The sequence below is a fragment of the Staphylococcus sp. URHA0057 genome, assembly GCF_000620265.1.
GTDB lineage: Bacteria > Bacillota > Bacilli > Staphylococcales > Staphylococcaceae > Staphylococcus > Staphylococcus pasteuri.
Genome location: NZ_JHVS01000006.1, coordinates 1 through 57,671 on the forward strand (window position 1 = coordinate 1; position 57,671 = coordinate 57,671).

At 30.6% G+C, this 57,671-nt stretch carries 47 protein-coding genes, 6 tRNA genes, 2 pseudogenes and 2 riboswitches (1 of these 57 running past the window's edge); of the genes and pseudogenes, 42 read left to right on the forward strand and 13 right to left on the reverse strand.

Annotation, left to right across the window (positions count from 1 at the left end; translation table 11 throughout):
- Window position 1 precedes the first annotated feature (1 nt).
- From N524_RS0103065 to N524_RS0103090, 6 genes are all read left to right on the forward strand, one after another.
- Window positions 2-74: transfer RNA gene (locus tag N524_RS0103065), tRNA-Phe, on the forward strand.
- 13 nt (window positions 75-87) lie between these two features.
- Window positions 88-163, forward strand: a tRNA-His gene (locus N524_RS0103070).
- A gap of 28 nt (window positions 164-191) precedes the next feature.
- A tRNA-Gly gene (locus tag N524_RS0103075) sits at window positions 192-265 on the forward strand.
- Window positions 266-272: 7 nt separating this feature from the next.
- Window positions 273-347: transfer RNA gene (locus N524_RS0103080), tRNA-Asn, on the forward strand.
- Between the two features lies 1 nt (window position 348).
- Window positions 349-420 (forward strand) — tRNA-Glu (locus N524_RS0103085).
- 56 nt (window positions 421-476) lie between these two features.
- Window positions 477-565: transfer RNA gene (locus tag N524_RS0103090), tRNA-Ser, on the forward strand.
- A gap of 590 nt (window positions 566-1,155) precedes the next feature.
- Here N524_RS0103090 and N524_RS0103100 read toward each other — a convergent pair.
- Window positions 1,156-2,103 carry an exonuclease domain-containing protein gene (locus tag N524_RS0103100; protein WP_029055621.1) on the reverse strand — a complete coding sequence of 316 codons (948 nt, stop codon included), beginning with the start codon at window positions 2,101-2,103 and terminating at the stop codon, window positions 1,156-1,158.
- A 765-nt stretch (window positions 2,104-2,868) separates the two neighbouring features.
- Between N524_RS0103100 and N524_RS13645 the strand changes: the two genes are divergently transcribed.
- The 3 genes from N524_RS13645 to menC all read left to right on the forward strand — a co-directional run bounded on the left by N524_RS13645 (window position 2,869) and on the right by menC (window position 6,091).
- Complete coding sequence (locus N524_RS13645; protein WP_231290208.1) at window positions 2,869-2,946, forward strand: putative holin-like toxin; 78 nt, start codon at window positions 2,869-2,871, stop codon at window positions 2,944-2,946.
- Window positions 2,947-3,675: 729 nt separating this feature from the next.
- Window positions 3,676-5,085, forward strand: coding sequence for an o-succinylbenzoate--CoA ligase (menE, locus tag N524_RS0103105; RefSeq protein WP_029055622.1), 1,410 nt, complete (start codon window positions 3,676-3,678; stop codon window positions 5,083-5,085).
- Entirely contained in the window at window positions 5,075-6,091 is a 1,017-nt protein-coding gene (gene menC / locus N524_RS0103110) for an o-succinylbenzoate synthase (protein ID WP_029055623.1), read from the forward strand. The genes menE and menC overlap by 11 nt, the downstream gene beginning before the upstream one ends.
- On the opposite strand, the gene yidD is transcribed toward menC, so the two are convergent.
- On the reverse strand, window positions 6,072-6,329 hold the full coding sequence (gene yidD / locus N524_RS0103115) for a membrane protein insertion efficiency factor YidD (protein ID WP_017637320.1): 258 nt from the start codon (window positions 6,327-6,329) through the stop codon (window positions 6,072-6,074). The two genes, menC and yidD, sit on opposite strands and share 20 nt — an antisense overlap.
- Before the next feature lie 66 nt (window positions 6,330-6,395).
- On the opposite strand from yidD, the gene ytkD reads away from it, so the two are divergent.
- Together ytkD and N524_RS0103125 are read left to right on the forward strand one after the other, a co-directional pair.
- Window positions 6,396-6,863, forward strand: coding sequence for an RNA deprotection pyrophosphohydrolase (gene ytkD / locus N524_RS0103120; protein ID WP_029055624.1), 468 nt, complete (start codon window positions 6,396-6,398; stop codon window positions 6,861-6,863).
- Window positions 6,850-7,635: an alpha/beta hydrolase family protein gene (locus N524_RS0103125; protein WP_029055625.1), complete on the forward strand. Its 786-nt coding sequence runs from the start codon at window positions 6,850-6,852 to the stop codon at window positions 7,633-7,635. The genes ytkD and N524_RS0103125 overlap by 14 nt, the downstream gene beginning before the upstream one ends.
- A 159-nt stretch (window positions 7,636-7,794) precedes the next feature.
- Here N524_RS0103125 and pckA read toward each other — a convergent pair whose 3' ends face one another.
- Window positions 7,795-9,387, reverse strand: a complete 1,593-nt coding sequence (gene pckA / locus N524_RS0103130; protein ID WP_017637317.1) for a phosphoenolpyruvate carboxykinase (ATP) — start codon at window positions 9,385-9,387, stop codon at window positions 7,795-7,797.
- A gap of 153 nt (window positions 9,388-9,540) precedes the next feature.
- Window positions 9,541-9,656: riboswitch (SAM riboswitch) on the forward strand.
- 113 nt (window positions 9,657-9,769) lie between these two features.
- On the opposite strand from pckA, the gene metK reads away from it, so the two are divergent.
- From metK to N524_RS0103145, 3 genes are all read left to right on the forward strand, one after another.
- Window positions 9,770-10,969, forward strand: a complete 1,200-nt coding sequence (gene metK / locus N524_RS0103135) for a methionine adenosyltransferase (RefSeq protein ID WP_017637316.1) — start codon at window positions 9,770-9,772, stop codon at window positions 10,967-10,969.
- Window positions 10,970-11,090: 121 nt separating this feature from the next.
- Window positions 11,091-11,999 carry a nuclease-related domain-containing protein gene (locus N524_RS0103140; protein ID WP_017637315.1) on the forward strand — a complete coding sequence of 303 codons (909 nt, stop codon included), beginning with the start codon at window positions 11,091-11,093 and terminating at the stop codon, window positions 11,997-11,999.
- A gap of 119 nt (window positions 12,000-12,118) precedes the next feature.
- A complete protein-coding gene (locus N524_RS0103145) occupies window positions 12,119-12,955 on the forward strand; it encodes an aldo/keto reductase (RefSeq protein ID WP_029055626.1) in 837 nt (278 codons plus the stop codon).
- A 62-nt stretch (window positions 12,956-13,017) separates the two neighbouring features.
- Here the strand turns inward: N524_RS0103145 and N524_RS0103150 are convergent, their stop codons facing one another.
- The 3 genes from N524_RS0103150 to N524_RS0103160 form a co-directional block, all read right to left on the reverse strand.
- Window positions 13,018-13,374: a fluoride efflux transporter FluC gene (locus N524_RS0103150; RefSeq protein ID WP_037555521.1), complete on the reverse strand. Its 357-nt coding sequence runs from the start codon at window positions 13,372-13,374 to the stop codon at window positions 13,018-13,020.
- A complete protein-coding gene (crcB, locus tag N524_RS0103155; RefSeq protein WP_029055628.1) occupies window positions 13,371-13,733 on the reverse strand; it encodes a fluoride efflux transporter CrcB in 363 nt (120 codons plus the stop codon). Before crcB ends, N524_RS0103150 begins: the two co-directional genes overlap by 4 nt.
- Before the next feature lie 95 nt (window positions 13,734-13,828).
- Window positions 13,829-14,134, reverse strand: coding sequence for a hypothetical protein (locus tag N524_RS0103160; protein ID WP_017638160.1), 306 nt, complete (start codon window positions 14,132-14,134; stop codon window positions 13,829-13,831).
- A 266-nt stretch (window positions 14,135-14,400) separates the two neighbouring features.
- On the opposite strand from N524_RS0103160, the gene N524_RS0103165 reads away from it, so the two are divergent.
- Window positions 14,401-15,114, forward strand: a complete 714-nt coding sequence (locus N524_RS0103165) for a transaldolase (RefSeq protein ID WP_017638161.1) — start codon at window positions 14,401-14,403, stop codon at window positions 15,112-15,114.
- 189 nt (window positions 15,115-15,303) lie between these two features.
- On the forward strand, window positions 15,304-15,759 hold the full coding sequence (locus tag N524_RS0103170; RefSeq protein WP_017638162.1) for a hypothetical protein: 456 nt from the start codon (window positions 15,304-15,306) through the stop codon (window positions 15,757-15,759).
- Here N524_RS0103170 and N524_RS0103175 read toward each other — a convergent pair.
- Together N524_RS0103175 and N524_RS0103180 are read right to left on the reverse strand one after the other, a co-directional pair.
- Window positions 15,734-16,180 carry a competence protein ComK gene (locus N524_RS0103175; protein WP_017638163.1) on the reverse strand — a complete coding sequence of 149 codons (447 nt, stop codon included), beginning with the start codon at window positions 16,178-16,180 and terminating at the stop codon, window positions 15,734-15,736. The two genes, N524_RS0103170 and N524_RS0103175, sit on opposite strands and share 26 nt — an antisense overlap.
- Window positions 16,181-16,184: 4 nt before the next feature.
- Window positions 16,185-16,673: a sigma-70 family RNA polymerase sigma factor gene (locus N524_RS0103180; protein ID WP_029055629.1), complete on the reverse strand. Its 489-nt coding sequence runs from the start codon at window positions 16,671-16,673 to the stop codon at window positions 16,185-16,187.
- Window positions 16,674-16,869: 196 nt separating this feature from the next.
- On the opposite strand from N524_RS0103180, the gene N524_RS0103185 reads away from it, so the two are divergent.
- The 7 genes from N524_RS0103185 (at window position 16,870) to ribH (ending at window position 23,946) form a co-directional block, all read left to right on the forward strand.
- On the forward strand, window positions 16,870-17,094 hold the full coding sequence (locus tag N524_RS0103185; protein WP_029055630.1) for a hypothetical protein: 225 nt from the start codon (window positions 16,870-16,872) through the stop codon (window positions 17,092-17,094).
- Window positions 17,095-17,376: 282 nt separating this feature from the next.
- Window positions 17,377-18,237, forward strand: a complete 861-nt coding sequence (locus tag N524_RS0103190) for an N-acetylglucosaminidase (protein WP_017638292.1) — start codon at window positions 17,377-17,379, stop codon at window positions 18,235-18,237.
- A gap of 371 nt (window positions 18,238-18,608) precedes the next feature.
- Window positions 18,609-20,108: an FAD/NAD(P)-binding protein gene (locus tag N524_RS0103195; protein WP_029055631.1), complete on the forward strand. Its 1,500-nt coding sequence runs from the start codon at window positions 18,609-18,611 to the stop codon at window positions 20,106-20,108.
- A 198-nt stretch (window positions 20,109-20,306) separates the two neighbouring features.
- Window positions 20,307-20,436, forward strand: a riboswitch (FMN riboswitch).
- Window positions 20,437-20,594: 158 nt separating this feature from the next.
- Window positions 20,595-21,638 carry a bifunctional diaminohydroxyphosphoribosylaminopyrimidine deaminase/5-amino-6-(5-phosphoribosylamino)uracil reductase RibD gene (ribD, locus tag N524_RS0103200; RefSeq protein WP_017638290.1) on the forward strand — a complete coding sequence of 348 codons (1,044 nt, stop codon included), beginning with the start codon at window positions 20,595-20,597 and terminating at the stop codon, window positions 21,636-21,638.
- A gap of 6 nt (window positions 21,639-21,644) precedes the next feature.
- Window positions 21,645-22,277 (forward strand): riboflavin synthase, encoded by a 633-nt coding sequence (ribE, locus tag N524_RS0103205; protein ID WP_029055632.1) that lies wholly within the window; start codon window positions 21,645-21,647, stop codon window positions 22,275-22,277.
- Between the two features lie 16 nt (window positions 22,278-22,293).
- On the forward strand, window positions 22,294-23,475 hold the full coding sequence (locus N524_RS0103210) for a bifunctional 3,4-dihydroxy-2-butanone-4-phosphate synthase/GTP cyclohydrolase II (RefSeq protein WP_029055633.1): 1,182 nt from the start codon (window positions 22,294-22,296) through the stop codon (window positions 23,473-23,475).
- Between the two features lie 12 nt (window positions 23,476-23,487).
- Entirely contained in the window at window positions 23,488-23,946 is a 459-nt protein-coding gene (gene ribH, locus N524_RS0103215) for a 6,7-dimethyl-8-ribityllumazine synthase (RefSeq protein WP_029055634.1), read from the forward strand.
- 39 nt (window positions 23,947-23,985) lie between these two features.
- Here ribH and N524_RS0103220 read toward each other — a convergent pair whose 3' ends face one another.
- Window positions 23,986-24,987, reverse strand: coding sequence for a proline dehydrogenase family protein (locus N524_RS0103220; protein ID WP_029055635.1), 1,002 nt, complete (start codon window positions 24,985-24,987; stop codon window positions 23,986-23,988).
- A 232-nt stretch (window positions 24,988-25,219) separates the two neighbouring features.
- Here N524_RS0103220 and N524_RS0103225 point away from each other — a divergent pair, with 232 nt between their 5' ends.
- On the forward strand, window positions 25,220-26,047 hold the full coding sequence (locus N524_RS0103225; RefSeq protein WP_017638285.1) for an alpha/beta fold hydrolase: 828 nt from the start codon (window positions 25,220-25,222) through the stop codon (window positions 26,045-26,047).
- Window positions 26,048-26,410: 363 nt separating this feature from the next.
- A complete protein-coding gene (locus N524_RS0103230) occupies window positions 26,411-26,812 on the forward strand; it encodes a transcriptional regulator, SarA/Rot family (protein WP_017638284.1) in 402 nt (133 codons plus the stop codon).
- Window positions 26,813-26,863: 51 nt separating this feature from the next.
- Here N524_RS0103230 and N524_RS0103235 read toward each other — a convergent pair whose 3' ends face one another.
- Both N524_RS0103235 and N524_RS0103240 read right to left on the reverse strand, forming a co-directional pair.
- A complete protein-coding gene (locus N524_RS0103235) occupies window positions 26,864-27,433 on the reverse strand; it encodes a tRNA (mnm(5)s(2)U34)-methyltransferase (RefSeq protein WP_017638283.1) in 570 nt (189 codons plus the stop codon).
- Entirely contained in the window at window positions 27,430-28,383 is a 954-nt protein-coding gene (locus tag N524_RS0103240) for a TIGR01212 family radical SAM protein (protein ID WP_017638282.1), read from the reverse strand. Before N524_RS0103240 ends, N524_RS0103235 begins: the two co-directional genes overlap by 4 nt.
- A 105-nt stretch (window positions 28,384-28,488) precedes the next feature.
- Here N524_RS0103240 and N524_RS0103245 point away from each other — a divergent pair, with 105 nt between their 5' ends.
- The 6 genes and pseudogenes from N524_RS0103245 (at window position 28,489) to N524_RS0103265 (ending at window position 44,620) form a co-directional block, all read left to right on the forward strand.
- Entirely contained in the window at window positions 28,489-29,670 is a 1,182-nt protein-coding gene (locus tag N524_RS0103245; RefSeq protein ID WP_029055636.1) for an MDR family MFS transporter, read from the forward strand.
- Window positions 29,671-29,959: 289 nt separating this feature from the next.
- Window positions 29,960-32,374 (forward strand): leucine--tRNA ligase, encoded by a 2,415-nt coding sequence (leuS, locus tag N524_RS0103250; protein ID WP_029055637.1) that lies wholly within the window; start codon window positions 29,960-29,962, stop codon window positions 32,372-32,374.
- A 24-nt stretch (window positions 32,375-32,398) separates the two neighbouring features.
- On the forward strand, window positions 32,399-32,710 hold the full coding sequence (locus N524_RS0103255; RefSeq protein WP_017638279.1) for a rhodanese-like domain-containing protein: 312 nt from the start codon (window positions 32,399-32,401) through the stop codon (window positions 32,708-32,710).
- Between the two features lie 318 nt (window positions 32,711-33,028).
- The gene (locus N524_RS0103260) at window positions 33,029-38,800 is read left to right on the forward strand and encodes a SasC/FmtB family protein (protein WP_029055638.1); all 5,772 of its coding nucleotides are present in this window, start codon (window positions 33,029-33,031) and stop codon (window positions 38,798-38,800) included.
- A 246-nt stretch (window positions 38,801-39,046) separates the two neighbouring features.
- Window positions 39,047-39,134: pseudogene (locus N524_RS13855) on the forward strand (YSIRK-type signal peptide-containing protein); the annotation flags it as partial.
- A 491-nt stretch (window positions 39,135-39,625) separates the two neighbouring features.
- Window positions 39,626-44,620, forward strand: a complete 4,995-nt coding sequence (locus N524_RS0103265; RefSeq protein WP_443027694.1) for a DUF1542 domain-containing protein — start codon at window positions 39,626-39,628, stop codon at window positions 44,618-44,620.
- A gap of 90 nt (window positions 44,621-44,710) precedes the next feature.
- Here N524_RS0103265 and N524_RS0103270 read toward each other — a convergent pair whose 3' ends face one another.
- The gene (locus tag N524_RS0103270; RefSeq protein WP_029055640.1) at window positions 44,711-45,973 is read right to left on the reverse strand and encodes an NAD(P)/FAD-dependent oxidoreductase; all 1,263 of its coding nucleotides are present in this window, start codon (window positions 45,971-45,973) and stop codon (window positions 44,711-44,713) included.
- A 320-nt stretch (window positions 45,974-46,293) separates the two neighbouring features.
- Between N524_RS0103270 and N524_RS0103275 the strand changes: the two genes are divergently transcribed.
- From N524_RS0103275 to N524_RS0103320, 10 genes and pseudogenes are all read left to right on the forward strand, one after another.
- Entirely contained in the window at window positions 46,294-47,955 is a 1,662-nt protein-coding gene (locus N524_RS0103275; RefSeq protein WP_017638275.1) for a putative polysaccharide biosynthesis protein, read from the forward strand.
- A pseudogene (locus N524_RS12725) lies at window positions 47,952-48,644 on the forward strand (pseudouridine synthase). The gene N524_RS0103275 and the pseudogene N524_RS12725 overlap by 4 nt, the downstream one beginning before the upstream one ends.
- A gap of 20 nt (window positions 48,645-48,664) precedes the next feature.
- Entirely contained in the window at window positions 48,665-49,090 is a 426-nt protein-coding gene (locus tag N524_RS0103285; protein WP_017638273.1) for a YtxH domain-containing protein, read from the forward strand.
- Between the two features lie 172 nt (window positions 49,091-49,262).
- Window positions 49,263-50,672 (forward strand): dipeptidase PepV, encoded by a 1,410-nt coding sequence (gene pepV / locus N524_RS0103290; RefSeq protein WP_029055641.1) that lies wholly within the window; start codon window positions 49,263-49,265, stop codon window positions 50,670-50,672.
- 3 nt (window positions 50,673-50,675) lie between these two features.
- Window positions 50,676-51,524, forward strand: a complete 849-nt coding sequence (gene dat, locus N524_RS0103295; protein WP_017638271.1) for a D-amino-acid transaminase — start codon at window positions 50,676-50,678, stop codon at window positions 51,522-51,524.
- Window positions 51,525-51,883: 359 nt separating this feature from the next.
- On the forward strand, window positions 51,884-52,675 hold the full coding sequence (locus N524_RS0103300) for a phosphotransferase family protein (protein WP_017638270.1): 792 nt from the start codon (window positions 51,884-51,886) through the stop codon (window positions 52,673-52,675).
- A 12-nt stretch (window positions 52,676-52,687) separates the two neighbouring features.
- Window positions 52,688-53,353, forward strand: coding sequence for a tRNA (guanosine(46)-N7)-methyltransferase TrmB (gene trmB / locus N524_RS0103305; protein ID WP_017638269.1), 666 nt, complete (start codon window positions 52,688-52,690; stop codon window positions 53,351-53,353).
- A 247-nt stretch (window positions 53,354-53,600) separates the two neighbouring features.
- Window positions 53,601-54,266 carry an iron-sulfur cluster repair di-iron protein ScdA gene (gene scdA, locus N524_RS0103310; protein WP_029055642.1) on the forward strand — a complete coding sequence of 222 codons (666 nt, stop codon included), beginning with the start codon at window positions 53,601-53,603 and terminating at the stop codon, window positions 54,264-54,266.
- Window positions 54,267-54,284: 18 nt separating this feature from the next.
- Window positions 54,285-55,046: a class I SAM-dependent methyltransferase gene (locus N524_RS0103315; protein ID WP_029055643.1), complete on the forward strand. Its 762-nt coding sequence runs from the start codon at window positions 54,285-54,287 to the stop codon at window positions 55,044-55,046.
- Window positions 55,047-55,448: 402 nt separating this feature from the next.
- The gene (locus N524_RS0103320) at window positions 55,449-56,285 is read left to right on the forward strand and encodes a YtnP family quorum-quenching lactonase (RefSeq protein ID WP_037555524.1); all 837 of its coding nucleotides are present in this window, start codon (window positions 55,449-55,451) and stop codon (window positions 56,283-56,285) included.
- Between the two features lie 89 nt (window positions 56,286-56,374).
- Here the strand turns inward: N524_RS0103320 and N524_RS0103325 are convergent, their stop codons facing one another.
- Window positions 56,375-56,689: a PepSY domain-containing protein gene (locus N524_RS0103325; RefSeq protein ID WP_037555526.1), complete on the reverse strand. Its 315-nt coding sequence runs from the start codon at window positions 56,687-56,689 to the stop codon at window positions 56,375-56,377.
- A gap of 85 nt (window positions 56,690-56,774) precedes the next feature.
- Here N524_RS0103325 and N524_RS0103330 point away from each other — a divergent pair, with 85 nt between their 5' ends.
- Window positions 56,775-57,671, forward strand: the 5' portion of a protein-coding gene (locus N524_RS0103330) for a M42 family metallopeptidase (RefSeq protein WP_029055646.1). 180 nt of this gene lie beyond the right edge of the window; the window shows 897 of its 1,077 coding nt (coding positions 1-897); it begins with the start codon at window positions 56,775-56,777; its stop codon lies beyond the right edge, outside the window.

Sequence of the window (57,671 nt, forward strand, 5' to 3'; positions counted from 1 at the left end):
TGGTTCAGTAGCTCAGTTGGTAGAGCAATGGATTGAAGCTCCATGTGTCGGCAGTTCGACTCTGTCCTGAACCATTCGTCATTTTTGGCGGTTGTGGCGAAGTGGTTAACGCATCGGATTGTGGTTCCGACATTCGAGGGTTCGATTCCCTTCAACCGCCCCATAATCGTATTACATTTCACATTTTATATGCGGGTGTAGTTTAATGGCAAAACCTCAGCCTTCCAAGCTGATGTTGTGGGTTCGATTCCCATCACCCGCTCCATTATTATTCCACAGTAGCTCAGTGGTAGAGCTATCGGCTGTTAACCGATCGGTCGTAGGTTCGAGTCCTACCTGTGGAGCCATGGCTCCTTGGTCAAGCGGTTAAGACACCGCCCTTTCACGGCGGTAACACGGGTTCGAGTCCCGTAGGAGTCATACAAACAGAAGTGAAATATCGCTTCTGTTTTTTTATTTATCATATTATATATTATGGAGAGTTGTCCGAGTTGGCCGAAGGAGCACGCCTGGAAAGTGTGTAGGCGCCACAAGCGTCTCGAGGGTTCGAATCCCTCACTCTCCGTACATACTTTAAAATCAGTGAAAATCTGATAAGCTTTAAATAGGGGAACGTTGTTAAATCAACGTTCTTTTTTATTTTGAGGAAATCTATAACTTTATGTTGTGAGATTTTTAGCAAATAAGTGTATAAATCGAATTAAAATAACATGTTTTTTATTGTTGTAACTTTAGTTTATTTACTGTTTTTTAATTAGGCCTCATCTATTAAATAGATTGTTATAGTCATAATAAATTCTACAGCTAGAGGACTCGTCGAATTTAAAATTACTTAATATGAAATAAAATTTTATATAATTTACTATTTTGTATTTTAGTGCTAGTTCTTGTGAATAATTTATTGTTTTCTTTGTATTCATAAATTGCCAAAACTTAATTTCTAAATCAGTAGGCTTTTCTTCTTTAATTACTTTATTTCTTAATACTATTCTTTTAGGAATGTTACTTAAGTAATATTCACCAGATTTTGACTTTGTTTTTATATTAAAGGATACATAAATCGATAGTAGAATAGATCTACCAAAATAACAATCTCTATCGCCTTGTGAATATGTTTCTTCAATTAAATATGTGTGTTTAGTTGTTGTTATTTTTTTAATCATATATTTTCTCGCTTTCTAATAAATTTAATAGCTCATTTTCAGAAAGTAATTTAATATTGTATCCTTCACATATCAGTTTTCGTGCTTTTCTTTGCTTACTAACTAATCCATCAGTTCCTTTAAATCTTTCTTCTTGAATTCCTTCAATTAAAATATCTGTCTTTTTAGATACATCACTACGTATTATTGCTCCGTTTTCTCTAGCTTTGATCATTAAATTGCTTTTACCAGACTTGAATTCTCCAGTGAATACAATATTTTTATCTAGTAAATGAATGTTATTAGGATGTAAAATTTTATACTGATTTATAACTGATAGAGTAGGCCTTTTATATTTTCTAAATGATGGCAAAGCATATTGAATATTAGTGAATTCACTATACTTTATATATGAATGATCCATATTTTGTATAAGTTCTAACATACTTTTATAATTATTTGTTTCCGATACTATTAGTAAAATAGCAGTTAATGCCTTTACATCATATTGAGCTGAATGCAAGTTATCTGTTGATATATTGAATGTTTTACACAAACTACTCATACTGAAAGATTTAAGGTTAAGATATTTTCTAAATATTGCAATACTATCTATGTATATGAATTTGATCATAGGGAATTTATTATGTTCTATAGTTGATAATAAAACTGATACATCAAAGTGTGCATTATGAGCTATTACATAGCTACTATTTTCTATATAATGTTTAATTTGATCGTAAACGTCTTCAAATTTTGGCGCTGCTTCTATTACTTTCTTAGGTATTTTATGAATAAGTGCAATTTCATTATCATAGTAATTATTTTTAGGATTTATATATGTACTATATGTATCAATAATTTTTAATCCTTTCACTAAATTAATAGCAATTTCACAAGGACTATTTGTTTCATTATTCATAATTTCAAAATCAATTATAGCTACATCATATTTCTTCATTAATTTCCTCCAGTTATAATTATAAATTTAAGCGTACATACCTGAAGTTACAAACATAATTATTTCTTTTTTAACATACTTAAATAAGTAATTATTTAAGTATTAATCACTGTTAAATTGAGTTTTCAATATATGGTCTTGTTTTTGTGTGAATTTTTATATAAACATACTTATGTTATATATTCTTAAGCAAAGATATCTCTGTTATTTTTATAAAAATTGTATATATACATTATATTATTATATACTAAAATAATATAATGGTTTAGAATGATTATAACTTTAGTAAATAAAAAGTAAAATCATCACAATCGAAAGTCGATATTATTAAATTTAAGAAGAAAAATAGATTAAATGTGAACTGATTATTCGTAAATAGAGATAATTTAGATATCATTGAGGATTTAAAATAAATGAAAGTGGAAGTAAAGATCCGTATTAAATGAAAGGTATATAAGTAGTAAACCTTGATCTTATACTATATCTGAAAATTTCTATAAATTATAATAAAAATTGTTCTATAAGAGGTGAAAGTCATGAGCAGAGAATTGAGAAAAAAGTTAACATTCTATATTAATATAGCAACTTTGATTTTACTTATCATTAATATGATTAAAACAAAATAAAAAATGTTATAATATATCTTTGACAAGTTAAGTTGATGGTGGCTATCTGAGTATAAGAGGGTGGTGCCTATGATGGCATTACTTAAATCTTTAGAAAGGGACGCCTATTGTGATTTCTATTGTAGACGCATTAAGCCTTATGATAGGTTTCGGTACATTTATCGTTACACACATTGAGGTAATGGTTACAATAATTAAAATAAATCATAAAAAATAACCATCATTTATAACTTTGACTGAGTTAGATGGTTATTTTTATAGCTAATATAATTTGAGTCACCGTCTTTTTAACGGGTTCAATGGCGACATGTTATAGCATGTCGTCTTTTTGATTTTTATAATTTTATATTAGCATAACAGTATTAAAATTTTCTATTGTAGAAAGAATTACAACATATTAAATCTGCTTCTATAAGTGTAAGTTCTAAATAAAAAGTTAAAGTAATCAGGTGTTAGTTGAGTCTATTGAAAATTGACTCAATTTATAAAGAAAGGGTAAAGTTTTCAATTGATTTAGTTTTTTATAAAGAAAATCCTAGAATCATACCCAAAGGTAAATTCTAGGATTAATTTATATAGGTCTTACATTGTTATGTCCTTAGATGAATAAATGTAGTTTATTTATTTTCAAATAAACCTTTGAAAAATTCTACTGCTTTTTTGATGATAGCTGTGATATTTTCCATTACTATTCACCTCCTATGTAAGCTACTTTTAATATAAATCATTTTTAATTATCATAGATTATTTATTCTTATTTTATAAATTTATTTTCATAAACGTAACATTTCTCTGCGAAATTAGACAGTTATGAATTCAAATGTGTTAACAAAGAGTGATATATCTTATTATTAAATTCAAATTTCTAAATTCAAGCTTTAATCACTGATAGAATGCGTTAAAATCGTTATAATTATCTTTGTAATGATAATTGGAGGAATGACTTGTGAACTTCTGGTTAAAAGATCAATCAGTAAAAAATAAAGATAAAATAGCTGTTACAGATGGCGCACATCAAATGACATTTAAGGAATTATATGATGATGCATTTCATTTAGCACAGCAACTACAAAACCTTAATCAAACGAGAATAGGGTTACATATAAATAATCGTATTGAATCTTTAGTATTGATACATGCATGTTGGATCGCCAATATCGAAATTGCTATGATAAATACACGATTAACAAAGAATGAAATTATTGCTCAAATGAATTCTATACAAGTTAGCACAATAGTAACGACAACTACACTCGAAATGGATCAATTTGATATATATACGCTTGAGGATATTCAAAATTTATCTCCTCAAAATATAAATTCTAATGTATTTCAATTAGAAAACATTGCTTCAATCATGTTTACATCTGGCACTACTGGTCCTCAAAAAGCTGTCCCTCAAACTTTTGAAAATCATCTCGCAAGTGCAATAGGTTGTAAGGAAAGTTTAGGTTATAATCAGCAGACGATTTGGTTATCTGTATTACCGATATATCATATATCAGGTCTGAGTGTCATTTTAAGAAGTGTTATAGAAGGATTTACAGTACGTATTTTAGAAAAGTATAATACTGATACAATGCTTCAAATTATTCAAAATGAAAATATTACGCATGTTTCTCTTGTACCACAAACTTTAAAATGGTTAATGGATGCTGGATTACAGAGTCCATATCAATTAGAAAAAATCTTATTGGGTGGTGCAAAGCTATCAGCAAATTTAATTCAACAAGCTTTAAACTACAAACTACCTATTTATAATTCATTTGGTATGACTGAAACGTGTTCACAATTTTTAACAGCAACGCCAGATATGTTAGCACAACGTTATGATACTGTAGGGGTGCCTAGTGATAATGTAGAAGTGAAAATTAAGCAACCTAATCAAAATGGACATGGTGAATTATTAATTAAAGGAAACAACGTAATGAATGGCTATTTATATCCTGTTAATTTAACAGATACATTTGAAGATGGCTTTTTCAAAACAGGGGATATAGCTGAAATAGATGAAGATGGTTTTGTTATGATTTATGATCGACGTAAGGATTTAATTATCAGTGGTGGCGAAAATATATATCCTTATCAAATTGAATCTATAGCTAAATATTATCCAAACATTGAAGATGCTGTTTGTATTGGTCAATCAGATGATACGTGGGGACAAGTACCTATATTATATTATATTGCCGATACAAAAATTAATGAAATCGAATTAAGACAATATATGTTGGATCATTTAGCAAAGTACAAAGTACCAAAGTCTTTTTATCAAGTTGAAGAATTGCCATATACTTCTACAGGTAAACTCCAAAGAAATAAAATGATACAAAAGGAAGAAAAAAATGATTATTAATCAATTAAATTTTTACTTATATAATCAGCCTTTTAAATCACCAATTGTAACGCCTAAAGTAAAATTAGAAACAAGAAAAACATTAGTTATTGAATTCATTGATAATCACGGGGATGCATATTTTGGAGAATGTAATGCATTTCAAACTCAATGGTATGATAATGAAACTATTGATTCCGTAAAAGAAAACATTAAACAATGGTATGATCGTATAAAGAATAAAGAAATATCAACTTTTAAAGAGTGGCAATCATCACTCGAACTTTTAAATGATTATCCAGCAGCAAGATGTACAATTATGATGGCTATCTATCAAAAATATTATAAACTTGAATCATTTAAAGTTCCGTATGGTGCAACTGTAAACGGTATGACTGAAATACAATTAAATCGTTTGGCTCAAACACAACCTAAGCGAATTAAATTAAAGTATTCAAATCAATTAATTTCAGACATCGATAATTTACAATCACTTAGTTTTAGTTTTGATTTAGCTATAGATGCCAATGAATCTCTTAATCTGACACAATATCAATCTATTAAAGAAAATATAGACCATGATATTCTTTATATTGAAGAACCATTTCAATCATTAGATGATATCAAACGCATTAATGGACAACCTTATCCACCTATTGCTCTTGATGAAAAGGCCACTTCCACTCAAGAAATCAAAAATATTATATCTGAATATCCAATAGAGGTAGTTATATTGAAACCATTCAGACTTGGTGGTATTGATCGAGTATTAGATGCAATACAAACCCTTCACAAAGAAGGGGTGAAAGTTGTGATTGGTGGTATGTATGAATATGGGTTAAGCCGATATTTTACCGCAATGTTAGCTCAACATGGGGATTATCCTGGAGATGTGACACCAGCGGGTTATTATTTTGAAAATGATTTTTTAGAAAATGAAGGTATATTAAAAGAGGGAGTGATAGAATTCATTCCCCCTGTAGTTAATCGTACAAAATTAGAATGTATTAATGATGATTGTGTTTAGCATGATGTGATTTTGATTTGTTTTTTGCAAGTGGCACTGGATCGTATCCACCTTTGTGTAAAGGATGACATTTTAATATTCGACGTATACCTAAGTATAATCCTTTGAATGCACCATGATATTGTATCGCTTCTCGTGTATATTCTGAACATGTTGGATAAAATCGACACGTTGGTGGTGTTAATGGCGAGATAAAACGTTGATAAAAATGTATTAAGGCAAGAAATAATTTTTTCATAATAATGCCTCCGAGCAAATTTTAGAATATAGGTATTTTAACATATTATAAAGGGATGTGATGTACATGAAGTTTTTAGATAAAGACCAAAGAAAGGTACACCTAACATATAAAACAAATAAAGATGTTCCTACGGGTAATCATGTACTTGCTATTCCAGTATTTCAACATCAATTATTGTTTACTTGTCATAAAATTAGAGGTATTGAATTTCCTGGTGGCAAAAGAGAACGCAATGAAACTAGTATTGATGCTATACGGAGAGAATTGTATGAAGAAACTGGTGCTCATGCTATCGATATTAAATATATAGCACAATATAAAGTTGAAACAAATAGTAATATAGATTTTGTGAAAGATGTATATTTTATACAAGTTGATATGCTAAAAGAACAATCTGACTATCTAGAAACAGATGGTCCATGTTTATTTCAATCAGTTGAATCAATTCCCGATAATAAAAAAAGCTTTTTACTTAAAGATGATGCTATCTTGCATTGTTATGAAAGGGTGAAGACACTTGGATTTTATTAAAGTTAAAAAAATGCCAATAGAGATGAGGACACATCATTTTGATGAAATAACCTATCAAGTTGATCATCTTAATGTCAAAGCTTTAATGATGACACCTTATAAAAAAGTAAAACGCATTGTTATCTATTTGCGAGGTGGTAAAGGACAAGTAGGGCGTGTCAGAGCTGCAAGGCTAATGCAGTTTGCTAATGATGAAACTCTAGTTGTAGGTCCATATTATAGAGGGAACAATGGCAGTGAAGGCAAAGATGAATTTTATCGTGGAGATTTAAATGATGTCACTGAACTCATTCGTTTACTGTATTCAAAGCATCCACAAGCCTTTATTCATATGATTGGTTTTTCACGTGGTGGTTTACAAGGATTATTAACTTTTCAAGACTTACCTGTAAATAGTTATATTATATGGGGTGGGGTATCTGATATTTATTTAATGTATGAGGAACGTGTTGATTTAAGAGGGATGTTAAGACGAATGGTTGGACATCCTATTAAAGATGCTCAAAATTATACTGATAGAGAGGCAATACATAATATTACGCCACAAAGTCCGCCAATACTTATTGTTCATGGTGGAAATGATAAGCAAGTTGGTATACATCAAGCTTATTATTTAGAACGACGCTTAAATGAGATTGGAGCAAACTTTGATACTTTTTATCAAATGAAAGAAGGACATGTACCACGCCCATTTGCTTTGAAAGAAACACTTGAATATATTCATCAATGGATGAATCAAATTGAAAATGATAAAGATAATGAAAGAGGTTGAGACATAAAGTTCTTGTGCTCTGGGAAACCGATTAACGGCGTCCCAAAAGCAGGATTCTCGGCAGAAACTCTCACGATTCGACAAAATTTGAGAAACAATTTTGCTCATCGTTCGGTTCTGCTCAAATCCTAAGCGCTTTTGTCCCGACCTCTTTTTTAATTATTTATTAAATGCACCTTTATCTGAAATATGTTCTACTTCAGAGCCGAATTTTTTGAAGTTTTCTTCAAAACGTTGAATTAAGTCATTAGCTTGTGCTTTATATTTTTCAGGGTCACTCCATGCATTAATTGGATTTAAGATAGTTTTAGGAACATCTTCTACTTCCACTGGAATATTTAATCCAAATGAAGCATCTTTAGTATATTCTGCATTTTTTAATTTACCTGAAATAGCTTGGTTAACCATTTGACGTGTATAATGTAAACTTATTCTTCTACCAACGCCATATTTACCACCTGTCCATCCTGTGTTAACAAGGTAAACATCAACTTCATGCTTATCAATTAATTCACCTAATAAATCAGCATAAACTGTAGGATGTAATGGTAAGAATGGTGCACCAAAGCAAGTAGAGAATGATGGTTCAGGTTCAGTAACGCCACGTTCTGTACCAGCTAATTTAGATGTGAATCCACTTAAGAAGTGATACATTGCTTGGTCTTTAGTTAATTTTGAAATTGGAGGAATGACACCAAAAGCATCCGCTGTTAAAAAGATAATTGTATTAGGATGAGCTGCTTTGGAAGGTAATACAATATTATCTATATGGTGAATAGGGTATGCCGCTCTTGTGTTTTCAGTGAATTTATTATCATCAAAATCAACCGTGCCATCATTTTTGACAACTGTATTTTCTAAAATAGTACCATATTTAATTGCATCGAAAATTTGTGGTTCTTTTTCTTTTGAAAGGTTGATTGCTTTAGCGTAGCAACCTCCTTCGATATTGAACACACCATTTTTATTCCAACCGTGTTCGTCATCTCCAATTAATTTTCTATCAGGATCAGCTGATAATGTTGTTTTACCAGTACCTGATAAACCAAAGAATAATGCTACGTCACCTTTATTACCAACATTTGCTGAGCAATGCATACTCATAATATCTTGCATTGGTAATAAATAGTTCATAACTGAGAATATACCTTTTTTCATTTCGCCAGCATATTCAGTACCACCAATTAAAATGACTTTATGTTTGAATGAAACGATAACAAAAGTTTCTGTTTTTGTACCATCGACTTCTGGGTCAGCTTTAAAATGAGGTGCTGATACAATGGTAAAGTCTGATTTGATTGATTTAGCTTCTTCTTTTGATTCAGGACGTATAAACATATTATGTGCAAAAAGATTATGCCAAGCTAATTCATTAATTACAGTTAGTTTTAAGCGTGAATCTTTGTCACTTCCAGCGTAACCATTAAATACGTATAGTTCATCTTTCTTACCTAAATAATTTAATACTTTGTTATAAAGTTTTAAAAATGTTTCTTCATCTATCGGCTGATTAACGTCTCCCCAATCAACATTATCTCTATATGAAGGTTCTGTAACGATAAACTTATCTTTAGGTGAACGCCCAGTGTATTTACCGGTACTTGCATTAATAGCGCCCAACTCAGTAAGTTCACCTTCATTATTATCTAAGATTTTATTGTAAAGTTGAGTTGTAGATAATTGAAACTGTGTAGATGGTTTTTCTAATAATTGTTTGATTTTAATAGTTTCAGAGTATGTATCGATCGACATACTTAATCCCTCCAGATAGTTGTAATGTAAGCCTTTACATTTCAATAGTATAACATATTAAGTTAATTAATCCACCGTAAATTTTCATTAAAATAACTTAATTCTAAAATTGACATTAATTCGCTAATTATGTAGTATTAATTTTAACGGATTCTCTTATCCTGAGTGGTGGAGGGACATGGACCCAATGAAACCCAGCAACCTCTTTTTTGTATAGAAAAGAAAGGTGCCAAACCGTTTGCAGACCTATATTGTCTGAACGATAAGAGCGAATGGACGTATAAGAGCCTTCTCTCTATCTAGATACTAGTTAGCAGAAGGCTCTTTTATTTAGCTCAAATAAAAGAGAATTATCGTAATAAATTTTTAAAAGGAGCAAAACATGACTAACAATAAACGATTATTCACGTCAGAATCAGTAACTGAAGGACACCCGGATAAAATAGCCGATCAAGTTTCCGATGCCATTTTAGACGAAATTCTTAAAGATGACCCTAATGCGCGTGTAGCATGTGAAACAACAGTAACTACAGGTATGGCTTTAATTTCTGGTGAAATTTCAACAACAACTTATGTTGATATCCCTAAAGTAGTAAGAGAAACAATTAAAGAAATTGGTTACACACGTGCAAAATATGGTTATGATTCACAAACAATGGCTGTATTAACAGCAATTGATGAACAATCACCAGATATTGCACAAGGTGTAGATAAAGCATTAGAATATCGCGATGATATTACTGAAGAAGAAATTGAAGCAACAGGTGCAGGAGATCAAGGTTTAATGTTTGGTTATGCAACTAACGAAACAGATACGTATATGCCTTTACCAATTTTCTTATCACACCAGCTAGCTAAACGTTTATCAGATGTTCGTAAAGATAAAATACTAGATTATTTACGTCCAGATGGTAAAGTTCAAGTAACAGTTGAATATGATGAAAATGACAAACCAAAACGTATTGATACAATTGTTGTTTCAACACAACATGCTGAAGATAAAACATTAGAAGATATTCAAAATGACATTAAAGAACATGTCATTTATCCTACTGTTCCAGAAAATTTACTAGATGATCAAACAAAATTCTATATCAATCCAACAGGAAGATTTGTAATTGGTGGACCTCAAGGTGATGCAGGATTAACAGGTCGTAAAATTATCGTTGACACTTATGGTGGATATGCTAGACATGGTGGAGGATGCTTCAGTGGTAAAGATCCAACTAAAGTAGACCGTTCTGCCGCATACGCAGCAAGATACGTTGCTAAAAATATTGTTGCAGCTGAATTAGCTGAACAATGTGAAGTACAACTTGCATACGCTATTGGTGTAGCTGAACCTGTGTCAATCTCAATTGATACATTTGGTACAGGTAAAGTCAGTGAAACAGAATTAGTAGAAGCAGTTAGAGAGAACTTTGACTTAAGACCTGCAGGAATTATTAAAATGTTAGAGTTGAAACAACCTATTTATAAACAAACTGCTGCGTACGGTCATTTCGGACGTACTGATGTTTTATTACCTTGGGAAAAATTAGATAAAGTCAACGTTTTGAAAGATTCAATAAACCAAGCCTAAAATAATTAAAATATTTGGGATAGGTAAAATATAATCAATTAAATTATAACGAAATGTCGAAAATATCATAGTTATGATTTATAATTGATTGTATTGATAATTTAAAAGGAGCGTTGATGTGATGAGTTTATCTTCACCCATTGGAATAGGATTAATCGTTGCAGTAGTGATTGCAATTATCTTTTTTGTTTTATTTTTAATCACGTTAAATAAAAAGAAAAAGATAAAGAAACAAACTGAAGAAGAATATCAACAAAAAGAACAAAACTTAAAAGCATCTCATGAGGAAACATTAGAAAAAGAACGTATAGAAAACAAAAAGACAGTCACTAAACAAAAAGAAGATTATGAAGCTACAGTAAGTAGTAAAGAAAGAGAAATTGATGCATTAAAATTATTCTCTAAAAATCATAGTGAATATGTTACAGACATGAGATTAATTGGTATTCGTGAACGTCTTGTTAATGAAAAGCGTATTCGCCCAGAAGATATGCATATAATGGCAAATATTTTCTTGCCAACTAATGAATTTAATAATATTGAAAGAATTAGTCACCTCGTATTAACACGAACTGGTTTATACATCATTGATTCTCAATTATTAAAAGGTCATGTTTATAATGGTATTAGTGGCGCACAATTTTCAGAGTTACCAACTATGGAACAAGTATTTAATACGCTAGATTTAGATAAATCTACGCCACAAACATTGGTATTAGATCAAAATGATGATCAAAAATCATTATCATTTGTTAACTATTCAGATAAAATTCAGCAAATACAACAATTAGCTGGAGATTTACAAAATAAATTGAATACTAAATACACACCAACTTCTATTTTATACTTTAATCCTAAAAATGAAGATGATGTAACGATTTCAAATTATGCTCAGAATAGTAATGTAAAAGTATTAGTTGGACCTGAACAACTTAACGAATTCTTTAATAAATTTGTATTCCATGGACGTATTCAATATAACGTCGATGATTTACAAGATATTATGGATAAAATTGAATCATTTAACTAATTATTTTAGCTAGTAGGGTGTATGACACTTTACTAGCTTTTTTATAATATTGAATTTTAATCATCGGATACGGGTATAGATAATGTATAAATATTTTTATATGTAAGGAGTGAAAATCCATGGATAAAATTAAATTTTATAATGGTCATGAAATGCCAAGAGTAGGACTAGGTACGTTTAGAGTCGAAAATAATGATGATTGTACTAAGGCTGTTAAACATGCTATAGAGAATGGTTATAGAAGCATTGATACAGCAAAAGTTTACGGTAATGAAGAAAAAGTAGGACAAGGTATTAAAGAAGGATTAGAAACTACAGGTCTAAAACGAGAAGACTTATTTATTACTTCAAAATTATGGTTAGAAGATTTTGGTAGAACTAATGTAGAGGATGCGTATGAAGGTAGCTTAAAAAGATTAGGCTTAGATTATCTGGATTTATATTTAATGCACTGGCCAGGTACTAACGAAGCACTAATGATAGATACATGGCAAGGGTTGGAAGATTTATATAAACAAGACCGTGTTAAAAATATCGGTGTAAGCAATTTTAATGTAGACCATTTTGAAGCACTGTTAGCACAAGTATCAATAAAGCCGGTTATTAATCAAGTTGAATTTCATCCATATTTAACACAAAGTTCATTAAGACAATATATGGAAGTTCAAAATATTGTTATGGAATCATGGTCACCATTAATGAACGCACAAATTTTAGATGATGACACTGTTAATGCTATTGCAAAAGAAATTGATCAATCACCTGCACAAGTGATTATTCGTTGGAATTATCAACATGATGTAGTAGTTATCCCTAAATCAGTAACACCACATCGTATAGATGAAAATTTAGATATTCTAAACTTCAAACTTAACGAAGATCAAATGAATCGTCTTGACCAATTAAATGAAGATAGAAGAATTGGTCCTGATCCTGCAGAATTTAACGGACAATAAATTCAATTAAAGCCACGTTTCTCATAAAGAGGACGTGGCTTTAAAAGTATCTTCTTCTATTTTTAAATAAGGTGATAAGCTAAATAACAGCTTAAGAATGATCCTATGAATTGAATAGTAGAATATAAAATAAACAATGTAGGTTTGAATTTAGGTGATAACATTCCGACGAGTTCATTAGAGAGGGTAGAAAATGTAGTTAAACCTCCTAATATACCTGTGATTAAAAAAGGGTTTATCCATTGTATATGTAATGATAAACCAGATAGGGCACCAATGAATATACAACCTACAATATTAACTATAAGCGTACCTATTGGCAACACAGATTGAAACTGATTGAAATAGTTAGAAATACTAGCACGTAGAATTGCTCCAATACCTCCACCTAACATGACTAACAAAATTGTAGTAATCATAAACGTTCACCTAATTTCTTACCTAATAAACATAATAAAATACAAAGAATATAACTAATCACTGCATAAATAATTAATAACATCCAGTTTTGTTGATTGTACATTTGAACTAATTCAAATTGAAAAGTAGAAAATGTAGTTAAAGCTCCCATAAAACCTGTTGTTATAGCTTTTTTAAATAGAGGATGTGTTTGAAATAATTTAATCGATAGTGCTGCGAAGAATCCCATTAAAAAAGCACCGATAATATTTGCAGTTAATGTACCAATAGGTAATGAGTGGCCATGGTTAAAAAATGATAATAAATATCTTAATAAAGCACCAAACGCACCACCTACAAAAATGTATAAATATTGCAAAGTAATAACTCCTTTAATAAAGATTTACTCAAATAAATAAAAGAACCACTTCAATCTGAAATGGCTCTAACAAATAAAGTATACATCAATAAAATTTAAGAAAGGAATCCGTAAGTATTTAATGACGATACAATATGAATAATAATCACAATAAGAATGATAAATGGTAATAGTTTACTACCAATTCTAATCCAACCTTGTTTGTCTCGTGAATGTTTAATGGATTTGTCCGCAAAAATGATTGAAATGATTAGAACAATGACATTAATGACACTACATGCAATAATTAATTTGACGAAAGAACCCAACACATTATTTAAAAATGGATTATTTGTATTAAAGAAAAAGCTTATCGCTAATAATAATAAAGTTATATAAAAGTAGAGTTTAGATTTTGACATGCGTAACCTCCTCGATGGATATCATTACAATATACTACCACTTTTTAGGATATGAGAATAGTATAAATGTATAGAAAATAAAATGTAAAATACAAAAATGCTTTTTATATAGGCAAATAATTCGCTTACATTTCAAAAGCATGATATAAATTATTTATAAATGATTTGTTAACGAAAATAAAAACCAAAGATAAATCATATATGAATTTGATATTCAATACATTGGAAATCCAAATTTAGTATTGAAATTGAAGGAGGAATACATAGTGAGAAAACTAAATGTAGAAGTATTTGCGGATGGAGCAGATATCGAAGAAATGAAAGCTGCTTATAAAAATAAACAGGTTGATGGATTTACAACGAATCCTAGTTTAATGGCCAAAGCAGGAGTAACAGATTATAAAGCATTTGCGGAAGAGGCTGTTCGAGAAATTCCTGACGCTTCTATTTCATTTGAAGTGTTCGCAGATGACTTAGAGACAATGGCTAAAGAAGCGGAAATTCTTAAACAATATGGTGACAATGTTTTTGTTAAGATTCCTATTGTTACTACTAACGGTACTTCAACAATTCCATTAATCAAAGAATTATCTGCAAAACAAGTACGTTTAAATGTCACTGCAGTTTATACAATTGAACAAGTTAAAGAAATTACTGAAGCTGTCACAGAAGGAGTACCAACATATGTGTCAGTATTTGCAGGACGTATTGCAGATACTGGTGTAGATCCATTACCATTAATGAAAGAATCAGTAGAGATAACTCATAGTAAAAAAGGTGTTAAATTATTATGGGCAAGTTGCCGCGAATTATTTAATGTTATTCAAGCAGACGAAATTGGTGCTGACATCATTACTTGTCCAGCCGATGTAGTTAAAAAAGTTAACAATAATTTAGGTAGAGACGTTGAAGAACTATCAATTGATACTGTTAAAGGTTTTGCTAAAGATATCCAAAGTTCAGGATTATCAATTTTATAATTGCTTTAATTAGTATCTTTATCGGATTAAATTTAAAAGCCAAGCTAGTGGCACTATTAGAATTGATTGTCTATAGTGTACACAAGGTTGGCTTTTTATTAATGTAATTTGAATATTTGAATTGATTGAATTAGAAATTTCATCTATGATGTAAAGATAATCTAATAGATATGAGGTGCAATTCTAGCTATGGATAAAAATTCGTTTAGTGCTAGAGTACAAAAGCAGTTATGGTTCTTAAATAACAAAGAGAAAGCTCAATTAAATGATGAAATTAGTAAAGTTAATCATAATGATAGTGACACGCTGAATAAACCAATAAGGTTTTCAAATCAGTTTTTAAAAGATCATGTGTATAGCCAAAAACATATTAGTTCAGCTAGTTTATTTATATTATTGATTGGAATTGTATTTACATATGTCATTTTATTAGGTGGCTTTTTATTTGGCCTTATAACAAGTTTAACAGCGGTAAATTATTTCATTCATCCCCAGGTTAACTTATCAACTGTGACTGTTGTACTCATCATTATAGGCGCTATTATATTAATGTTAATAGCGATATTCTTAATTAAGAAAGTAACTGCATTTTTTACTAAAAAATTATTAGAATATAAATTCAATAAGAAGAATACGACTGTGTAATTAAATGGCAAAGAAGTAAACTTTCTTGCCATTTTTTTAATATAGCATGATAAGGTTCATCTACTAAAAGATGAGTAGCATTTGAAAACATAATTAATGTGCCATTATTTTTGGTTTGTATACCAGTAATATGATAAGCGTTTATGTAATATTGAATGGGAGAACGACGATGTTTTAGAGGAAATAAAATGAGTTGATCACATACATAAATAGGAATTTTTTTGTTTATATGAAGTAAGCGTTTGGCGATTTTCTTTTGAAGAGGTAACGTTTTTTGATGTAATTCTAGCATATAGTCTAACGTATTGTTGATTGAAATAGGGAGAGAAATGTCATATTGCTTATATTGCCATTTAGTGGATAGCTTATCGCTTATTTCTGTTTGTATATATAGTAAGTTAGTTGTAGTTAAATGATTCATTGTTTCATTCCTTTTTAAGAGTATAATGTAAATGTTTTGAGATTTTAGATTGCACTGACTTCTTAATTTTTTTAATAGTAGTCAAAGATAGATGCATTCTTTCTGCAATTTCATATTGTTTATATCCAGATAATTTTAGTAATAGCCATTCTTTTTCTTTTGAGTTTAATAAATAATGAATATCTTGTATTAGTAGTGATTCATTCTTGATGTGTTGAGATGGTTCTATTTCACTAGAAATATAATCATCAATATCACTAGTTTTAATTTTGTTACTTTCTTTTCTGAATATATCAATAAGATAGTAGTTTAATCTGATGAATAGATAAGAGGAAAATTTGTTGGATTTTGAGGGATTATAGTTATTCGATAAGTGCCACATTTGAATTAATAGTAATTGATAAAACTCGTCATAATTATAAGTGATTTGATACCTAGTTAACAAATAATGTATGATTTTGTTATACTTTTGATAAATAATATTAAATTCCAAGATTTACTCCAGTTTTATGTACATAAAAGTGTATATTTCCGGATACATTGAATTTAAAATAGATTGGGAAAATTTTCATTTGCTAAATTATTAAAATAGGTGTTAAATAGAAGTCATAGTAAATAAATATGTATTCAAAAATAACCAAAAACATGTCGTATTATTAATATAGAGCAAAATTTAATAGGAGGTACAAATGGATTACGCACACTTAAATTTAGAACATTTTTTCGCCCGTAATGATGATTTAGATAGAATTAAAGATCGTTCAGACTTTGTGATGATTAACAATTTCACTAATGAAATGAAGTATAGAGAAGGAAGTATTGAAGGAACAATAGACTTAAATCAATATTTTTATAAGAATAGATCACAAGCTGCAAGTTTCATAATGATGGATTATAAAAATCATAATAAATAAAAATGGGATGAGATTTAGACAATTTAATTGAATAGATATTGCTAAATGAAAACAGTTAACACATTCAATACAGTTGATTGAAGTGTTAATCAATCTATTTAATGGATACAAAATCATGTCTATTTCTCTTTTTTTATACTCAAAAGTTTCAATTTTATTACTTTTTATTTATGAATTTGTAACAAAGTATATATTAAATTGTGATTCATAATTAATAATGTTAAACTTTATTATCGTAATACAAATGAAAAGTATAACAACATTGACCTAAGAGGTGTGAATATGACGAAGCACAAAAAGGGATCTATAGTTGCAATTTTAGGATTGCTTATCATATTTGCAGTAGGTGCTATTATCTTTTTCTCAATGGTTTCTGACCAAATATTCTTTAAACATGTTAAAGAACAACAAAAAGTTGAGAAATTAGATGTAACATTAGATAAAGCTGCGAAGAAACAAATAGACAACTATACGAGTCAACAAGTATCTAATAAAAATAATGATGCGTGGAGAGATGCATCATCAACTGAAATTAAAACAGCTATGGATAGTAGTCAATTTATTGACAATGACAAACAAAAGTATCAATTTTTAGATTTATCTAAATATCAAGGTATTGATGAAAAAAGAATTAAAAGAATGTTAATTGATAGACCAACTTTATTAAAACACACTGATGATTTTACAAAAGCAGCTAAAGAAAAACATGTAAATGAAGTTTACTTAATTTCACATGCTTTATTAGAAACAGGTTCTGCTAAAAGTGAATTGTCTAAAGGTGTAGAAATTGATGGTAAGAAATACTATAACTTCTATGGTGTTGGCGCATTAGATAGTGACCCTGTAAAAACAGGTGCAGAATATGCGAAGAAACATGGTTGGGATACACCGCAAAAAGCAATTTACGGTGGTGCAGATTTCATTCATAATCATTTCTTAAAACACGAAGATCAAGACACATTATATAGCATGAGATGGAATCCTAAAAATCCAGGTGAACATCAATATGCTACAGATATTAAATGGGCTGAAAGTAATGCCAGTATCATTGCTGATTTTTATAAAGACATGAAAACAGAAGGTAAATACTTTAAACTTTATGTGTATAAAGATGATAAAAGTCATTTAAAAGATAATAAATAATGATCTATTTGAATGTTTAATTTTCTAATAAGAATAAAATCAAGTTTGAATTTTAAATAAAAAAGGATATGTAATTTAACCTGCGGCATTTAATTGGCGCAGGTGTTTTTTATGTGCTGATTATTTGGCTTTGTTGTTTCTTGTTACCCAAGCAAATATAATAACTGTCAGAACTATGATTTTTGCAACTAATTTCATATCAATCACCTCATAAAGAAATTTTATCACAGATGATAAAAGATTAAACTTTGCCTGATTAGGATATATAAGAAATAATGTGAAATCAATAACAACAGTTATAAAATCTATGAAATATATATGTTGTTGTAATCAAATTAGAGATATAGAAATGAAAAAAGGATGATGTCATAATGCGTGTAGCTATAATTGGTATGGGCACTGCAGGTGTTAGTGTTTTACGACAACTTGTAAAACATGAACATTTTGAAAAATTAAAAGTAGATGTCTATGATGACCGTATAAATATGGGACAAGGAGTTCCATTCCAAAATGATAGTAGTGAATTATTAATCAATTTACCTTCTAAAAAGATGAGCTTGAATTTAGACGATGAAGAAGAATTTTGGAAATGGTATCAAGATCAAAATGAATTTGTATTCGATAATCCTACATATCTACCGAGATTTGTATTTGGACATTATATGAAATCATACTTGTCTCAATTTAATAATCAATATGAAAATATTACAATCATTAACAATAAAGTTCATGAAATTTTTACAAGTTCTAAAGTTGATGAAACGAATCTAAAATATTATGTTTGTACGTCAGATGATATGAAAGAATGGAGAGAATATGATTATTTATTCTTAACTTTTGGCACTTTTGCATATCATGATCCATATCGACTAAAAGGGATAGATGGGTTTAAACCGACACCTTATCCTACATATCATTCTCTCGATGATGTTAGTGAAAATGATAGTATTGCAATTATAGGAACTGGACTGGCAAGTTTAGATGTCATCAGATATGTTTCTGCTCACCATCCTAAATTGCCTATACTAATGACAAGTCGTTCAGCAAATTTACCTAGTGTAAGAGGTAAAATGGTTGATATAGAATTTACTCATTTAACTAAACAACGATTCAATGATATACAAGCTCAAAATTATGGCAATGTGCCTTTAGATACAGCAGTTGATTTATTTTTAAAAGAATGCAAAGATTATGGCATTAATTTTGAAAAACTAGTTAATAGAAGAACTGGAGACCACATTAAAGATTTACAATTTGATTTGGAACATGAAAAGGAAATTGGCATATTTCAAAGTATCGTTGAACTGTTAAAAGAGAATTTAAATTGGATTTGGAATAGTTTAAGTATTGAAGATCAACAAGAATTTAATCGTCGTTATACAAAAATAATTCAACTTAATTCCAATCCTATGCCTCCTAGAACTGCCCGTTTACTTATAGATTTATTAGAAAACGAAGCATTAATTATTCGTAAAAATTTAAAAAACATTTATCACGACGATGGATTATTCCATTTACAATATGAAGAGGAAAAAGATATTGAAGATTTTGATGTGGTTATTAACGCTACTGGTTCTAAAACTCATTTAAATGAACTGGATGAAGATGATCAATTAATACTAAATCTTGAAAATAGACAAATTGTTCAGGCACATCCAATGGGCGGTATTCAAATCATACCAGAGACAAACCAAGTGATTAGCCCTAGATTTGGTACACTAACGAATGTTATTGCTATAGGTCAAATGACTAATGGGGTTAATAAACTTAGAAACGGTGTCAAAATGATTGTGAATCAAGTAGCCAACGCTGTTGATAGATTATATGAAACACAACAAGATTTGGATAACCTTGATAAAGAGAATCATTAATCCTTAAATATCTAATAAAATTAAATACTTATCTGGTATTTGATTATAGTTAAAAATAAAATTTGATAATTAAAATTAAATCTATCTCTTTAATTAAGTACAATGTATAGTAATTGTTTTTTTGAAATAGGTGTAGTAGAATTTGAATTGTAGTCATTGAGATTACGATACTCAATTAACCTTTAACAATTTCATATTCAATTCTTTCGGGGCAGGGTGTAATTCCCAACCGGCAGTGATAAAGCCTGCGACCTGCTAACATTTGTTAGTGGCTGATCTAGTGAGAATCTAGAGCCGACAGTTAAAGTCTGGATGGGAGAAAGAATGACGATTATCGACACTAACATATATTTGTATAAGTATGTGTTTAATGAAGTATGTTTATGTTAAGTATAAATATGCTTTTATAAAGATATATAAATTGCCTTATGCCTTGAAACAACAATTTTCAATGGTATAAGGTTTTTTAATTTTAGAGGTGAGATATTGAGTAATTTTATGAATTATGCCATCCAACTTGCACAAATGGTTGATGGTCAAACTGGTGTAAATCCACCTGTAGGTTCTGTAGTAGTCAAAAATGGCAGAATTGTAGGTATTGGTGCACATTTGCGTAAAGGCGATAAACACGCTGAAGTTCAAGCCTTAGACATGGCGAAATCAGAAGCAAAAGGTGCAACAATATATGTATCATTAGAACCATGTACACATCATGGCTCTACTCCTCCTTGTGTAAATAAAATTATAGAAGCAGGAATTCAAAAAGTGATTTATGCTGTTAAAGATACAACATTAATATCACAAGGTGATGACATATTACAAAATGCAGGTATTGAAGTTGAATTTCAATATAACGCTGTAGCCGCACAATTATATCAAGATTTCTTTACTGCTAAACGTAATGAGATACCAGAATTAACAGTTAAAGTCTCAGCAAGCTTAGATGGGAAACAGGCTACAGATAATGGTGAAAGTAAATGGATTACTAACAAAGATGTTAAAAAGGATGTCTATCAATTACGTCATAACCACGATGCAGTATTAACAGGAAGAAAAACGATAGAAGCAGACGATCCTTTATATACTACTCGTATTGAAGATGGTAAACATCCTGTTCGTGTCATTTTGAGTAAAAGTGGTAAGTTGGATTTTCAACAACAACTTTTCAATGATGACTCATCTCCAATCTGGATTTACACAGAGAATAAAACGTTAACAACAGAAAAAAATAATATAACTATAATATATATGAATCAATGTGATATTGAGTCAATTTTGAAAGACTTATATCAAAAAGGTATCGGGAAATTGTTAGTCGAAGCAGGTCCCGAAATTACTTCAGAATTTCTCCAATCTGATCATCTAGATCACCTAGTACTTTATTTTGCCCCGAAAATAATAGGTGGTTCTGGTAAATATCAATTTTTCAAAACTGATAAAACGATAGCACTACCAGACACTACACAATTTGAAATTGTTAATTCCACATTAATTAATCAAAATATTAAATTAATCTTGCGAAAGAAGTGATTGCAGGTGTTTACAGGCATCATTGAAGAAGTTGGTACTGTTCAACAAGTTCGTACTCAGCAATCAGTTAGAACTTTAGTTATTGCTGCAGATAAAATATTAGAAGATATGCATGTTGGCGATTCAATTAGTGTAAACGGTGCATGTTTGACTGTTATAGATTTTGATGAACAATCGTTTTCTGTACAAGTGATTAAAGGTACAGAAAATAAAACCTATCTTGCTGACGTACAGCGTCATACCGAAGTAAACTTAGAACGTGCTATGAGTGGAAATGGACGTTTTGGTGGCCATTTTGTTTTAGGTCATGTTGATGACTTAGGCACAATAATAAAAATTAATGAATCTGCTAATTCTATGATTATTAAAATTCAAGCATCCAAGTCATTACTTAATCAAATGGTTAAGCAAGGATCTATAACTGTCGATGGAACAAGTTTAACTATTTTTGATCTCCATTCAGATGCTTTTGATATTCATTTGATTCCTGAAACAAGACGATCTACTATTTTATCGAATAAAAAGGTAGGAGATAAAGTTCATCTAGAATCAGATGTGCTCTTTAAATATGTAGAAAATATATTTAAGCAAAATAAATCTAATTTGACTGAAGAAAAACTAAAAGCATTTGGTTTTTAGGGGGAGGAAATAATATATGGAATTCGACAAAATTGAACATGCATTAGATGCTTTAAAAAAAGGAGACAGTATAATTGTAGTCGATGACGAAGATAGGGAAAATGAAGGAGACCTTATTGCAATTACTGAATGGATGAAAGATGAAACTATTAATTTTATGGCTAAAGAAGCAAGAGGTTTAATTTGTTCACCAATTGGTTCAAGTATCAGTGATAAGTTATCTTTAAATCCAATGGAAACAAACAATTCAGATGTATTCGGGACTAATTTTACTGTAAGTGTTGATCATATTGATACAACAACAGGTATTAGTGCTCATGAAAGAACATTAACTGCGAGAGCTTTAATTAATGATGAATCTAAAGCTGAAGACTTTAACCGACCTGGCCATTTGTTCCCATTAATTGCTAAAGACAATGGAGTACTTGAAAGAAATGGCCATACAGAAGCGGCAGTAGATCTAGCAAAAATGACAGGTGCTAAACCTGCTGGTGTTATTTGTGAAATTATGAATGAAGATGGAACAATGGCAAAAGGCGAAGATCTTCAAGCTTTTAAAGAAAAACATGGTTTGGTAATGATAACTATAGAAAGTTTAATAGAGTATCGACGTATTAATGAATCACATGTGAATTTAAATGCAAAAGTTAAAATGCCGACAGACTTTGGTACTTTTGATATGTATGGTTTTACGACTGACTTTAGTGATGAAGAAATCGTTGTAGTAACTAAAGGAGAAGTCCGTTCTCATGAAAATGTTCGTATCCATTCAGCATGTCTTACTGGAGATATTTTCCATAGTCAAAGATGTGACTGTGGAGCACAGCTTGAAGCTTCAATGGAATATATTGAACAACATGGTGGAATGATTATTTATTTACCTCAAGAAGGTCGAGGTATAGGCCTAATGAACAAATTACGAGCATATGAATTAATAGAAAAAGGCTATGATACCGTAACTGCTAACTTAGCTTTAGGATTTGATGATGATTTACGAGATTATAATATTGCTGCACAAATTCTTAAATACTTTAACGTTGAAAAAGTAAATTTGTTAAGTAATAATCCTAAGAAATTTGAAGGCTTAACAGAATATGGAATTAATATTCAGAAACGTATAGAACTTATAGTACCAGAAACTAAATATAATCATGATTATATGACAACTAAAAAAGAAAAAATGGGACATTTAATTTAGGAGGATATTAAAATGAATTTTGAAGGTAAATTAATAGGTAAAGATTTAAAAGTAGCTATCGTAGTTAGTAGATTTAATGATTTTATCACTGGTAGATTATTAGATGGTGCAAAAGATACATTTATTAGACATGATGTTGATGAAAGTAATATTGATGTTGCCTATGTACCAGGTGCATTTGAAATCCCTATGGTGGCAAGAAAACTAGCTCAAAAAGGTGATTATGACGCGGTTGTTACATTAGGATGTGTAATTAGAGGTGCAACATCACACTATGACTATGTTTGTAATGAAGTAGCAAAAGGTGTTTCTAAAGCAAATGAAGCAACAGATGTACCAGTCATATTTGGTATATTAACAACTGAAAGTATTGAACAAGCTGTTGAACGTGCAGGAACTAAAGCAGGTAATAAAGGTGCAGAAGCGGCAGTAAGCGCAATTGAAATGGCTAATTTAATAAAACAATTTTAATTATAAAAACTCGGTTGTTTTCAACCGAGTTTTGTTTTCTTATTTACGAATATATTTTGAAATTAAACCTAAAATAGATGCAGATCCTAGTACAATTGCTGAAAATAATCCTGCTTTTTTAAGCGTTTCTGGCGTTGCGAATTCTTTTACAGCTAATGATAAGTTTTGAGGTCTTTCAGCTAATCTTCTCATAAAGTAAGCAAACCAATCATCACCATAAGGAACATAAACAGTGAAATGATAGCCTTCATTTGCAATTGATTGGGCTAGGTCAGAACGGAAACCGTATAACATTTGGAATTCCATTTGATCTTTTTCAATATGATTTTCTTTCATAAATTGTTTTACATGGCTAATGATTTCATGATCATGAGTAGCAACTGACGTAAAATTTCTTGCGTTTAAAAGACGTTTTTCGATAATTTTAATATAGTTAGCATCGATGTCTTCTTTAGTTTGGTACGCAATTGTTTCATCTTCTTTATATGCGCCTTTAACTAATCTTAATCGTAAATTAGGGTATTTATCTATCAGTTTTTCGGCATCGTATAAATAACCTTGAATAACTGTTCCTACATTTTTAAATTCACCTTTTAATTTATCTAATACTTCTACAATTTGTTGAAGACTATCATATTTTTCAGTATCAATATTAATATGCATATTGTCATATTCGTTAGCTTTTAGTAAAATTTCTCTTAAATTTTGGTATGCAAGATCTAAATCGAAATTACTTCCTAGCAAACTTAATTTAACAGACATATGCGCGTCAACATTATATTGATTTATAGCTTCCATTATTTCAAGGATTTCTTCTTTAGCTTTTTGGCTTTCTTTCTCAGTCGTAACAAATTCCCCTAAATTGTCCACAGTAACTGAAATTTTATTTTCATTTAAATATTCAATTTTTTCTATCAATTGTGGAATTGTGTTCCCAGCAACAACTTTATTAGCACCCATTCTAGGACCGACTTGCTTAGCTGCGTCATTTAAATATTTGTTATTAGACAAAGCTATAAATATATTTTTAAAAACTCCCATCGTACATACCTCCATAACCCAATAACAATCTTTGTTTAAAAATAGTGTATCATGAAACATTTATTCAAGAAAGCGTTTACATAAAGAAATTAATAAAATTTATTGCAAAATTACATCAAAAGTAAATGGTTTGATACCAAATAAATAAGTTGATTATTTAAAATGGCATTCAATTGTTATGTTTTGCTATAATTATGATACTAAAGACTTTTGATAAAGGGGCAATTATAGAATGTGGAAGTGGGAAACTGAAAATGACGCGAAAGGCGTTGTTGTCATTGCTCATAATATATTAGAACATACAGGTCGATATGCTTATGTCATTACGATGTTAAGAAGAAATGGTTATCATGTTATTATGGGTGATTTACCTGGACAAGGACAGACATCTCGAGCAAATAAAGGTCAAATTGAAGATTTTAATGAATATCATGAAAATGTTCTAGAGTGGATTAAGATAGCCAATGAATATAAAATTCCAACATTTGTACTTGGAGTTGGTTTAGGTGGGTTAATCTTATTAAATTTACTTGAACGTGTTGAATTACCTATTGAAGGACTAATGTTAATTTCACCACTATTAGAATTTAATCAATCAGGCAAAGGTAGAAAGAATAAATTGCTTTCTAATGTTGGTAAAGCATCTAAAGATACTCGTTTTAAAATTGGTATCACAGCACAAGATTTAACACGTAATGATGAGGTCATTGAAGAAACTGAAAATGATGCTTTAATGTTAAAAAAAGTGACATATCATTGGTATAACTTAGTCAGTGAAACAATGAAAGAAACAATGGAACACATTAAAGATATTAAATCACTACCGACATTAATTATGTTTGGTACAGAAGATATTATTTCTGATATTTCTGCCACAAAAGAACTAAAAGATAAGCTTGCTACTAATGAATTATATTATAAAGTATGGAATGGTCTGTATCATGAAATACATAATGAACCAGAACGTGATCAAGTCATGCGTTATGTACTTACATTTTTAAATAATAGTGTTAACACAATGGGCTTCATCGTTGAGGAAGAAGAGATAGAAGATATATAAACACCTACTTAAATAGTAGGATATTAATTCACTTTTTTATAAGGTTGATAGGCAAAAATACGTAAAATGTTTTTTAATTTGTAGTTGCAATTTTATTGTAGTATTGATATATTTTGTTTGGATAAAAAATATAATTTTAATATGTAAAGAGGCTATGTGTATTAAAGTGTTTCTAATTTTTACAAAATTATATTTTTATTTATAACATATGCATATGTCTCAGTTAATCATTTCATTTATTAAGCATTCAGTTAAATTTGTACAAGCTATAAAGCATATTTTTTGATTAACCGATAGCGTCATTTCGGGGATCGGTTACTTTAGGAAATATTAATTTATACTTGTAATTTGGGAGAGTTTACTATGAATCAAAGGGAAAATGAAAGAGTTTACGGTATTTTGCAATTAGACAAACTATTATCAGATGTTAGCTCTATTTTTGAAACAATTCAACGAGAATATGACATGTCAAAAGAAGAAATTTTAATTTTATTAAACCTATGGGAAAAAGGTTCAATGACGTTAAAAGAAATGGATGAGTTTGTTGAAATTAAGCCTTATAAACGAACAAGAACTTATAACAATTTAGTGAATTCAGAATGGATTTATAAAGAACGTCCACAAGATGATGAACGTACAGTAATTATTCATTTCAACGAGAAACTTGCTAAACAAAAAGATGGATTGCTAGATTTTATTGCTAAGACGATTACAGGCAAATCAGAACATATGCAGACAAGTTTAAATTCAATTTTATCAGTTTAACATCTGAATAGTAAAAAAGGGTACGAAGTTACTTCGGACCCTTTTACTATATTAAACGTTAGCACGTTTTTCTAATGCACATATAAAAGGCGCATTGTTTCTTTGATTAATGAACTGATATTGTAAAACGTGTGCTTGATTTTGATCTATTTGTACTAAATAATCCATTAAGGCATCACGTTCAATCTTACCTTCATCATGTCCATGATATATCACTAAAATAATAATACCTTCGTCACTTAAAATATCAAATATATTATTAATAGCACTAATAGTTGTATTAGGTGTAGTGACTATCGATTTGTCACCTTTAGGTAAATAGCCAAGATTAAATATAGCTGCATCAATTTTACCAATATGTTCAGCCTTAATATATTGTTTTACATTGTTATGACTATCTTTAATTAATTTTACATTAGAAAATGTAGCTACTTTCTGCTCTGTATTTGTGATTGCTAATTGTTGAATATCAAAACCATAAACAAAGCCGTTAGGTACATTTTGTGCAAGGAATAAGGTATCATTACCGTTGCCACAAGTAGCATCTATAACAACACTTGATTCAGTGATATGGCTTTGAATTAAACTTTTAGAAAAAGGTAATATACGTTCTAATTTCATGAATTCACCTTTTGCACAAATTTTTTACCTTGATAAGAATCACGACGTGCTAGTTCATTATCAATTTCATTTAAAACTTCCCATTTATTAACACTCCACATTGGACCTACCATTAAATCAATAGGGCCATCACCGGTAATTCGATGAATAATCATTTCTGGAGGTAAAATTTCAAGTTGATCACATACGAGATTAGTATAATCATCTTGTGACATAAACTCTAACATACCTTTTTCATATTGTTTCACCATTGGTGTACCTTTTAATAGGTGGAGTAAATGAATTTTGATACCTTGAACATCCATTTGTGCAACTTCTCGAGCAGTTTCCATCATCATTTCATAATCTTCCCCTGGTAAACCATTAATGATATGCGTACAAACATTGATATTGTGTTTACGTAGCTTAGCTACACCTTCATAATACGTTTGCATATCATGTGCACGGTTTATTAAATCAGAAGTGGATTGATGAACAGTTTGTAATCCAAGCTCTACCCATAAATAAGTTCTCTCGTTTAATTCAGCTAAATATTCTACAACATCATCTGGTAAACAATCTGGACGTGTTGCAATTGATAAACCAACAACACCTTCTTCTTTTAATACTGGCTCATATTTTTCTTTTAATACTTCTACAGGTGCATGTGTATTTGTAAATGCTTGGAAATAGGCGATATATTGACCTTCGCTCCATTTTTCATGCATACGTTCTTTAATTTGTTGGAATTGAACTTCAATTGGGTCAGCACGATTTCCTGCAAAGTCACCACTACCTGCAGCAGAACAGAATGTGCAACCACCATGCGCTACAGTACCATCTCTATTGGGACAGTCAAATCCACCGTCTAAAGCTACTTTGAAAATTTTGCGACCAAATTTATTTTTCAAATGATAGTTCCAAGTATGATATCTTTTATCTTCAAAAGCATACGGGAAGTAATTACCCATAAGACATTTTCCTTTCTATTTTGTATCTAAGTAAAGATTTTAACATACTTTAATGTTATAGTGTCTATTATAGATTGAGAAAAATATAAAGAGGGGACTCAATAAATGAATATACCAAAATCAGTATGGTGGCTTGTAATTGGGATGGCTCTAAATATTACGGGCGCCAGCTTTTTGTGGCCATTAAATACGATTTACATGAAAGAAGAACTTAATAAAAGTTTAACAATTGCTGGTGTAGTTTTATTAATTAATTCTTTAGGTATGGTTGTAGGCAACCTACTTGGCGGTGTATTATTTGATAAACTTGGTGGTTATAAAACAATACTTATTGGTACATTTACATGTTTATTTAGTACGACGTTATTAAATTTATTCCATGGTTGGCCTTGGTACGCTGTATGGCTTGTGTTGCTTGGGTTCGGTGGCGGAATGATTATACCCGCTATTTATGCCATGGCCGGAGCTGTTTGGCCTAATGGTGGTAGACAAACCTTTAACGCAATATATTTAGCTCAAAATATCGGCGTAGCATTAGGTGCAGCGTTAGGTGGATTTGTTGCTGAATTTAGTTTTAATTATATTTTTATGGCAAATTTAATTATGTATGTTCTATTTGCATTAGTTGCAATCACACAATTTAATTTAGTAATAAATGCTAAACTTAAGCGACAAGATAATATTGATTTGAAAAGTCAAGAGAACGTTAGCCGATTTGTTTCATTAATTTTAGTTTGTATTGTCTTTGCTATTTGTTGGATTGGTTATATTCAATGGGAAACAACTATAGCGTCATTCACACAATCTATCCATATTTCTATGTCGCAATATAGTGTGTTATGGACAATAAACGGTATTATGATTTTAGTTGCACAACCATTAATTAGACCAGTAATCGTTCTTTTAAAAGGTAATTTAAAAAAACAAATGTTTGTTGGTATTATTATTTTTATGTGTTCATTTTTAGTTACTAGTTTTGCGCATCAATTTTCTATATTTGTTATAGGTATGGTTATTTTAACGTTTGGTGAAATGTTTGTATGGCCGGCTGTTCCAACGATAGCTAATCAATTAGCTCCAGAAGGCAAAGTGGGACAATATCAAGGTATAGTCAATTCAGCTTCTACAGTTGGTAAAGCACTTGGACCATTATTTGGTGGGGTGTTAGTAGATATGTTTAATATGAGAATAATGTTTTTAACAATCATTTTATTACTTGGTATTTCAATTATTATTTTAAGTTTATTTACTAAAAGTAAAGCAGCCAAAAAATATCTGGATTATTAATATATCTACATTAATTAAAAATTAATAGTAACCTCTTGCAATCGAACGCATAATCACATACTATTAATTTGTAATAACATGTTATTAGACGCTTTTCTACAGAGAACTAGTGTGGTGAGAACTAGTGTTAAGGACTAAAATAACATTATAAAATATAACGAATTTAATTATGACATCTCTTACTATTGAATGAAGTGCGCTGAAAATGCGAAAAAGGGTGGTAACGCGGCTTAGGTCGTCCCTTTATCATTAGTGAGAGGTGTCTTTTTATTGAATAGGAGGAAACGTATTGAATTACAATCACAACGAAATTGAGAAGAAATGGCAACAATATTGGGAAGAGAATAAAACGTTTAAAACACAGGATAATTTAGGTCAAAAGAAATTTTATGCATTAGATATGTTTCCTTATCCATCAGGTGCAGGTCTACATGTAGGTCATCCTGAAGGTTATACTGCAACTGATATTATTTCACGCTATAAACGAATGCAAGGATATAATGTGCTTCATCCGATGGGATGGGATGCATTCGGATTACCTGCTGAACAATATGCATTAGACACAGGTAATGATCCTCGTGAATTCACTCAACAAAACATTCAAACATTTAAACGTCAAATACAAGAATTAGGCTTTAGTTATGATTGGGATAGAGAAGTTAATACAACTGACCCAGAATATTATAAATGGACACAATGGATATTTATACAATTGTATAACAAAGGTTTAGCTTACGTTGATGAAGTAGCTGTAAACTGGTGCCCAGCTTTAGGTACTGTTTTATCAAATGAAGAAGTTGTGGATGGTGTATCTGAACGAGGAGGTCATCCAGTTTATAGAAAGCCTATGAAACAATGGGTACTAAAAATTACAGAATATGCGGATCGTTTATTAGAAGATTTAGAGGATTTAGATTGGCCTGAATCAATTAAAGATATGCAACGTAACTGGATTGGACGTTCAGAAGGCGCTAAAGTTTCATTTGATGTTAAAGGTATTAATGAAAAAATTGAAGTTTTTACAACTAGACCAGATACAATTTACGGAACTTCATTTTTAGTATTAAGTCCAGAACATGAGCTAGTTAATAAAATTACTAGTGATGATAAAGAAGAAGAAATCAAAGCTTATCAAAAAGAAGCTTCAAAAAAATCTGATTTAGAACGTACAGATTTAGCTAAAGGAAAAACAGGTGTGTTTACAGGCGCTTATGCGATTAATCCTATTTCTGGTGACCAACTTCCAATTTGGATTGCAGATTATGTATTATCTACGTATGGCACAGGTGCAGTTATGGCAGTACCAGGTCATGACGAACGTGATCATGAATTTGCTGAGAAATTCGAATTACCTATCATTGAAGTGATTGAAGGTGGAGATGTTCAAACTGAAGCATACACTGGCAATGGTCCACATGTTAACTCCGGTGAACTTAATGGATTATATAATGAAGAAGCAATTTCTAAGGCTATTGAATTATTAGAAAATCATCATGCAGGAGAAAAGAAAGTTAATTATAAATTACGTGATTGGTTATTTAGTAGACAACGTTATTGGGGTGAACCAATACCAATTATCCATTGGGAAGACGGTTCTATGTCTACAGTACCTGAAGAAGAACTGCCATTATTACTTCCAGAAACTGACGAAATCAAACCATCAGGTACTGGTGAATCTCCATTAGCTAATATAGATGAGTTTGTAAATGTTGTTGATGAACAGACTGGAATGAAAGGTCGTCGTGAAACGAATACTATGCCTCAGTGGGCAGGTAGTTGTTGGTATTATTTAAGATATATTGATCCTAAAAACGATAAAATGATTGCTGATCCTGAAAAATTAAAACACTGGTTACCAGTAGATTTATATATTGGTGGCGTAGAACATGCAGTATTGCATTTATTATATGCAAGATTCTGGCATAAAGTACTTTACGATTTAGGTGTTGTCCCTACAAAAGAACCATTCCAAAAATTATATAACCAAGGAATGATTTTAGGTGAAGGTAATGAAAAAATGAGTAAATCTAAAGGAAATGTTATTAACCCTGATGATATAGTGAATTCTCATGGTGCTGATACATTACGTTTATATGAAATGTTTATGGGACCATTAGATGCAGCTATAGCATGGAGTGATAAGGGACTAGATGGTTCACGTCGCTTTCTAGATAGAGTATGGCGTTTAATTGTTAAAGAAGACGGCACTTTATCTGACAAAATTGTTGACACTAATAATAAATCTTTAGATAAATCATATAACCAAACTGTTAAAAAAGTAACAGAAGATTTTGATAGCCTAGGTTTCAACACTGCTATTAGTCAATTAATGGTATTTATCAATGATTGTTACAAAGCAGAAGAAATTTACAAACCTTATATTGAAGGATTTGTAACTATGTTAGCACCAATAGCCCCTCATATCGGAGAAGAGCTATGGTCAAGATTAGGTCATACTGATACTATTACTTATCAACCTTGGCCAACTTATAATGAATCGCTACTAGTCGATGATGAAGTAGAAATCGTGGTCCAAGTTAATGGAAAATTAAGAGCAAAAATTGAAATTCCTAAAGACTTATCTAAAGAAGAAATGCAAGATTTAGCATTAGCAAATGATAATGTTAAAATGAGTATTGAAGGTAAAGAAATTAAAAAAATAATTGCTGTACCACAAAAATTAGTCAACATTGTTGCTAAATAGAATATTTTAAAAGGAGTTTTAATAATGGAATCAATTACAATTGATGAGTTGAAAGAAAAAATATTGGATTCAAATCCAATTAATATTGTAGATGTACGTAATGATAATGAAACTGCAATGGGGATTATTCCTGGTGCAAAGACTATTCCTATGAATGAAATTCCTGATAACTTAAAAGAATTCGATTCAAATCAAACTTATTATATAATTTGTGCTGCTGGCGCACGCAGTGCTAGAGTTGTTGAATATTTAGAAGATAATGATATTCATGCTGTTAATGTAGAAGGTGGCATGAATGAATGGGGAACAGAAGGATTAGAAATTAAAAACATTTAATATTGGAAAGTGATTTTTAAGAGTTAGATTTTGAATGCCTTTTATATTAAGGTATTCAAATCTAACTCTTTTTTTATGAAATCTTATTTGATAACGTTGAAAAATTTACATGACAAATATGTTAAAAATAAATTAAAACGTGTACTATAATATTTAATTTATGTATACTAGAATTTGAATAAAATTGATGATAAAATCAAAGTGAATATCAATTCATTATATTGGTTAAAATAGCAAATTGATTCATTTAATACATATGCATCATAAACGCTCATTAATTATAAACAACAAAGACGATACAACTAGGAGGAACAATTAATGAATTTATTTAGGAAACAGAAATTCAGTATTAGAAAGTTTAACATAGGCATTTTTTCAACTATTATTGGTACTACACTTTTTTTAAGTCAAACTCATCAAGCATTAGCAGAAGAGAATAAATTAAATACCAATAGTGATACGCCAAATACTGCATTAACAGGTGAAACAAATACTAATGAATTAACAACTGTTAATCAAAATAATGTGACAAATACTAATGTCGCTAATACATCAGATGGTACGATAGACAATCAAGTTAATGATAATCAACGTAATGCAAATGACTTACTAGGAAATGAATCTATCTCTGAAACAAATCCTGATTTAAGTAAAGAACAATCGACTGAATCTTCAACAAATAATTTCGACCCTAGCACAAACAATTCAACAAAACTTCAACTCGATAGCATAAGTAATAATATTGTATTACCTGAAAATTTAGTGAATGGAGAAACTCAACAAAATCAACCTAAATTAGTAACAGAATCAAGACCTAAAGCAGATAGACCTAAGAAAAGAAGTCGACGTGCGGCTGTTGATAATAATGCAGGTGGTACAGTTAATTCAACCACTGTGATTGATCCAAAAATAAATAATACTGGTCCTAACGCAATCAACGAGGTTCTAACATTTGATGATATTGGGGTCACTCCAAGTAAAAGTAGAAATAACCCTACAGTTACTATTGTTGAACAATTACCCGGGTTTAATCTTATAAACGGAGGTAAAGTTGGTGTTATAAGTCATACTTTGGTTAGGTCCGGTATGTTTAATTCAAGTGACGAAAAAAATTACCAAGCTCAAAACAATGTCATTGTTTTAGGTAGAGCCAATGGTGCTGATCCTAATGATCATGGGGATTTTAATGGAATTGAGAAGACTTTAACAGTCAATCCAAATTCTGAATTAGTCTTTGATTTTTCTACAATGTTAACTAAAAATAGGCAAGGTGCTGTAAATATTGTTATTAGAAATGCTGATGACGATAATATAATTGGAGAAAAAACAGTATCAACAAGAGCTCAATCAAGATTATTTAAAGTACCTGATAATGTTACGCATTTAAAAATCCAATTTATACCTAATAACGATGCTATCACAGATATTGCGGGTGTTTATCAACTCAAAGATGGCTATAAATATTATGATTTTATAGATAAAGTAGGTCTATTTTCTGGTTCGCATATATATGTTGAAAATAGAAATATAGAAACAAAGGCAGTAAATAATAGAGAATTCAATGTTTCAACTTCATTGAAAAACGATGGTGATTTTGCAGCCTCAATGAATACAAACGAATTTGTTTATACTATTCATTTACCAGAAGGTATAGAATATGTCGACCAATCACTTACTACAGAATTGCCATTTGGTAATGGTTCAGGAAATATGTTAAATCCGATGATTACTACATATGACCCAACAACTCGTACAATCACTATAAAAAGTAATGGCGATGAAACGAATTCAAATAACGCATCATTAATGCCTAATAAAAATTTGAACATTAACTATAAATTACGTGTTAATAATGTTCCAACACCAAGACAAGTTACTTTCCAAGACAATTTAGTATATAAAACTTTTGCTGAAGAATATTTCGATACGCCTCCAACACCGAGTGATGTCAATTTAGAACCTTATAATATAGATATTGTTATGAATAAAGATGAATTACAACGAGCTGTAGATACTAAAGTCATAGCTTCGAATTATACCATTGCTTCTGTAGATGAATATAATACGTTAAAAGCAAGAGCTCAAACCATCTTAGATGAATCTAGAAATAATGTTCCAATTAATCAGAGAGTCTCTCAAGCAGACATTGATCAATTAACTTATCAATTGCAACATACTTTAATTAGTAGAGTAGAAGCGGCTCGTGCAGTTAATAACAAAGCCGATGATATGACAGATACTGTTAATCAGGATAATGAACTAACAGATGAAGAAAAAGAAGCGGCAATTAATAAAATTGAACAAGATAGAGATAATGCTATCAATAATATTGATGATCAAACAACTGATGATGGTGTGACAAATGAAAAAAATGCAGGTTTAAATATATTAAATGGAGATACAGGAACACCTATAGCAAAACCTAGTGCAAGACAGGCTGTAAACGATAAAGCTACTGAACAAAGAGCATTGATTAATCAAGATACAGTTGCTACGACTGAAGAAAAAGAAGCGGCACTAGAAGAATTAGATAATGATGTAACTACTGCTTTAGCTAATATTGATAATGCTCAAAACAACGCACAGGTAGAAGCAGCTAAAAATAATGCAATTAATAAGATTAATACAGATAGACCAGCTGATATTTATAAAGCCAACGCAAAAGCTGAAATTAACCAAGCAGCAACAGCGAAACGTCAAGAAATTAATCAAAATAATGAAGCTACTCAAGAAGAAAAAGAGGCTGCACTTAATGAACTTAATCAAACAACTAATCAAGCTATAGGTGAAATTGATAATAGTGTATCAAATAGCGACGTAGATCAAGCTAAAGATAATGGTGTAAATGCAATTAATATCATTAATCCAGTTACCATAGTTAAACAAAATGCTCGTGATGCAGTTGCTAATGTAGCACAACAAAAGAAGGATGAAATTAACGCCAATACAGATGCAACGTTAGAAGAAAGACAAGCTGCAATTCAAGCAGTTGACCAAGCTTTAACAGAAGCTAATACAAATATTACGAATGCAAATACAAATGATGAAGTTGACCAAGCTAAAAATAATTCTATAAATACAATTCAAAGCATTCAACCAGAAACACAAGTAAAAACAAATGTTAAAAATTTATTGAATTTAAAAGCACAAGAACAACTTAATATAATTGCAAATAATAACGATGCAACTATAGAAGAACAACAAGCAGCACAACAAATACTTGATACAGAACTTAATCAAGGTATTCAAAATATAGAAAACGCGGATACTAATCAAGAAGTTGAAAATGCAAAAGATACGTCTATACAAAATATTCAAAGTATTCAACCAGCCACAAAGGTAAAATCAGATGCTAGAACGGCAGTTAATGAAAAAGCAACAGAAGTAATTAATAATATTAACGCCACACCAGGTGCTACTAAGGAAGAAAGAGATGAAGCTATTGCACAAGTAAACACACTATTAAATAGAGTAATAAATGATATTAATACATCAAGTACTACACCTATGGTTGAAGCTTTAAGAGATGCAGCAATTAATGATTTAGGAAATATTCAACCACATGTTACTAAAAAGCAAGAAGCAATAGCGATATTAAACCAATTAGCTACTGATAAAAAACAAGACATAAATCAAAATATTAATGCAACTACTGAAGAAAAAGAAGCCGCAATTAATGAAGTAGATACACAACTAGCAGATGCACTTAATCATATTGATCAAGCAGACACTAACGCTCAAGTAGATGAAGCACAACAAAATGGAACGGCAGCGATTAACAATATACAAGAACAAATCGTTAAAAAACCTGATGCTCGTAATGAAATTAATCAACATTATAATGATAAATTATCTCAAATTAATCAAACACCCGATGCAACGACTGACGAGAAAGCAGCTGCAATTCAATTACTAGACGAGCAAAAGAAACAGGCTCTAGAAGCTATAAATCAAGCACAAACTAACAACGATGTAGATCAAGCCAAAGAACAAGCTATTCAAAACATAGATGCTGTTCAAGTTGATGTAGTGGTGAAACCAGATGCGAGACATTCGTTAGAGTCTGCAAAAAATGCACAACAACAAGTGATTAATGCAACACCTGATGCAACTGTTGAAGAAATTAATACAGCATTACAAAAATTAAATCAAATATTCAATCAAGCAAATAATGCTATTAATCAGGCGCAAACAAATCAACAAGTAACAGATGCTACTCAGCAATCAATTGAAATGATTCATAATACATTACCTGAGACAACAGTGAAAACTAATGCAAGAAATAATATAGAAAATCAATCTAATAAACAAACTCAGCTCATTCAAAATAGTGATGAATCCACGGTTGAAGAGAAAAATGAGGCACAAGAATTGGTGAATCAAGCCAAAGAACAATCAATTAAAAATATAGATCAAGCTCGTACAAATCAAGAGGTGGAAACGGCATATAATAATGGCATACAAAGTATACAACAAATATCGCCATCTACTGCTATTAAGACTAATGCAAGACAAACTATATCTAAAGCCATTCAAGATAAAGAGAAACCAGTACTTGAAAATCAAGAAGCTACACAAGAAGAAAAAAATCAATTTATGACTAAAATGAATACGTTATTAAATGATTTGAATCAACAAATTACAAAAGACACTACAAATCAAGAAGTAGCAAATACTAAAGATAATGGATTAGTAAGTATTGAGCAGTCTGTTTTTCAACCAACTGTAAAACAAGATGCAAGAATTAAAATACAAGAATTTGCTGAAAAGCAAACGGAATTAATTAATCATAGTGAAGATGCTACAAATGAAGAAAAAAATAATGCTTTAGAAAAACTTAAAGCTACTGTTGAAAATATTATTAACCAAATCAATACTGCGACAATGAATAGTCAAGTTAATCTGGCACAAAATAATGGAGAATCTGCAATTTCTATTATTTTGCCTAAAATTGTAGTTAAAGAAGAAGCAAGAACTCAAATTAACCAAGCCATCAATAATCAAGATGAAGTTATTAGAAAAGTTCAAGATGCAACGCAAGAAGAAAAAGATGAAGCTAATGATGAAGTTAATCGTTTGGCAAATCAGGCAATCAATGACATCAACAATCTAAGAAATAATAATCAAGTAGAAGTAGCAAAAGATGAAGCTATCAATAAGATCCAACAAATATTGCCATCTACTGCAGTTAAAACTAATGCAAGACAATTATTAAATGAAACTAGTCAAAATAAGATTAAAAATATAAAAGAGACGTTAAACGCCACTACCAATGAAATTGAAGCAGCAATTTCAGAAATCGAGAAAATTTTAGAACAAGCATTAAGTCAAATTAACCAAGATATAACGACACAACAAGTAAATAAAACAAAAGAACAAGGGGTTCAAGCTATTAATGATGTTCAAGTTAAAGTGGTTAAAAAACCAGAAGCAAATGAACTTCTTTCACAAGTTGCGAATAATCAAGAACAATTAATTAACCAAATAAATGAAGCGACAAAAGAAGAGAAAGAATTGGCTATTACTAAAGTGCTAAAAGAATTAGAAAAGGCTAAAGAACTTATTAATAATGCATTGTCAAACAGTGAAGTGGATCAAGTTTATATAGATGCAGCTAAGATCATTGAATCAATTAAACCTAATATAGAAGTTAAACCTCAAGCAAATAAAGATATCAATCAAGTAGCTGATGAAGTTAAAAATCAAATTAAACTTTTAAAAAATGTTGATTCCAATGCTGTAAATAATGCTATGAGAAAAATCGCGTCAATATTAGAAGAAGCAGATATAAGAATCAAACAAGCAAAAACAAATGATGAAGTTAGCCAAATTGTTATTGAAACGATAGAAAAATTAAAAGGAATTAAAATATCGCCACTTAAATCTCATATCAAAATAGATACGGTTAGAACAATGACTAATTGTAAAAACTATATAGAAAAACAGATTTCAGCACCTGGTTCTAACTTAAATAGTGAATTACCAGATACTGGTTTAAGTCATAATCATTTACCTTTAGCTGGAATCACATTTACTTTTGGAATTTGGTTATATTTAAGAAGTTTAAAACTAAGAGATTATAAAAAATAAAAAGTTTGATACTTCATCAATTAATTGTGATAAAGATAGATAAAACATACCTAATTCTTCATGCTATAAATATTTAATTCTTATTAAATAAGTATATTTTTATACTAGATTTATAATTAGGTTGATGATAAAATAATTATTAAATTTAATAGGTTGTGCATATTACAAAGGTGTGCAACCTATTTGAAATCTAAATATAATTCTAATGTTTTACATCATGAAATTACACCTAGGAGGACAATCATTATGAATTTATTTAAACAACAAAAGTTTAGTATTCGAAAATTTAATGTTGGTATTTTCTCAGCATTAATTGCTACAGTAGCATTTTTAGGCGTAAATACTAATAGTGCTGAAGCATCAGAAGTAGAGAATGGGGTTGCTAATAACCAAGTCGATAACGCTGTCGTTAATCAAGAGCAAACTAATAATGTAGACAGCCAATTCAGTGACACAAATCAAGTAGTTGACCCTAACGTTAATCAAGCTACTACTGAGAATAATAACCAAGACGCAACAACTGAAAATATTAATAATCCTGTTGTGAATAGTGGGGAAGGCGTTAGTAATCAAGATAATACTACTACAAATGATGAAGTTAATACCCCAGCCGTAGAAGTTGTACAACCTGCTGTTTCGTTAGATGACTTACAAACACCAAAATTACCAACTGAATTAAATAATGATAATCAAAATAGTAAAGTACCAACGGAAGGTTTAAACAAACCTGTCGCAACAGTAGAAACAAATCAGTCTCCTAAGAAAAGAAGTAAACGTGACGTGGGAGATAGTACAAACGATAATAATGTAGTAGCTAATAACCAAGTGGATAATGCTCAAAATCAAACATTAAATAATGCTAAACAAGTCGCTACTAATGAAATTAATCAAAAAGCTACTGAGAAAAACCAATCAATTAATACTACTGCAGAAGCCACACAAGAGGAAAAGCAAGTTGCATTAACAGACGTTGAGCACCAACAATTTAATGCTAATAATAATATTCAACAAGCTGCATCTGAAAACGATGTTACTACAGCAAAAAATAATGGTTTAACTGCTATTGATAATATTACTGTACAAACACATGCTAAAGAAGCTGCACGTAATGCGATTGTTCAAAAGGTAGCTGATCAAATCTTAAATATTAATAATAACCAAAATGCTACAAATGAAGAAAAAGCAGAAGCAGTAAACCAAGTTCATAATGTTGAACACCAGGCCTTAAAAAACATCAATGGTGCTAATACACAAGATGAAATAAATAATATTCAAAATCAAAATGTTACATCAATTGGAAAAGTTGAACCTACTACAACTGTGAAACCAACTGCTATTTCTGAAGTTAATCAAGCTGCAACTGAACATAATAGTACTATTGATGGAAATAGTGGTGCTACAACAGAAGAAAAAGCGAAGGCAAAAGAAAAAGTAAATGGATTAGTAGGCATTACAACTTATAACATTAATCAGTCTTCTTCAAATCAGGAAGTTAATCAAGCTAAAGAATTTGGTATAAATCAAATTAATGCAATTACGCCAGAAACGGCCGTAAAAGATTCGGCGAATGACGAAATTAATCAAGCAGCACAACAACAAAAAGAAAATAATAATAATAACTATGCAGATGCTACGACAGAAGAAAAAACAGAAGCTAATAATTTAGTAGATAGTTTAGCCAATGAGGCACATACTGACATTGCAGCTGCTAATACAACAGACGAAGTAAATAATGTGAAAAATAATACTGTACAAGCCTTACAAAATGCTAGCACTGTTGTTGCAAAGAAACCAGCTGCAAGAGACCAAATTAATCAAGCACTAAGTGATAGAAAACAAGCGATTAATAATTCAAATCAATCAACAACAGAAGAAAAAGCTGACGCAATTAATCAATTAGATCCGAAAAAAGCTGAAATTGATAATAATATCAATCAAGCTACAACTAATGGTGAGGTTTCAACTGCTGTAACAAATGGTTTAAATGAACTCAATAATATTGAACCTGCAACTGTTAAAAAGCAACAAGCAAAAACAACTATTGCTCAAGATGCAGATAATCAAAAGCAACTTATCAATCAAGATACTAATTCAACTACTGAAGAACATGATGCAGCTAACGCTAAGATAGATCAAGCAGTTGCAAAAGCCAATAATGATATTGACCAAGCAGCTACTAATAATGATGTAGATAATGCTGTTGCAACTAACCAAACAGAGATTAACCAAATACAACAAGATGCTCAAGTCAAACCTGCTGCAAAAGCAGAAATTGCTCAAAAAGTTACTGAACAAGAAACAGTTATACAAGCAACTCGAGGTACAACTACTGAGGAAATTAATGAAGCGCTTCAAGCTTTACAAACAGCTAAAACTCAAGCTGACCAAGCTATAGATGCAGCACAGTCAAATGCGGATGTAGAAAATGTTAAAAATGAAGAAATAGCTAAAATAACTTCAATTTTACCATCACAAGAATACAAAAATAATGCTATGGCTGAAATAGAAAATTTAGGTGAACAACGCAAAGTAGAACTAACTCAAAATCCTGATATGACTAAAGAAGAACGTGATGATACTGTTGATTCAGTAGATAGAGCAGTAGGTCAAGGTACTAATAATGTTTACCAAGCTTTGAGTAAACAGTCCGTTGATAATGCTAAAAATGATGCGATTACTAACATCAATCAAGTTAGAGCATTTGTGAATGTAAAACAAGATGCGAGAGACGCAATTAGCCAAATAGCAGAACAACGTAAACAAACTTTCCCTAATGATGTTCATGCAACTGATGAAGAAAAACAAGAAGCTTCAAATAATGTTGATGCAATTGTTACAAAAGCAAATGAACAAATTAACCAAGCAACAACTGATGCACAGGTAGCGCAAGTTAAAAATCAAGCAATTCAAGATATAGATTTAGTAGTACCACAAAGTAATGCTAAAACGACAGCTTTATCAAATATTCAAACTAAACAAGAACAACAAACATATATTATAAACAACGAACCTAATGCTACTTCAGAGGAAAAAGCGATTGCTTTACAAGAATTAAATCAAGCAGTTACTAACGCCAATAATGAAGTTAATGCGGCTACTACAAATGCACAAGTGGCTACAGCTGAACAAAATGGTATAACAGCCATTAGTAACACACTTCCAGCAACACAAACTAAAGGAGATGCTAAAGCTGCATTAGACCAAGCTGCTACAAATCAAAAAGCATTAGTAGGTCAAAATCAAGATGCAACTACTGAAGAAAAAGATGCAGCAAATCAATTAATCGATCGAGCTCTTAATAATGCGAAACAATCTGTTACTGATGTAGATAGTGCTATAGATGTTGAAACTAAAAAGAATGAAGGTATCGACAATATCAATCAAATAACTGCAGATACAGGTGTTAAAACTGCTGTAAAACAAGATTTACAAAACCAAGCTAATGCTAAAAAGCAAGAAATTGCTAATATTCCTTTATCTACTGAAGAAGTAAAACAAGCAGCAAATACAAAAGTTGATAATGCATTACAACAAGGTTTAACTGATGTTACTAACGCTCAAAGTATCGTAGACGTTAATAATGCAGTTAAAGCTAACGATGAAACAATTCAAGCCATTCAACCAGAAACTACAGTCAAAGATAATGCTAAAAAAGAAGCTTTAAACATCTTGAATCAACAAAAAGATACAATTTATCAAAATGCCAATGCTACTGCTGAAGAAAAGCAATTAGCTGGTGATAAATTAGATCAATTAGCTTCTAAAGTTATCAATAATATTAATCAAGCAAACACTAACAATGATGTAGATCAAGCTAAAACAAATGCAATAACAGAAATCAATCAATTTACGCCATCAATTGTTAAGAAAGAAAATGCTAATGAAGAATTAACAGATACGGCAGATTTAAAACAAGCTGAGTTAGATAAATCTCAAAATAATAGTCAAGAAGATATTGATGATGCTAAACAAACAGTACAAGCTATTTTATCTAAAGCTAAAGAACAAGTGAACCAAGCACAAACTAATCAACAAGTTGATGAAGCTAAAGCTAATGGAATTAATGCTTTACAAAATGTTCAACCAATAGGTGGATTAAGACGAGATGCATTAAAAGAAGTTAATGATGTTTACAATGATAAAGTTAATGAAATTCAAGATGCTGTGAATGGTACACAAGAAGAAATTACAGCTACATTGAATAATTTAAATAACATAAAAGCTCAAGATGACACAGCGATTAACCAAGCTACAAATGTACAACAATTAACAACTGCCAAAGACCAAGCTTTAAGTGATATTAATGGTTTTGAATTCACATTTACTAAAAAGGCAGATGCTATTACAGAAATTCGTGATGCTTTATCAGCTAAAGAAAATTCTATTAATGAAAATAACAAAGCAACTTCTCAAGAAAAAGATAATGCTATAAATAGCGCTAGAGAACAAGCAAATATTGCATTTATTAATATTAATAACGCTGATACAAATCAACAAGTTGATGATGCGGTGTCAAACGGTAAAGCAGAAATTGATCAGGTCACTCCAGAAGTTGTAACTAAACCAAATGCGATTGAATCTATCAATCAACTTGCTGATCAATTAAAAGAAACATTTGGACAAACATTAGGCGCTACACTTGATGAATCTGAAGAAGCTGCACAAAAAGTAGATTCTATTGTTAATAATGCTAACAATGAAATTGAAAATGCAACATCTGACATTGATGTCGCTCAAATTAAAGCGAATGCTATGAATGATTTAAATCAAGTTGTCATTAATGTTGAACAAATTTCTAATGCAGCAAAAGCATTAAGAGAAGAAGCGGATAAAGTTAAAGAAACAATTGATTCAAATGAAGATGCAGTAGAAAGTGAAAAATTAGCTGCTAAAGAAAATTTGAATAATATTTTAGAAAAAGGTTTAGCTGTATTAAATGTACAAAATACTAATGAAGAAGTAGCGAATGCAAAATCAAACTTTATCTATCAAATTAAAGCTATCAAAGTGGATACAGTTGTTAAACCTAGAGCTATATCAGAAGTAACGAAATTTGTTAATAACCAAGTTGCATTAATTCAAAGTTCAACAAAAGCTACTACTGACGAAAAAGAAGACGCAATTAATAGAGTGAAAGCAATTGAAGATGAATCATTAGCATCAATAAAAAATGCCAATAATAGTAATGACATTAACGAAGTGGTTGAAAATGCTCAATTAAAATTAGGATCAGTGAATGTTAAAGCTATAATTAAAGAAGAAACAATCAAAGCATTAGATGATAAGATTGCAGAACAAAAAGAAAAGATTAATAATTCACAAGCAAATCAAGAACAAAAAGATAAAGCATTGAGTCAATTAGGCCAGCTTACTTCTAAAATTGGTGAACAAGTAGATCAAGCCCAATCAAATGAAGATGTGTTAAAAGTTAAAGAAGAAACAATCAAACAAATTGAAGCGATTGTTCCAAAAGTAACTCAAAAAACACCTCAAAAAGATCCAAACCAAGAACCGGTAAAAACACCTCAAAAAGACAAAGATAATGATAATGATGTTCCAACTCAACAAACAACAGTCACTGGAAGCAATACTGATGAAGATAATACTCCTATAAAAAATGGAGAAAACATCGATGAACAAGTTACTTCATCAACAGTTGAACAAAGTGAAGAGAACGACAATAACTCAACATCAGAAGCTAAACAATTACTAGAAACTGGACAAAACGATAGTCACATACCAGTGGCAGGAATTGCCTTTGCGGCTGGTGCTGCTATAGTTAGCAGACGACTAAGTCAAAAGAAAGATAAATCAGAATAAAATAGTTAAACTGTAAGTTTGATCCAATAAAATCATAAATAAAACAGAGTTTAGGTATTAATCCTAAACTCTGTTTTTATATACAAATATTTATAATAAATTATCATATTTTCCAGCATTTAAACCTGCTACGTGACCAGTAACTAATGCACTTGTAATATTATATCCACCAGTATAACCGTGGATATCTAACACTTCACCACATAAGAAAAGGCCTTTAGACAATTTCGACATCATAGTCTTAGGTTCTATCTCTTTTAAAGAAACACCGCCACCAGTTACGAACGCCTTATCAATAGGTAAAGTTCCATTAACGTTAAATGAAAATCCTTTTAATAACTTAACTATTGTATTTAATTGTTGATTTGAAAGATGATGTGATGTTGTTTCATTATCAATTTCAGCTTGTTCTAAAATAAATAACAAATATCTTTCTTCAATTAACCCATGTAGACTGTTTTTAATATATTTATCAGGTTCATCTTTTAATAATTTTATAATATGTTGTGAAAGTTCATCCTCGTTCATAGTTGGAAAAACATCAAGTGCCATTTTTATATCTTGTTTCTTTTGATTTTTTTGTTCTTTATAAACAAATTGACTACATCTTAATGCAGCTGGTCCACTGACACCAAAATGTGTAAAAATCATATCCATTTGATGACTAATTCTTTTTTTGCCATTCTTTTTTAATACGGATAATTCTACATCTTTGAGACTTAGTCCTTTCAATGTTTTATCTTTAATAAAACGTTCAGGAGAAGTGATAGGTACTTCGGTAGGGAACAATTCTGTAATAGAATGGCCTAGCGATTTTGCAAAAGTATATCCGTCACCAGTCGAACCTGTTTGAGGCACACTCGTACCACCAGTTGCTATAATTAAACTTTTAGATTTATAAGTTTGTTGTGCAGTTTCAACTGAAAAAATACCTTCATTATCTTGTGATACATTAAGAACAGTGGTTTCTTCCTTAACTGTAACATTTTGTTTATTAATCGTATCAACTAAAGTATCCACGACGTCTTGTGATTTATTTGATACAGGGAACATGCGCCCATGATCTTCTTCTTTGAGTTTTACGCCGCGACTCTCAAAAAAATGAATAATAGATTCATTATCAAAAACAGAGAAAGGACTATATAAAAATTTTCCATTTCCTGGAATGTTTTTAATAATTTCTTCATAAGGTAAGCGATTGGTTACATTGCAACGACCACCACCTGAAATTTTTAATTTTCTACCAAGTCCTTTCTTTTTTTCTAACAAGAGAACTTGGTTACTACTAGAGCTAGCGGCAACAGCAGCCATTAGTCCGCTGGGGCCACCACCGATGATGATTGTTTGATACATTTTAACTGCCTCCAATAAATATTCATCACTATTGTATCTGAATAGAAAAATATATGCTATAGAAGTTGTATAATTAGATGACAATGAATAAAATGAGAATTATAATAGGAAACTTGAAGTATCATACATAAAAATCGACTAGCTAAGATTTGAGATTGCTTTTTATTTTATCAAAAGCGTGTTTACTAATAAAAATATGATAAAATCAATTAACACAAATAGTTTTTGTGATATATTTTATATTAATGTAAGCTAATAATAATGAATAAGATATGAAGTTAAATAACTTTAATAAACTTTTAAAGATAGGAAGATAGTTAATGAGCGAAAGTAAAGAAATGGTTCGTGGGACCTTCTTAATTACATTTAGTATATTAATTACGAAAGTTCTAGGTGTTCTATTTATTATTCCGTTTAACCATTTAATTGGTGGACAAGAAAATATGGCACCGTTTACTTATGCCTATGCGCCATATAATATTGCAATAGCTGTAGCAACAGCTGGTGTACCGTTAGCAGCTTCAAAATATGTTGCTAAATACAATGCTTTAGGTGCATACAAAGTAAGTCAGAAGTTTTATAAATCAAGTTTTATAGTGATGAGTATAACTGGTATTCTAGGATTTTTACTATTATACTTCCTAGCACCATATATTTCAGAATTAACACTATCACGTAATGCATCAGATAAAAACGGTTGGTCAGTTGCTGATATTACATGGATTATTAGAATTATAAGTATGGTTGTTATATTTATACCAGTACTAGCAACTTGGAGAGGTATATTCCAAGGTTATAAATCTATGGGACCAACAGCAGTATCAGAAGTTACAGAACAAATTGCACGTGTAATATTCATTTTAGTTGGAAGTTATTTAGTGTTAAATGTCTTTAATGGCACTGTATTAATGGCTAATGGTATAGCTACGTTTGCAGCAGCTATTGGTGCGATAACAGGTATTTTCACATTATGGTATTACTGGAGAAAACGTAAGAAACATATTGATAAAATGGTTTTATCAGATAACACAGATATAAATGTATCTTACGGAAATATGTATAAAGAAATTATAAAATATAGTATTCCATTTGTAATTGTGAGTTTAAACTTCCCGTTATTTAATTTAGTCGATCAATTTACTCATAACGGAGCTTTATCTATTGTAGGCGTATCTTCACAATTACAAGATATTTTCTTTAATATGTTGAATATGTCAACAAATAAAATAGTAATGATTCCTACATCTTTAAGTGCTGGTTTTGCAGTAAGTTTAATACCTTATATTACTAAGACATACGAAGAAGGTCGATTGCATGAAATGCATAGACAGATAAGAACATCTATTGGAGTGCTTATGTTTATTACTGTTCCTGCTAGTATAGGAATTATGGCATTAGCTCAACCATTATTTACAGTTTTCTATGGCTACGATCCAGTTGTTCAAGGTCATGACCCTAACTTTGATGGTAGTAGATTGTTATTCATATATGCTCCAGTAGCAATTTTAATTTCATTATTAAGTGTGACGGCTTCAATGTTACAAGGTATTGATAAACAGAAGTTAACTGTATATGTGATCTTGGGTGCAGTGGCTATTAAGTTGATATTAAACTATCCTCTAATTATGTTATTACGTACACCAGGTGCAGTACTTAGTACGTCAATTGCATTATTATTCGCAATTGGTTGCAACTTCTTTATCTTAAAGAAATATGCCAAATTTAAGTTCAGCTATAGTTGGATTCATTTTGGAAAAATATTCTTGTATTCATTCATTATGATGATAGGTGTAGAACTTGTCTTCTTTATTGGTAAGCTATTCTTAGCACCAAGTAAAGTAGGATATCTAATTATTATTATTGCTGGTGTTATCGTAGGTGCTGCAATTTATGGTGGAATTACAATAAAAACTAAATTTGCTGATGAATTTTTAGGAGAAATACCTGAAAAAATTAGACGTAAAGTTGGGTTCTTACGATGAGAATTGATAAATTTTTAGCTAATATGGGGATTGGCACACGTAACGAAGTTAAACAAAACTTGAAAAAAGGTCATGTGAAAGTTAATGATAGCGTGACTAAATCACCAAAAACCCATATCAATCCTGAAGTAGATATAGTTAAAGTTAATGAGTAAGTTATTAAATATATTGATAAAATTTATATTATGTTAAATAAACCAAGTGGTGTCATTTCTGCCACTGAAGATGACAAAGATAAAACCGTCATTGATTTAATCCCTGAGTATCAACACTTGGGGATTTTCCCTGTCGGTAGATTAGATAAAGATACAGAAGGTTTATTGCTTATTACTAATGATGGGCAATTTAATCATGATTTGATGAGTCCTCATAAACACGTTCCTAAAACTTATGAAGTTGTGTCTCAAAATTCCATATCGGAAAATGATATTAAATTATTCGAAAAAGGTATAGAACTTTCTGATGGAAAGGTGAAGCCAGCTCAATTAGAAATAATTGAAAACAAGCTCTCACGTGTTACCATATATGAAGGTAAATACCACCAAGTAAAAAGAATGTTTCATGAGATAGAAAATGAGGTATTAAAATTAAAACGTATTAAAATAGCTAATTTAGAGTTAGATGAAACACTCGAATTAGGAGAATATCGTTTATTAACAGAAAATGATTTTAAATTATTGTTAAACTAAAGAAAGAGAAGGTGTAATTTATGGCAAAAGGTACAAATTTATTTAGAGTAGTTCTAGGTTTAGGCGGCGCTGCAGCAGCAGTATTATTATCTCGTAAAGAAAGTAGAGATAAATTAAAAGAACAGTATAATCAATATAAAGAAGATCCAGAATCATACAAAGCAAATGCTAAAGATTTAGCTAATCAATTAAGTACGAAAGCTAATGAAACAATTCAAGACGTGAAAAACGATCCTAAAGGTTATGCAGAAAGATTAAAAAATGACCCTAAAGCTTTCTTAGAAGAAGAAAAAACTAAATTCACAAACTTAGATGATAAAAAAGAAGACGACCTAGACGAAGGTAAGTTTGATGATGAAGGTGGCGCAACAGTAAATAATAATTTACGTGTCGTTTCAGAAGATGACTTAAAAAATAATAAAAATGCGTTAGATGATAACAAATAATATTGGTTAACTTGAAACCCTATGTACTATTTCCAATAAGAGATAGTACATAGGGTTTTATTTAGTTATAAAAATTTAGAAAATTTCGTAATATTTCTGACGTCTTACTGTAGTTTCCTTGTAACTTCATGTAAAATAGTAAATAACTTATAAAAAAGGAAGTCGAATTCGAATGTGGAAAGAAAAAGTTCAAGAATACGAAAACCAAATAATTGAAGATTTAAAAGGTTTGTTGTCGATTGAAAGTGTAAGAGATGACAGTAAAGCTAGTGATGATGCGCCTGTAGGACCTGGACCTAGAGAAGCATTAGACTATATGTATAAATTGGCTGAAAGAGATGGATTTTCTACTCATGACGTAGAGCATATTGCCGGACGTATAGAAGCGGGTAACGGTGACGATCTCTTAGGTATTCTTTGCCACGTCGACGTAGTACCTGCTGGTGACGGTTGGGATTCAAATCCATTTGACCCAGTTGTTACAGACCAGTCAATCATAGCAAGGGGTACACTAGATGATAAAGGACCTACAATAGCAGCTTATTATGCAGTTAAGATTTTAAATGATATGAAGGTCGACTGGAAGAAACGAATTCATATTATTATTGGAACTGATGAAGAATCAGATTGGAAATGTACAGACCGTTATTTCCAAACGGAGGAAATGCCTGCACTAGGATTTGCACCAGATGCTGAATTTCCTGCTATTCATGGTGAGAAAGGTATCACTACATTTGATTTAGTTCAAAATGAAATGGCTGAAGATGTAGATGAACCAGATTATGAATTAATTTCATTTAATTCTGGACAACGTTATAACATGGTTCCAGATCATGCTGAAGCTAAAGTTTTAGTTAAAGAAAACATGACTGATGTTATTCAAAACTTTGAATATTTTATAGAATCAAATCAATTACAAGGTGAAAGCACAGTTGAGAGTGGAATTCTTATTTTAACTATTGAAGGTAAAGCTGTTCATGGTATGGATCCTTCATTAGGTGTAAATGCTGGCTTATATCTATTAGAATTTTTAGCTACATTAAACTTAAATAAAAGTGCTAAAGACTTTGTAAACTTTAGTAATCAATATTTACATGTTTCTCATTTTGGTGAAAAAATGGGTATGAAATTCCATACTGATATTATGGGCGAAGTTACTACTAATATAGGTGTTATCAATTATGATAATGAAAATGCTGGCCGATTTGGAATAAATTTAAGATATCCGCAAGGTTTTGAATTTGAAGAAGCTATAGAACGTTTTACTAATGAAATTAAACCATTAGGATTTAGAGTAGAAATGGGTAAAGTTCAAAAACCACACTATGTAGATAAAAATGATCCTTTTGTTCAAAAATTAGTAACTGCATATAGAAACCAAACTGGAGATATGACAGAGCCATACACAATAGGTGGAGGCACATACGCCAGAAACCTAGACAAAGGTGTCGCTTTTGGGGCAATGTTTAATGATTCAGAAGACTTAATGCATCAGAAAAATGAATACATCACGAAAAAACAACTATTTAATGCAACGAGTATATACCTTGAAGCGTTATACTCATTATGTGTGGAGGGATAATTTATGACAAAAGTTTTTATTAATGGTGAATTTTTAAATCAAGATGAAGCTAAAGTATCATACGAAGATAGAGGATATGTTTTTGGTGACGGAATTTACGAATATATTCGTGCTTACGAAGGTAAACTATTTACTGTAAAAGAACATTTCGAGAGATTTTTAAGAAGTGCTAACGAAATTGGATTAGATCTTACTTATACAGTTGATGAATTAATTGAATTAGTTCGTAAACTCTTAGAAGTAAATGATGTTAAAAATGGCGGTATTTATATTCAAGCTACACGTGGTGTTGCACCTCGTGAACATTCATTCCCAACACCACCAGTAAAACCGGTTATCATGGCATTTACGAAAAGTTATGATAGACCATATGAAGATTTAGAAAATGGTATTTATACTATGACAACAGAAGATATTCGTTGGTTACGTTGTGATATTAAAAGTTTAAACCTATTAGGTAATGTTTTAGCTAAAGAATTTGCTGTTAAATACAATGCTAGTGAAGCGATTCAACATCGTGGAGAAACTGTAACAGAAGGTGCTTCAAGTAACGTATACGCCATTAAAGATGGAAAAATATATACACATCCTATAAATAATTTTATTTTAAACGGAATTACGAGAAGAGTCATTAAATGGATTTCTGAAGATAAAAATATTCCATTTATTGAAGAAACGTTTACTGTTGATTTCTTAAAAAATGCAGATGAAGTTATTATTTCAAGTACGTCTGCTGAAGTTATGCCAGTAGTTAAAATTGATGGGGAAGATGTCGGAGATGGTAAAGTAGGCACTGTTACGCGACAATTACAAGAAGGATTCAATCAGTATATAGAAACACATAGTATATAAGTTGAATATTTATCAAAATTTCCACAACTATCTCACTCTAAATATGTTATAATCTAATTCAAAGTAGTTTTATAAATATTTAATGAGCGGACTAGTAAAATGTGTCTTTTAGTTTCTCATTTTTAGTTGAAATATGATGGTAAAAATTATAAAATCTTCTATGAGTGATATTAAATGAGGACGCAATTTTCAAGCGTATTTTTAGGGACAAAAATATACGAAATAGCCAACTCACAAAAACTGTAAAATAAATTTTAACAAGCGTGTAGAGCGACTATACGGTTTATATAAATTAGAATATATGGCTCTTGAAAACATATTTCTGGAGCCATTTTCTAATTGAAAGTGAGGTGAACGTGTTGGAGCAGTTTTATCAGTTAGGGTGGACATTAGATTCAGCTGGAGGCGCTTCTGGAGAGGCCTATATGGCTGAACAAGATGGACAAAAGTTGTTTTTAAAACGAAATACGAATCCTTTTATTGCAGCTTTATCTGCAGAGGGTATTGTACCTAAACTTGTTTGGACAAAAAGAATAGAAACCGGCGAAGTAGTTACGGCGCAGCATTGGAAAAACGGTCGCGAATTAAGTGCGAACGAAATGCATCAACCTAGAGTAGCCAAAATATTAAAAAAAATCCACAATTCTAAACCATTACTTACAATGTTAAAAAGAATGGAAATGGAACCTATTACGCCAGAGATTATGCTTAATAAAATTAATGCCTCTTTATCTAGAGAAGTGTTAACACATCATGTTGTTAGAAAAGCATTAACATATTTAGAAGAGCATATACCAAATTTAGATTCTCGTTTCTTTACTGTCGTACATGGTGATGTTAATCATAATAATTGGTTGTTATCTGATAGAGACGAACTATTTTTAGTAGACTGGGAAGGTGCAATGATTGCAGATCCAGCTATTGATATCGGAATGCTGCTTTACAATTACGTTCCCGAGAAGAAATGGTCTAAATGGTTCGAAACTTACGGCGTACAAGAAAGTTTGAACTTGAATAAACGTATGAAATGGTACACTGTGATTCAATCAATTGGTATGGTTCAATGGTATGAAGAACAGAAACGTTTTAAAGATATGAATACATGGCTTGAATTTTTAAATGAAGTTATGAATAGTAACTTATTTATTTAAGGAGATTTGATTATGAGAGTTCGCTACAAACCATGGGCGGAAGATTATTTAAAGGACCATCCAGATTTAGTAGATATGGATGGTTCACATGCTGGACATATAGAAGAATGGTTTGATAAGAAGCAACCTATTTATATAGAAATTGGCTCCGGTATGGGACAATTTATCACTACACTTGCCGCACAACATCCAGAGATTAACTTTATTTCAATGGAACGTGAAAAGAGTGTTATGTATAAAGTGCTTGATAAAGTAAAAGAGCAAAACTTAACAAATCTCAAAATGATTTGTAATGATGCGATAGAACTTAATGAATATTTTAAAGATGGGGAAGTTTCTAGAATATATCTAAACTTTTCTGATCCTTGGCCAAAAAGACGTCATGCTAAACGTAGATTGACTTATCATACATATCTAGCGCTTTATAAACAAATTTTAATTGATGATGGTGAAATTCACTTTAAAACTGATAATAGAGGTCTTTTTGCCTTTAGTTTAGAAAGTATGTCTCAATTCGGAATGTACTTTACAAAGATGAATTTAAACCTTCACGAAGAAGACGATGAGGATAATATCCTTACCGAATACGAACAGAAGTTTTCGGATAAGGGTTCTAGAATATATCGAATGGAAGCAAAATTTCATAATAATATTCAGCCAAATACTGATAATATATGATTATAAGCCTGAGACATTTATTGATGTCTCAGGTTTTATTTTGTCCAAGTTTAATTATTCAAATTAATACTAGCGACATTATTTTAGTTATTAGGATAAATTTCATTAATATTATTTTAACTTTTTAAAAAAATTGACTTTCAAAATTTTGTAATATCTTTTCGACAAATAAGTGAATAATTTCACAAAAGTAATTGATAATGATTATTATTTAGTATAATTAAAAGTGATCAAGGGAGGAATAAAAATGATTAATAAAGATACAATTGTTGCTGACGTCGTAACCGACATGCCATTAAGTTCCGATATTTTCAGAAAATATGGTATCGATTTTTGTTGTGGAGGCAATATTTCAATTGAGCAAGCCGTTGAAAATAAAAAAGTTGATGTACAAACTATCTTAGATGAAATTAACCAGTTACCTAATGAATCACAAGGTAATATCAATGTTAAATATCTTGATGTGCCATCATTAATTCAATATATACAGTCTCGTTATCATGAAACGATGCGTGAGGAATTTAAAAATCTATCTCCATACGTTACAAAAGTAGCTAAGGTACATGGACCTAACCATCCATTTTTAATTGAATTGCAAAATTTATATCGTCAATATAGAGATGTAATGCTTGAGCATATGGATGAAGAAGATAATCACGACTTTCCAGCATTAATCAAAATTTCACGAGGGGAACACGTTGATGATGCTTCGAAAATTATAGAAAGCCTAGTTAATGACCATACACAAACTGGACAATTATTAGAGGATATGAGAGTACTAACTAATCAATATCAAGCACCTAGTGAAGCGTGCCAAACTTGGAGACTCGTATATGATCGTCTTGAAAATTTAGAGCGTGAAACACATGAACATGTTCATCTTGAAAACCATGTCTTATTTAATAAATTTTAATTAAAGAAAGGGTGTTTAATATATGGTAAAAAAGTAGCAGGTCACACATTTTTAGCTCAACTCGGGAAAAAACGTTTACGTCCAGGTGGAATTTTAGCTACCAATTGGTTAATTGATAAAGGTTGTTTTTCAAATGATAAACGTGTTTTAGAAGTTGCATGTAATATGTGTACAACGTCTATTGAATTAGCTCAAAAATACCAATGCCAAATTGAAGCAGTTGACTTAAATAAAGCAGCATTACAAGTTGGCCAACAAAACGTAGATAAAAACGATTTAAATGACTATATTCATCTAACACAAGCAAATGCGATGGATTTACCTTTTGAAGATGAAAGTTTCGATATTATTTTAAACGAAGCAATGCTAACAATGTTACCTTATAAGGTTAAAGAAAAAGTATTAAAAGAATATTATCGTGTACTTAAACCTAATGGAATTGTACTTACACACGATATTGCTATTATAAATCGAGATAATGAGGACGTTATAGTTAATGAATTGAGTAAAGCAATCAATATGAAAGTGACGCCTTTAACGCCAGAAATTTGGTATAGTTTATTTAAAGATGCAGGATTTTCACAAGTTGAATCAAAAATAGGACCATTATCATTGATGTCACCAGTTGGCATGTTAAGAGATGAGGGTTTACTAGGAACTTTAAAAATTTTAAAAAATGCATTTAAAAAAGAAAACCGTCATATGTTTATAACTATGTTTAAAACAATGCGCAAACATAAATCAAATATGAATTATATTGTTCATGCTATTAAAAAATAGTTAAAATTAAAACGATTGATAACCTTAACATAGATAAAGATGTAAGGTTAAAGAAATCATTTAAAATAAGACAAAACCCATCAAAAGGGTCTTGTCTTATTTTTTACTTTTTAAGAACATCATACTTATGAATGGTATTAAATTGGACAAGATGATGATGTTATAACCTAAATTTGATGAAACAATTGACGTTGAATAAATAAGAATGAGTTCAATAATAATAAAAATTGTCGTAAACAACAGAATAATCTTATTATGTTTATATTGCATTATTGTCCTCCATATATTTAATTGCTTTAAAATGCGCAATAAGAACTTTAACATTAATTGCTATATATACGTTATTGTATTAAATTTGTTAATAAGAGTAAATTTAGTAAATGAGTGGGAAGGTGTCTTTTTATGAAATTAGGAGAATTAACTATTAACGATATTAATGGGGGTAATACTCATATTGATGGAGGTGCCATATTTGGCGTTGTACCTAAACCATTATGGACTAGAAAGTATAGTATGAATGATAAGAATCAAGTTCATACACCAACACATCCAATTCTTATTCAACATCCTCAATATAATATTTTAATCGATGCAGGTGTAGGTAATGGTAAATTAACTGACAAACAAAAAAGAAATTATGGCGTAACTCAAGAAGGCTTTATAAAAGAAGAATTACAATATTTTGGTTTAACGCTTGATGATATTGATATTGTGTTAATGACACATTTACACTATGATCATGCTGCTGGACTAACTGATTCAAATGGAAATGCACGATTCAAAAATGCTACTCATTATATTCAACAAGATGAATGGCATGAATTCTTAGCGCCTAATATACGTAGTAAAGCGACGTATTGGGAAAAGAATCAAGGTGATTATCAGGACAATATTATTTTATTTGATAAAGAGATTGAACCGGTATCAGGAATTAAAATGATACACACTGGTGGTCATAGCTTTGGTCACTCTATAGTTACTATTGAAAGTGAAGGAGAAAAAGCTGTGCATATGGCTGACATCTTCCCAACAGTAGCACACCAAAATCCATTATGGGTTACCGCGTACGATGATTACCCAATGACTTCAATTCGTGAAAAAGAAAGACTCATACCTTATTATGTTTTAAATGATTACTGGTTCCTCTATTATCATGACGAAAACTATTTCGCAGTTAAATATAATTACAAGGATCATTCAATTACATCATCTATCAAACGTTCATATCGTCAGTATTAAGTTGAAAAAAGGTTATAGTTTAGTTCATTAAGAAAAGTGATACTATAATGAACTAACTATAACCTATCATTTTTATGTAAATTTTAATTTTATAATTCGATAATATTTAAAACTTCACCAGTATATGCATCAGCATAAAAATCATAATCTACTAATTTACCATTTTTAGTTGCGGAGATACCGCCAAGATAAATAGGTTTATTAGCATTAATATTAGGATCGTTAAGAGGTTGTTGTACAATATATGAACCTTTGACATCCATAAAGTATGTTTTGACTTCTTCTAATAACTTATCGGGATTATAAAATTTTTTCTTATTTAGGTAAACAATTACGCCAGTTGATAAAATGACTACCGTACAAGCACCTACAATTAATATATTTTTACAATTTAAACATTTCATTAATGTATCTCCCTTTTCCATGATTCATATTATTAGTTTACCATAATGAAGATGATATAATAAATTATAAGGAGTGAAACATCAAATGACTATTGAAGAGAGTAAAACATTAGAACGCATGGAATATCTGACAGAATTACATGGTGCACCAGGATTTGAAGATGATGTTAAAACATATATGAAAGAACAAATGACACCTTATGTAGATCATTTTGTAGATAATAAAATGGGTGGGTTTTATGGTGTGAAAAAATCACCTAAAGCTAATGCTAAACGTGTAATGATAGCAGCTCATATGGATGAGATTGGATTTATGATTACACATATCACAGATAATGGTATGATCCAATTTACTAATTTAGGCGGCGTAGCAAATGATATATGGCAGGGACAAAGATTAAAAGTAAAAAATAGAAAAAACGAAGAAATTATTGGTGTCGTTGCCAATATTCCAAAACATTTTAGAACTGGTAATGAAGCAGCACCTCAAATTAAAGATTTAATGTTAGATATAGGTGCAAGTTCGAGTGAAGAAGTTAGACAAAAAGGTATTGAAATTGGCGACACAATTGTACCTGCTACGCCATTTACTCAGTTATCAGAATATAGATATAGTGCAAAAGCGTGGGATAATCGATATGGTTGTCTCATTGCTATCGAAATATTAGAATTACTGAAAGATACAGAATTAGATGTTGATTTATATGTTGGTGCCAATGTACAAGAGGAAGTAGGTTTAAGAGGCGCTAAAGCATCAGCAGAATTAATTCAACCGGATATTGCATTTGTAGTAGACTGTTCTCCTGCAAATGATATAAAAGGCAAGCAACAATTATCTGGTGCGTTAGGGGAGGGGACATTAATTCGTATCAAAGATGGTACGATGATACTCAGACCTACTTTTAGAGATTATTTATTAAATTTAGTAAAACAATATGATATTCCGCATCAATATTATATGTCACCAGGAGGAACAGATGGC

Excerpts from the sequence above, each read along its gene's own strand:
- ribH (WP_029055634.1), top strand. The coding sequence starts at position 23,488 with ATGAATTTTGAAGGTAAATTAATAGGTAAAGATTTAAAAGTAGCTATC.
- dat (WP_017638271.1), top strand. The coding sequence starts at position 50,676 with ATGACAAAAGTTTTTATTAATGGTGAATTTTTAAATCAAGATGAAGCT.
- N524_RS0103235 (WP_017638283.1), bottom strand. The coding sequence starts at position 27,433 with ATGAAATTAGAACGTATATTACCTTTTTCTAAAAGTTTAATTCAAAGC.
- N524_RS0103285 (WP_017638273.1), top strand. The coding sequence starts at position 48,665 with ATGGCAAAAGGTACAAATTTATTTAGAGTAGTTCTAGGTTTAGGCGGC.
- N524_RS0103160 (WP_017638160.1), bottom strand. The coding sequence starts at position 14,134 with ATGTCAAAATCTAAACTCTACTTTTATATAACTTTATTATTATTAGCG.
- N524_RS0103175 (WP_017638163.1), bottom strand. The coding sequence starts at position 16,180 with ATGAATCATTTAACTACAACTAACTTACTATATATACAAACAGAAATA.
- N524_RS0103190 (WP_017638292.1), top strand. The coding sequence starts at position 17,377 with ATGACGAAGCACAAAAAGGGATCTATAGTTGCAATTTTAGGATTGCTT.
- N524_RS0103230 (WP_017638284.1), top strand. The coding sequence starts at position 26,411 with ATGAATCAAAGGGAAAATGAAAGAGTTTACGGTATTTTGCAATTAGAC.
- pckA (WP_017637317.1), bottom strand. The coding sequence starts at position 9,387 with ATGTCGATCGATACATACTCTGAAACTATTAAAATCAAACAATTATTA.
- N524_RS0103195 (WP_029055631.1), top strand. The coding sequence starts at position 18,609 with ATGCGTGTAGCTATAATTGGTATGGGCACTGCAGGTGTTAGTGTTTTA.
- N524_RS0103100 (WP_029055621.1), bottom strand. The coding sequence starts at position 2,103 with ATGAAGAAATATGATGTAGCTATAATTGATTTTGAAATTATGAATAAT.
- N524_RS0103240 (WP_017638282.1), bottom strand. The coding sequence starts at position 28,383 with ATGGGTAATTACTTCCCGTATGCTTTTGAAGATAAAAGATATCATACT.
- N524_RS13645 (WP_231290208.1), top strand. The coding sequence starts at position 2,869 with ATGATAGGTTTCGGTACATTTATCGTTACACACATTGAGGTAATGGTT.
- N524_RS0103145 (WP_029055626.1), top strand. The coding sequence starts at position 12,119 with ATGGATAAAATTAAATTTTATAATGGTCATGAAATGCCAAGAGTAGGA.
- N524_RS0103185 (WP_029055630.1), top strand. The coding sequence starts at position 16,870 with ATGGATTACGCACACTTAAATTTAGAACATTTTTTCGCCCGTAATGAT.
- menC (WP_029055623.1), top strand. The coding sequence starts at position 5,075 with ATGATTATTAATCAATTAAATTTTTACTTATATAATCAGCCTTTTAAA.
- N524_RS0103320 (WP_037555524.1), top strand. The coding sequence starts at position 55,449 with ATGAAATTAGGAGAATTAACTATTAACGATATTAATGGGGGTAATACT.
- N524_RS0103225 (WP_017638285.1), top strand. The coding sequence starts at position 25,220 with ATGTGGAAGTGGGAAACTGAAAATGACGCGAAAGGCGTTGTTGTCATT.
- N524_RS0103255 (WP_017638279.1), top strand. The coding sequence starts at position 32,399 with ATGGAATCAATTACAATTGATGAGTTGAAAGAAAAAATATTGGATTCA.
- scdA (WP_029055642.1), top strand. The coding sequence starts at position 53,601 with ATGATTAATAAAGATACAATTGTTGCTGACGTCGTAACCGACATGCCA.
- metK (WP_017637316.1), top strand. The coding sequence starts at position 9,770 with ATGACTAACAATAAACGATTATTCACGTCAGAATCAGTAACTGAAGGA.
- N524_RS0103170 (WP_017638162.1), top strand. The coding sequence starts at position 15,304 with ATGGATAAAAATTCGTTTAGTGCTAGAGTACAAAAGCAGTTATGGTTC.
- ytkD (WP_029055624.1), top strand. The coding sequence starts at position 6,396 with ATGAAGTTTTTAGATAAAGACCAAAGAAAGGTACACCTAACATATAAA.
- pepV (WP_029055641.1), top strand. The coding sequence starts at position 49,263 with ATGTGGAAAGAAAAAGTTCAAGAATACGAAAACCAAATAATTGAAGAT.
- yidD (WP_017637320.1), bottom strand. The coding sequence starts at position 6,329 with ATGAAAAAATTATTTCTTGCCTTAATACATTTTTATCAACGTTTTATC.
- N524_RS0103260 (WP_029055638.1), top strand. The coding sequence starts at position 33,029 with ATGAATTTATTTAGGAAACAGAAATTCAGTATTAGAAAGTTTAACATA.
- N524_RS0103150 (WP_037555521.1), bottom strand. The coding sequence starts at position 13,374 with ATGATTACTACAATTTTGTTAGTCATGTTAGGTGGAGGTATTGGAGCA.
- N524_RS0103210 (WP_029055633.1), top strand. The coding sequence starts at position 22,294 with ATGGAATTCGACAAAATTGAACATGCATTAGATGCTTTAAAAAAAGGA.
- N524_RS0103140 (WP_017637315.1), top strand. The coding sequence starts at position 11,091 with ATGAGTTTATCTTCACCCATTGGAATAGGATTAATCGTTGCAGTAGTG.
- N524_RS0103270 (WP_029055640.1), bottom strand. The coding sequence starts at position 45,973 with ATGTATCAAACAATCATCATCGGTGGTGGCCCCAGCGGACTAATGGCT.
- N524_RS0103245 (WP_029055636.1), top strand. The coding sequence starts at position 28,489 with ATGAATATACCAAAATCAGTATGGTGGCTTGTAATTGGGATGGCTCTA.
- trmB (WP_017638269.1), top strand. The coding sequence starts at position 52,688 with ATGAGAGTTCGCTACAAACCATGGGCGGAAGATTATTTAAAGGACCAT.
- N524_RS0103275 (WP_017638275.1), top strand. The coding sequence starts at position 46,294 with ATGAGCGAAAGTAAAGAAATGGTTCGTGGGACCTTCTTAATTACATTT.
- N524_RS0103220 (WP_029055635.1), bottom strand. The coding sequence starts at position 24,987 with ATGGGAGTTTTTAAAAATATATTTATAGCTTTGTCTAATAACAAATAT.
- N524_RS0103325 (WP_037555526.1), bottom strand. The coding sequence starts at position 56,689 with ATGAAATGTTTAAATTGTAAAAATATATTAATTGTAGGTGCTTGTACG.